The organism is Acinetobacter calcoaceticus ANC 3811 (assembly GCF_000399665.1).
GTDB classification, from domain to species: Bacteria; Pseudomonadota; Gammaproteobacteria; order Pseudomonadales; family Moraxellaceae; genus Acinetobacter; species Acinetobacter calcoaceticus_B.
Genome location: NZ_KB976986.1, coordinates 964,240 through 1,021,910 on the forward strand (window position 1 = coordinate 964,240; position 57,671 = coordinate 1,021,910).

Here is a 57,671-nt window from a genome sequence, read left to right on the forward strand (position 1 = left end):
TTTCTAGTGATATTTTACTTAAGCAATCGGATTCACTAATCATAATATCATTCAATGATTCAGCATCAACAATACGTTTTGGTGAGGGACAATTGTCCTCCATTGTATTTGATGATGGAACGGTTTGGGATAAAGCTCAAATTGAGCAACATATTGCCAAAACTGTATTGGGTACAACTAGCGATGATGTAATTGAGACAGTTACAGCAGATCAAACTTATTCTTATATTCTAGGAGATGGTGCCGATACTGTGGTTTTTAATATTCTCGATAATACTGATAATTTAGGTGGAAATGCTAGGAGTGAATGGACAGATTTCAATCTTGCAGAGAATGATAAAATTGATTTGTCTCAACTGCTTATAAATGAAAATGGAAATCTTCAAGATTATATTTCTGTAAAAGATACTGAGGCGGGGTTAATTATTTCAATTGATAGAGATGGGGCTAGTCAATCTACGTATCATTCGCAAGAATTAATTTTGCTTACTGGTAAGCATGATACCTTAGATAACTTAATAGCTTCTAATACCTTTATTCATTAAGTTATTTAATAAGAGACTTAAAAAGAGACCAGTTAATGGTCTCTTTTTTAACTCCCAACGATCCGCTTCTCAAGCATTTCCATAAAAGTTTTTAAAATAATATTGTGGTTTTTTCCTTTATGAGTAATTAAGCAAATGGGCGTGCTGTAATGCATTTTCTCCTTTGAAACAGCTTGCATAAAACCATCTTCAACCCATTTCTTTGCGTAGTGATCGGGTAAAAAACCTAAGAATTTTCCTGTTAAAATTAGAAATGCAATTCCTTCACGGTCACTTGCTGTCGCTTTACAGTCTAAAAGCTGGTGCAACTTTGCCGCTTCAGGTGTGATTGCATAATTAGGAAGTACAGCTTGCCATTTTTTTAATTCATCTAAATCCATCTTGCTACATTTGCCAAACAAGGGATGGTTTTTACCGCAATATAAAAATGAACTTTCGCTATATAAGTCGAAATAGTCTAGGCCAGACAGTGGAGTAACAAGGGGAATTGCTCCGGCATGTAAACGGTTGTCTAACACACGACACTCAATATCTGAAAGTGTGCTCATGCTAATGTTAATGATCACTTCAGAATGTTCTTCGGCGAGTTGTGCTAGCGTATTGGTAATGTAGCCACTTGGCATGGTCACGAGGTTATTAATAATACCTATATTAAATTCGCCCTTTAGACGGTTGTGCATTTGATTGACTTTAGAGCGGAAGTCTTCGATAGAAGCGGTGAGCACTTCTATGTATTCTAAAATTTCACGACCTTCATCAGTTAATGCAAACCCTGCGCGGCCACGTTGGCATAGCCGAATGCCTAAACGATTCTCTAAATCGCTCATATGCAAACTAATCGCAGAGCGGCTAATACCAAGAATACTTTCGGCAGACGTAAAGCTGTGACAGTCACAAACCGTTTTAAATATTTTAAGTAATTTGATATCAAAATCAGTGACTTGATTTAATTTTTTAGGTTTCATTTAGTTTTGTTTTTTTAAATCTAAACTCAAGATAATTTGAATTTATCAAAACTATAGTGCTATGTACACTCAAAAAATAGCCTCAAAACAAGAAGAGTATTATGTTTGATATCGACAAATTAACTGATGACGATGCAGCATCGGAAACCGTTCAATCAAATTCTCAGATGAGCTTAAATTATCAAGCGCATTGGATGCCATTTTCCGCAAATCGTAATTTCCATAAAGATCCACGCATGATTGTGGGTGCTAAAGGATCATATTTAATTGATAGCACTGGCCGTGAAGTCTACGACTCATTATCAGGTCTGTGGACTTGTGGTGCTGGACATACGCTTCCTGAAATTCAGCAAGCCGTAAGTACTCAGTTGTCAAAGCTAGATTACTCACCAGCATTTCAGTTTGGTCATCCATTGTCGTTTCAATTGGCTGAACGAATTATTCAACATATGCCTGAAAAATTGCAGCATGTGTTCTTTACCGACTCAGGTTCAGAGTCTGCCGACACCGCAATTAAAATGGTGCGTGCCTATTGGCGAATTAAAGGCAAACCAAGCAAAACCAAGTTGATTGGGCGTGCACGTGGCTATCATGGTGTAAACGTTGCGGGGACAAGTCTTGGTGGTATCGGTGGTAACCGTAAAATGTTTGGTCAGCTTATGGATGTAGACCATTTACCGCATACCTTGCAGCCCGATTTAAGTTTTACTAAAGGCTGTGCTGAAACTGGTGGCGTAGAGCTTGCCAATGAAATGCTTAAGTTAATTGAGCTACATGATGCTTCGAATATTGCTGCCGTTATTGTAGAGCCTGTTTCTGGCTCGGCAGGATGTATTGTGCCGCCGACTGGTTATTTAAAACGCTTAAGAGAAATCTGCGATCAACACGATATCTTACTTATTTTTGATGAAGTCATTACTGGTTTTGGGCGAATGGGGAAATGGACGGCTTCAGAATATTTTGATGTCACGCCAGATATTTTAAATTTTGCCAAACAAATTACAAATGGTGCTATTCCCCTTGGTGGCGTGGTGGCAAGCCATGAAATTTATGATGCCTTTATGCAGCAAGATTTACCTGAACATGCGGTTGAATTTACCCATGGCTATACCTATTCGGCGCATCCTGTTGCCTGTGCGGCTGCGTTAGCGACGCTCGATGTTTTAGAGAAGAAAAATTTAATTCATCAATCGGCTGATTTAGCTCCAAGCTTTGAAAAACTTTTACATGAATTAAAAGGCGCTCCAAACATTATTGATATACGCAACTGCGGGCTGATTGGTGCTGTGCAATTGGCACCGCGTGATGGCGATGCGACGATTCGTGGTTTTGAAATTGGTATGCAACTTTGGAAAGCAGGTTTTTACGTCCGTTTTGGCGGAGATACGCTTCAGTTTGGTCCAATGTTTAATAGTACAGAGGCAGAGCTGCAACGACTCATGAATGCCGTGGGTGAGGCAATTTATCAAGTGAAATAACACTGATCGACTTAGAACTTAATTGGAAAAGATGAATAGACACAAGGAATAAAGATGAACACTTTAGAGAATTTTGATAGCAACACAGACACAGATTCAAGTCAGCAAACTGTTAAAGTGCTAGGGCATTTTATTGATGGTGGACTCGTCACTAAAACCACCAAGAAACAACCGGTTTATAACCCAGCGACTGGCGAGAGTGAAAAAAAAGTTGCACTTGCAGATGCCGAGTTGGTCAATCAAGTGGTTCAAATAGCAGAGCAGGCTTTTCCAGCATGGCGTGATACACCAGTGATTAAACGTGCGCGTGTGATGTTTAAATTTAAGCAATTACTTGAAGAAAATGCTGACAAGCTTTGCCAACTCATTGGAGAAGAACACGGAAAAATTTGCCACGATGCTAAAGGTGAATTACAACGTGGGATTGAAAATGTTGAATATGCATGTGGTGCGCCTGAGTTTTTAAAAGGTGAATATTCAAAAAATGTAGGTCCAGATATTGATTCGTGGAGTGAGTTCCAGCCGCTAGGTGTGGTTGCAGGTATTACGCCGTTTAACTTTCCAGCAATGGTTCCGTTGTGGATGTTCCCAATGGCAATAGTTTGCGGTAACTGTTTTATTTTAAAACCTTCGGAAAAGGCGCCTTCTGCCGCTTTATTTTTAGCGGAGCTTTTAAAACAAGCTGGCTTGCCTGATGGTGTTTTTAGTGTTGTAAATGGTGATAAAGAGGCGGTTGATACGTTGCTACACCATCCTAAAATTCAAGCGGTTAGTTTTGTCGGCTCAACGCCTATTGCAGAGTACATATACCGTACGGCAACGGCGAGTGGTAAGCGCTGCCAAGCTTTAGGCGGAGCAAAAAATCATGCGATTATTATGCCTGATGCCGATATTGATAATGTCGTGACTTCTTTATTAGGTGCTGCATTTGGCTCATCTGGCGAACGTTGTATGGCATTATCAGTCGCAGTTGCTATTGGTGATGAAGTTGCTGATGTTGTGATTGAAAAATTAAAACAAGAAATGAAGCAGTTGAAGTTTGGGCACTATGCAGATGAGCGTAATGACTTCGGACCGCTCATTACGCAAGCACATAAAGACAAAGTACAAGCTTTTATTCAAAGTGCAGAGCAACAAGGTGCTAAAATTGTTGTAGATGGTCGTGATGCAAAACCGGCAGGTTATGAAAACGGTTTTTTTGTTGGGCCGACTTTAATTGACCAAGTTTCACCAGACATGACAAGTTACCAGCAAGAAATATTTGGTCCTGTTTTACAGGTCATTCGTGTACAAACCATGCAAGATGCAATGCAACTCATTAACGACCATGAATATGGTAATGGAACGTGTATTTACACTCGTGATGGTGAGGCTGCACGTTATTTTACTAGCAATATTCAAGTTGGTATGGTTGGGGTCAATGTGCCATTACCTGTACCAGTTGCATATCATAGCTTTGGTGGTTGGAAGCGTTCATTGTTCGGTGATTTATATGCGTATGGCCCAGATGGTGTACGTTTTTATACACGCCGTAAAACCATTACCCAACGTTGGCCTTCAACTCAGCTTCGTGAAGCCAAACAATTTGCGATGCCTACATTAAATTAATCAATAAAAGGGAAAACTCTGATTTTCCCTTTTTTGTTTCGTACAAGTTGGAGAAGTACATTTTTAAGACGGTTTTAAAATCAGTTTGTCAATTTGAAGGAATCGAATATGAACAATGATAAAACAATAAAATTAAGTGAAGGACTTTCTAATCGACATGTCACCATGATTAGTATTGGTGGTGTTATTGGCGCAGGTTTATTTGTAGGCTCTTCTGCGGCAATTGCAAAAGCAGGGCCTGCTGCCGTACTCGCTTATATAATTACAAGTATTTTAGTTTTTCTGGTCATGCGCATGCTGGGTGAAATGGCGGTCGCGCAACCTGACACAGGTTCATTTTCTACATATGCCCGTAAAGCCATTGGCCCTTGGGCTGGGTTTACCATTGGATGGTTATATTGGTGGTTTTGGGTACTGGTGATTCCAATTGAAGCCATTGCTGGAGCTGAAATTTTACATGCTTGGTTCCCGCAAATTTCTAGTGCCGTTTATGCGTTTGCCTTTATTATTTTACTCAGTCTAGCTAACTTTTTTAGTACCAAAAGCTTTGGTGAATTTGAGTTTTGGTTTGCACTCATTAAAGTTATTGCGATTGTAGTGTTCATTATCATTGGAGCAATGGCTGTCTTTGGAATGTGGCCTTTAGCAACAAATGTCAGTGGTGTTGGCAACCTATTTTCAAATGGCGGTTTTATGCCACATGGAATGGGCGGTGTTTTATCAGCCATTTTAATCTCAGCATTTTCATTTTTTGGAATAGAAATTCTTTCTATTGCAGCGGCAGAATCTAAAAATCCAGAAGAAAAAATTAAACGTGCAACGAATTTAGTACTTTATCGAATTATTTTATTCTTTGTTGTGTCGATTTTTCTTGCAGTTGCTTTGGTCGATTGGCGTTCGCCAGACCTACAAAAATTTGGCACCTTTCAGTTTGTATTAATGAGTTTAAATGTACCTGAAACTAAACTAATTATGGACGCCGTGGTTTTTATTGCGGTTGCAAGCTGTATGAATGCTGCGGTTTATACCTCGTCTCGAATGTTATTTGCTTTAGGTACGCGCCACGAAGCACCGAGTGTTGTGACAAAAATTAATAGAGCAGGTGTGCCGACTTCAGCCGTATTTTTATCGACTTTGGTTGGTGTGATTTGCTGTGCGGTGAACTATATGTTTCCAGGCCAAGTCTTTGGGTTCTTGCTCTCTACCACAGGCTCAATTGCTCTACTTGTTTACCTTGTGATCGCATTTTCACAATTGCGTTTAAGACATAAATGGGAAAAAGAGGGCGCAGCTATATCTTTTAAAATGTGGATGTTCCCATGGTTAACTTGGTTTGTAATTTTAGTGATTATGACTGTTTTAGGTTATATGTTCTTATCACCAACCTATAGTTATGAAACCACTTTATCTTTAGGTGTAACTTTATTGGTGGTTGTTTGCGGGTTGTTTGTCACGCGAAAGCGTAAAGCAACAAGATCGGTTGCCATGAACTTAGATTAATTATTTAATAAAATTAGATTCCCCATCATTAAAAAAGAGACCGTAGATGGTCTCTTTTTCTCTCATATTTTGAAATCTAGACTATCTACTTATTCGTATCTATTGATACTAAAACCGATAAACCAGGACGTAATAATTTAACATCTTTTTGATTTTCAATGAGCTTGATCCGTAAAGGAAGACGCTGAACAATCTTGGTAAAGTTACCAGTCGCATTGGTCGCAGAAATTGGTGAGAAAAATGCGCCAGTAGAGGGAGAGAAGCTGTCTACTACGCCTTTTAGTTCAACGTTATAAGCATCTACATAGACATTAACAGGTTGTCCAATTTTTATTTGTTTTAACTCAATTTCACGGAAGTTTGCTTCTACATAGACTTGGTCTAAAGGCACAACCACCATGAGTGGATTACCCGCACTCACAAAGTTACCTACGTTAGCTGACTTTTGACCAATCATGCCATCAATAGGCGCACGAACTTCTGTATAACTCAAATTCAGTTTTGCTTTATCAAGTGCCGCTTGTGCTTGTTTAAGAGCAGCTTGTTTAGCTTGTACCTGAATCTTGTATTGGTTGAGCTGATACTGTGCATCAATCACTTTTTCTTTACTACTGTCTAAGTCAGCATATTGTTCAGTCAAAGTAGTCTTAGATTGCTGTGTAATTAATCTAGACTCGGCCCCAAGTGCCTGTAGTTGCTCATAACGCGCCGTATTATCTTTTGTGAGCTTGATTCCAGCTTCTACTTTTCTCAGCTGTGCTTCAGTTTCTCGAATAACAGTCGGCTGTCTATCAACTGCGAGCATTGCTTCACTCACGTCAGCTTGTGCTTTTGCATAATTCGATTCAGCCTCAGCCAAAGCAGCTTGATAATCACGTGCATCAATCCTTGCTAAAAGTTGGCCTTTTTTTACGGTCTGATGATCTTTAATATAAATCTCTTCAATATTACCAGATACTTTAGGGGCAATGGTTGAGTACTCTACATCCACACGTGCATCGTCTGTTTCAATAGTCGAAGATGGTAAAAATATAAGTTTTAAAACCCACAAAATAGATGCTAAGACAATAATGAACGCAATAACCATAACCCAATGCTTTTTGAGATATTGCACCTTTGTTAACTTAGGTGGTTCGGTGTGGGTAGTATCTTGGGATTCGAGAGTACTCATAAAGATTTTCCTGAGTTATGACTATTCATTAACTTAATGAGAGCAATGCGTGGTGGATAAGTTCGAACTGGCAAAATCAACATCACAATGAACAAAATAGCGGCAAGACCAGCTAAAATCAGATATTGATCGCTAATAACTAAAACAGATTGTTGGGCTTGGATCGCAGAATTTAGGGCAGATAAACCACCTGAAACACGATCTGCGCCATTTGCTGTGAGCACAGGGGGAGTAAGTGGGTTAATAACAGGGCCTTGAATATTTTGGAAAACATGTTGGGCGGTATTTTCAATCAGCCGTGTTGAATGGTATTCACCGCGTACTCGATTGATCCAATCTAAAATACAAAAACCGAGTACACCGCTAATAGCACGCGGGGTGTTAATCATTGGTGATGCATAAATTGCCATGGTTGGGTGAACGCTGTTAGTTCCCATCATTAAGAGCGAGAGCACGACACAAGTTTGTCCTAAACATGAGATTGCATGCCAAAAATAAAACTGATCTTGATTCCATGTGGTATCAAGTTGGCTTGCACCTAGGCAACCCGCGATGACCAGAAGTAAACCAAACCCATGCACATATCGGCTATCCACCCAAGCTTGATTTAAAAGCTTCACAACAATAGGAATATAGATAAATTGCAATGCCGCAATTTGTAAGCCAATCCACATGGTCTGAGTGGGTTTATAGCCATGCACAGCACTAAGGTAATTCAGTGGTAATGTGCTGGTAGACATACCAATAATGACAAAGCAAAAGAGAGCAAAAACAGCATAAGCAAAATTCCGGATTTCGAGCATTTGCGGTTTAATTAATGGTGATGGATAACGCCATTCATGTATGAAAAACCAAGGTAAAGTAATTGCGCTAATTAAGGCTAATACACAAATTAATTGAGAATGGAACCAGTCTAAATGATTGCCATGCAACAACATGGTGCTCAGGCTGGCTAAGCTAATAGTCGCTAAAATGGCACCCATCCAATCGTAAGTTTTTATTCTTGAGTAATTCAAAGGATCTTGTGGAATACCAAAATACACCAGTGCAGCGCTTAGCGCACAAAAAGGAATGGTTTGGAAAAATATCATTTTCCAGCCAATTACATCTAAATAAAAAGCAGAGAGTGCAGCACTTAAGTTGGGAAAGAATGTTGCAGTTAATGCGTAGCAGGCGAGACCCCATAGCCGAATGTCAGGCCCTAAAAATCTAAGCGCACAGGCCATCAGTAAAGGAATAGTTAAACCATTGGCAAGACCTTGTAGGGCACGTAATAAGTAAAATATTTCGATGTTGGGGCTAAAAGGAATTAAAACGCTAGAAAAGAGGCAAAGTCCTATGGCAAAAAGCAGAACTCTACGCATAGAAAAAATAACTGCCCAACTGGTGGACAGGATCATGCCAATAATCATGGCACTCGCATAAATACTGTTGACCCAATAACCAGAGTCAACACTAATTCCCATCGCACCACGAATGTCGACTAAGGTAATGCTGGTTATTCGGTTGTTAAATTCAACAGTCATTGCAGCAAATATTGCACCTGCTAAACCGATGAGTGGCTTTGTATTCATTTTTTACCTTAAATCTTAAACATCAATTCATTGCAAGGAGCAGATATTTACCATACTGTACCGATCGGTACTGTACTCTCTAATTAAATTTAGGTCAATTCTCGATTTTGAACTTTTCGATGAGTTACACTTAGAACGAAATCGCTAAAATTTTTATAAGGTCACTATGTCTGTTACAACTAAAGCCAATGAAAAAGATCAAAAAATTCTGGATGCAGCAACCAAGTTTTTTTTGACTCATGGTTTTAGTGGCACAACAACAGACATGATTCAAAAGGAAGCGGGTGTTTCGAAAGCAACCATGTATGGCTGTTATAAAAATAAAGAAGTAATGTTCGCTGCGGTCATTGAGCGCCAGTGCAGGAACATGCAAGAACAAATTATTTTAGTCGAGACAAAAGCTGAAAACTTACGGTCAGCTTTAACAGAAATAGGAAAAACCTATCTGTGTTTTATATTGTCGCATTCAGGATTGGCATTTTTTAGAGTTTGTATTGCAGAAGCAGTTAGATTTCCCGAGTTATCTGAAAAGTTCTTTGAAGTAGGCCCGCAAAAGCTTGCAAATATTATTGCGGGTTATCTTGAAAAATCTCAAAAAAATAAAGAAATTGAGTTAAATTCCTCGGCTGATATAGCAGCAAATATATTCTTGGCATTATTACGAAGTGACGCTCATCTAAAATGTCTGACACATCCTAATTATACAATTCCTGATAGTGAAATTAATTCTTGGGTTGAGTATGTAGTTGATTTGTTTATGAAAAATATAGATATTAAAAATAGGGTATGAATTGGTCTCTTGTTTAGTTTGAGCAGACAGTAAAAGAGAAATGTTATGGAGGAGTAAAGATATTTATCTTTACTAAGTAGGTGATGTATCTCTCTTTATTATAAAAAAATAAATATTACATACGAAAATCTTGAATTAATGTGGGTTTCATGTATGCTTAACTTAACTAGAAAAAAGACTTGCAGTAAATCTTCTTTAAGTATCGTAGTTTTAGTCATAATCCTTCGTTTTTTCAGATATTAAGCTCAATTCGTTACCATTTTTTCAAGTTATATTTGTCATTTTTAAATGACTCAATTGATTAAGATTCAAGGATATATTATGTCTAATACAAATGCTGGTACAGTAAAGTGGTTTAACGAAACTAAAGGTTTCGGTTTTATTCAACAAGAATCTGGTCCAGATGTATTTGCTCATTTCAAAGAAATCGCGTCTTCTGGCTTCAAAACTTTACATGAAGGTCAGAAAGTAACTTTTAATATCACTCAAGGACAAAAAGGTCCAAGTGCTGTGAATATTATTCCTGAGTAATAAGCGATAAATAAAAAAGCCCTGAATATTCAGGGCTTTTTTATTTATATAGTTTTTATATCCACTGACGGTGGTGCTCCAAAAAAACGCTTATATTCTCTGGAAAATTGCGACAAACTTTCGTAACCAACCTGAATACTGGTGGTTGAAATATCACATTCTTCGGTCATCAATAAACGCCGTGCTTCAGTCAGCCTCATTCTCTTTTGATACTGTAAGGGACTCATCGAGGTTATATCCCTAAAATGTTGATGAAAACTAGAAGCACTCATACCCATTGTGCTTGCCAGCTCTTCAACACTAAAGGATTTTGCAAAATTTGTTTTCAGCCATTCAATCGCTTTTACAATTCGATGTCCTGTAGTTCCTGCCGCTACAATGCGTTTAAGTCGATCGCCTTGTGGACTCATCAATAAACGATAAAAAATTTCCTTAATAATAAGAGGAGATAAGATGGGAATGTCTTGTGGCGTATCTAGTAGTTTTATTAACCGTATAAAAGCATCATTCAGTTCTGAATTAACCACTCCAACAGCCATTCCTTTTTTTTCAGTATTTACGTCTTTAAAAGGAATATGGGCTTCAAGCATGATTTGGGCAAGTACATACGGGTCTAGTCGTAGCACTATTGAAAGATAAGGTCGTTCAACTGAAGCTTCAAGTACTTGAGCAATGACAGGCAGGTCAATTGCCGTAAAAAGGAAATGGTTAGAGTCATAGGTGTAGGTTTCTTCACTAAGAATCACCTGTTTTTTTCCTTGAGCAATCATACATAGACTGGCATCCATCATGCTGCTACTTGGTTGGGTCAATGTTTCTGCACGATATAAAGTCAGCCCCATAATAGATGTTTCGAATGTACCTTTCTCACGTGTCCATTGATCGACAAGTTGAGCTAATTCTTGATTATGGTTTAGAGACCTATTCGCCATTCAGATTCAACCGATTACCGTTTGTGTTTTTATTGTAGGCATTTCAAATCAGAAAAATAGAGAGAAGTGCAACAATTCGGAGGATTGGGCAAATCTGTGAGAGGAATAGAACAACAGCTTACAACTTTCATTTTTATACTGATGAACATGGCAAAAAGTCGATTGCTTAAAGTCTGCTGGGTCATCGTTTTCAAAAACGTATTCATGTGCTTTCAAAACTAATCGCCATCAATGAATGTCCAGCCAAGAAGTCGTCTTTCTTTAAACATTAAACATGAGAGAAAAAATATGACAATTGAAGTTTTAGGTTATGCCGCGCTGTCATCAGAAACTCCTTTAGTTCCGTTTAAGTTTGAACGTAGAACCCCACGTGAAGATGATGTTGTCATTCAAATCGAATATTGTGGTGTTTGCCATTCAGATTTACATCAAGCTAAAAACGATTGGGGATTTAGTACTTATCCATTAGTTCCGGGCCATGAAATTGTCGGGCGTGTCACCTCAATCGGTCCTAAAGTCACAAAATATAAGGTCGGTGATTTAGTAGGTATTGGCTGTATGGTCGATTCATGCCGTACTTGTTCGGCTTGTCATTCAGGACTAGAGCAATATTGTGAAGAAGGCAACATCCAGACTTATGGTGGCGTAGATCGTCATGATCAACGACCAACGTATGGTGGATATTCTGAAACAATTACTTGTAGCCAAGATTTCGTATTAAAAGTGCCTGAAAATCTGGATGCTCAAGCTGTACCGCCGTTACTTTGTGCTGGCATTACCACTTGGTCGCCGCTTCGCCATTGGAATATTGGAAAGGGCAGTAAAGTCGCGGTTGTCGGTTTAGGTGGTCTGGGACACATGGCGATTAAACTTGCCAATGCTCTAGGCGCTGAAGTGACATTATTTACCCGTTCAGCAAACAAAGAACAGGATGCAAAACAACTCGGAGCGCATCATGTTGTGTTATCAACCAATGAAGCTCAAATGCAGTCAGTCACAAATCAATTTGATTTAATTATTGATACTGTGCCTTATAACCATGACTTGAAGCCTTATATTCCAACACTAGCTTTAAATGGAACAATTGTGCTGGTTGGATATTTAGGTGAAATTAGCGCAAATTCAGTGCCGATGATTTTGGGGAGAAAATCAATTGCTGGTTCGGTGATTGGTGGAATTAAAGAAACACAAGAGTTACTTGATTTCTGTGGTGAACATAACATCGTTTCTGAAGTAGAGATGATTGATATGAAAAATATCAATGAAGCTTTTGAGCGTATGTTAAAGAGTGATGTGAAATATCGTTTTGTGATTGATATGAAAACTTTATCTGATCAGTAATCTTGTTTGAACTTTGCTGTGCATTCTGTCATTAGGGTGCACAGCTCAAAAACTCTCTAAACAAGACAATATTATTAAGCTGATATTTAAGAATTTTCTTAATTATGTAATTAAATGAAAAACAATAATTATTTAAATATTTTCTAGCCAATATCACATTGACACCTTAAATATTCAAGATTACCATTTGCGGGCTGGCCTACATTGCCAGTCGGTCGTCGCAGACCGTCTAGTAAAGTGCATCAGATTATTCCTTCTGAGGAGTATTCTTGTGTATATCGATCGTCCCTCGCTTGTTGCGGTAGGACGAGTGAGGGACACCTTCGGGTGTGCTGATTCTTTACTATCAGTCTGCGAACCCTTGCTCGTTCTGCCACCATAATTCTAATGTCTTGGCAGAACTCCATATATAAGGAGTTGGCTTTGCATATCCATTATTTCTTGGCAACCGTTGCCAAAAGCTATAACAACACAGCTTAAAACATTTAACGCAGCTTGATGGCCTATAGGCTTTTCAGGCTTTAAATCGTCACGACTAAAACTTAATCAACAATAAAACTTGAGATGTGCTGGGCACAGTCTTTATGGCTTTGCTATGCCTTTTGTTTCTCCCTAAAAAGGCAGCAGTTTTTATATCTCATTTATATACAACAATAATTTTTTTATAACGGTAAAACTATGCCATATTCAGATCTTCCAATACGTGCTTTAAGTGTATTACATACCTCACGCTATCTTTTTAATAACTTTGGCTTTCATAATGTCGGTGTAGACCGAATTATTGACTCGGCAAAAATCCCAAAAGCGACTTTTTATAACTATTTTCACTCAAAAGAACGTCTTATTAAAATGAGTCTAACTTTTCAGAGAGATGGCCTTAAACAAGAAGTCATCTCAATTATCTATGTCCAAAAAGACTTAAGCTTAACTGAAAAGCTTCGTAAGATTTACTTTCTACATGCAGACTTAGATGGGCTTTACCACTTACCGTTTAAAGCCATATTTGAAATTGCGAAAACACATCCACAGGCTTATCAGCTCGTAATTGATTATAGAAATTGGTTGATCAATGAAATTTATAAACTGCTTTTAACAACCAACACGAATGCTTCAAAACAAGATGCGCACATGTTTTTATTTGTGATTGATGGCGCAATGGTTCAGCTTTTAGATTCAAATAGTGTGGATGACAGAGAAAAATTGCTGAATTATTTTTTGGTGCAGACTATGTAATTCTTTGATTATATTGCTGTAGTGATATTGCTTTTTTCTTGCTTTAGTGAGGATTCAAATAAAAAAACGCTAATTCTCTAAGCTGAATTATGTTATTTTTCACTCGACATTGATGAGAATGATTTTTCATGTATCGGTTTGGGACCATAATCGGCTTGCTAGCAATATTGCTACAGAACCTTGTGTTCTGGCAAAGCCTATTACCCAATGAAATGCATCAGCAAGCGGTATGTGCACAAATTGTAGAAGTGATGAATCATTCAAAAATGAATTCTGAGCAACATTCATCTCATCATCTTGAAAACGATTCTAATAAAAAGCTTCTAGAAAAAAGCACTCAGCACGATTCAAACACAGGTTGTCATTTTTGTTATCTATATAGCCATATTGCAACAATTGATGGCTTCAAATTATCTTTATTTGAAGTGGGTGTGATTGTTCGCTTAATTATGTTGGCAACAATCAGCTATATATTATTTTATTTACGGCGCTTATTCCTCTCACCGCAAGGACGAGCCCCACCTCAACAACTTTGTTTTGCTTAATTTGTTACTAGGTCCGTATCTGTTCCTATTTCATTACTAAACAGAGTTTGTCATGTCTAAATTTTTACTTAATCCACTGGCGTGGAGTATCTTGTTTGCTCAATTTTCTATGTCTGCAATGGCACAAAGCCAAACTGATCAACAGGTTGCGGAGTTAGAAAAAATTACGATCAAAGCGGAAGATGCTACCGAGACTTCTAATTCTTCAACAGCTTTAACTCAATTCGAACATGGCTTATTGACTGTTCCATTTACCAAGTCACATGTGTCAGCTCAAGATATCCAAAATAATAATATTCAGCGTGTGAGTGATGCATTGTCGCTGGTGAATGGTGTGGTTTATCAGGACAGCTACGGTGGAGGTTTTTGGGATAACTACTCGTTTCGTGGTTTTAGTACAGATCCTAATATGGGCACAAGCTATTTGCGTAATGGTTTGAGCGCTTTAAGTGGGATTCACACCCCAAGGGATATGGCAAATATTCAGGCAATTGATTTCTTAAAAGGGCCAATGGCGGCTATGTATGGGCAGGGTGCTATTGGTGGCATTATGAACATTACAACGAAACAACCCGAGTGGACGCAAAAAAATCAGGTGAGTTTAGCCGGTAGTACATTAGAAGAATATCGCGCTTCTCTAGATAGTACAGGTGCATTAAACGATGCGGTGGCTTATAGACTTGGGTTGGCTTATGAAAATAACCAGAGTTTTAGAGACCATGTCGATAGTCAGCATTACTTTATTGCTCCTCAGCTTGCATGGAAAATCTCGGATCAAACACAGCTCAATCTGGATAGTGAATTTTCAGAACATCAAGGTGTATTTGACCGTGGTATTCCGATGGTTAATGGGCAGTTTGTTGTCAATAAAAAGACCTTTTTAGGTGAGCCATCGGATGGTGACATTAAGGTCAAAGACCAGATGTATCAATTACGATTGAATCACCAATTTAATGAAAACTGGAATAACACTACAGCTTTAAGTTATGGTCACGGGGAGCGAGCAGGAACCTCCACTGAAATTTCGAGTATTGCTGCTGATGGTCAAACAGCAAACCGTTTTAGGCGCTACCGTCAATTTGAAACAGAGACAATTCAGCTCCAATCGATTCTTCGGGGCAAATTTAATACAGGATTGCTAAAGCACGAACTCGTTGCAAATGTTGAAGCTGGACACTATACAATCGATCAAATTCAGCTTCGTAATGCAGTGGGCACATCAAGCCCGATTAATATTTATCATCCCGTATATGGTCAAAATATTTTAGCGCTGGCTAGAACAACAAAAAATACGAAAGAAACTCAAAATATGCTGGGAGTGAACTTACAAGACCAGATTTTCTTGAATAATCAATGGAATGTATTAATAGGTGGGCGTTTTAATCGTCTGGATCAACAAATTGATGATTATAAGACAGGCCTATCGGCTCAACAGGAATTTACCCCGTTTAGTCCACGCGTTGGAGTGAATTATCAACCAACGACAAAGCTTGCTTTGTATAGCAATTGGGGTAAATCTTTTGAGTTAAATACAGGACTCAATAAAGAGAATCAACTTTACGACCCAGAGAAAACTCAAAGTTGGGAAATTGGAGCAAAATACGAATATCTACCGAAAAGCTGGTTTGGACTCACCTATTTTGATTTAGATAAACAACATCTACTGACCGAAGGTATAACAGACACCTATGTCGATAGTGGGCGTGTACAGAGTCATGGGCTAGAGGTCGAATTAAAACATCAATTCAATGATCATCTTCGTGTAGGAGCAAATTATACTTTTACAAAAGCATCGGTGATTGAAAGTGAAGTTGATACAAAAGGTGCTCGTCTGAAAAATATTCCGAAGCATACGGCAAACTTAAATGCGGACTACCAGTTTGAGTTATTAGGAAGAGCGGCTGGCTTGGTCGGCATAATCAACTATTTTGGCAAGCGTAGTGCTAACTACATAGACAATGGAACCAGTTTACCGGAATTTACGGTGGTGAATGTTGGGGGCTATGTACAAGTTCGTCCTGATTTACGGGCACAATTGAATATTGATAATGTGTTCGATAAGGACTATTACGTTTCGAGTTATACAGATGAATGGGTGCAACCCGGAGAGCCGTTGAAGGCAACTTTATCTTTGACTTGGAACTTCTGATGAAAAAGGAGTTAGGCAAATTTTGAGCCTAGCTCCTTTTTTAAGGTTTATGGATTTACGATTTAGAAGGTATGTATTTACGCATAGCAAAGATAAATAGCGTAAATAAAATACTAAAACCAAAAACAGGTAGGCTTAGCCCTAACACGAGGCTCACCAATGTTAACGATACTTTTTGTGGGCCAGTTGCACGACTCCAAACTAATAAACTTTGCCCAACAAAGTGAGTTGTCATGAGTTTTAAATTCGAGTTCTTAAACGCAGCTTTATATGCATAAATAATCATCATACAAAGAGCAAACGCATAAAGTGCGAGAACTAATTGATTAATCCAGCCAAATAAAATCCCAATATGGGCATCTACTCCCCAACGAGTGAGCTTTGCCACCAGCGAGTAATCTTTAAACGCAAGTTGATCGATGACTTTGTGGTGTTCCATATCAATTGCGATACTGTCTGCTTGAGTTGGCCATTTACGCTGAATTTCGGCGACTTCCCAAGCTTGATTTCCGCTGGTGGGTGGTTTGATTTGTATTTGTGCCGCATCAATACCGTGTGATCTGGCTATTGAAAGAACGCTATCAAATTCACTTGGAAAAATATTTAAATTAAGGTTTTCACTGTGTGGCATGTCGTGATGTTCATGGTGCATCACTGTAGGTAAATTATCTTCTTGAAGGGAAGTTGCCAATGTTGGAGTTTGCCAGCTGAGCCATTGACGAGCAACCCGAATATTATCTCCGGCCCACTCAGACCATGTAAGACCAGTAATAGCGATTATTAATAAGAGAGGGAATAACGCTAAACCCAACTTGCTATGCCATTTCAATAATCTATTTTTTGGTGTTTGCCTTATTTTAAGATTTTGACGGCGTTTCCACCAATTATACAGTCCAGTTAAAGTCAAAATGGCTAACCAGCTTGCTGCCAGTTCACTATAAAAACGGCCCCATTTTCCTAGTAATAAATTGCTATGTAGCTGGTCGAGTGTAGTCCGAAACGGCAGAACCCCACTGGTACCATAGACAGCGAGATGACCTTTGGCCTGAAGCGTAAAAGGATCAATAAAAACGGCTTCGCTGGTAAAATGATGTAGAGGATCTGAAAAAATTACACGTGTTGTCTGGTCAGCGCTTGGGGCTGGTCTAACTTCAATGACCTGAGCAGACTTCGGCATCACTTGTTTTGCGACTTCAATTTGTTGACTGAGCTTATGCGGCGCTTGATTCAGTGGTTTAACGTATAGAACATCTTTATAAATCGCCTTTTCAAGTTGAGGCGTAATTGCATAGAGTAAGCCAGTGATTGCAGCAACCAATATCAAGGGTGCAATAAAAATACCAGCATAAATATGAATTAAACGGAAAAGACTACGCCAGAAGGATGAATGGGTCAGCATCAGAAGAGAATGTCTATCAGGTGTTGGGCGGATTATAACGACTTATTTATCTTGATGTTGATTGAGCTGTAACCAGTATTAAATTATTTGAGTAGCTCTTAGGCATATTGTTTGGTTTGATAATTAGATAGTTTTTATTACTTGGTAAATTATATATTTTTTATATGCTCCTTAAGATCTTATTTACATAGCATATTTAATAATTGCATAACTTATTATTTAAAATAATCTTGATTCATATAGTGTGTTTCTCTAAAAGAATGGATGGTATCCAAATATCAGAATTAATATTTAAAAAACCGCTTATTTTAGGATAAGCGGTTTTATTAGAATAAAATTTTATGACAGTCCCAAATTAATGATGGCCTTGGGAAATACCACCATTTCCATCTGAAAGACTTATTCGAATATTTTGCATCATGCCTTGATCTTCATGATCTAAAATATGGCAGTGCAATACAAAGTCACCGATGTAGCGTTCATACTTGGTTCTAACAATAACTTTATAACTGGCCCCTTGTACGTTTTTAACCCAAATTGTATCTTTCCATGTCCCTTTTAGACCGCGATATTGTGGGTCAGGGGCAGCTGTTTTGTCATAGTCATCCACGGCGTTTATATCACTGACATCTTTACCGTTAGGGTCATACACTGCCACGACTTGAAATGGGTTTACATGAATATGAAAAGGGTGGCTAGCTAATTTAGAAGTAAGTATCCATTCATCGGTTTTACCTAACTCGAGCGTACGGTCAATTCGGTCCGGTTTATATGGTTTTCCATTCACCTGAAACTGAGTTGGATTAGCCTTAGTATCAATATTAAATTCTAAAAATTGTTTGTACGGTGTAGCGGGTAAGTCCTGATGAGGAATAAAATGACTGAGTTTCAGATTTTGTTGTAAATCTTGAAGTACAGCAGGACGCATATCTGGGGCAATATTGCGTGCTGCATTATTGCTTAATGCCGTTGTTAAAGACTGAGGTGTTGAAGTGGCTTTATTAACTTGAATGATACCCAGCAAGCGTCTTTGTGAAAATGTACGGTCTACGTTAGCCGAAGCTGACGCCGCTTCATCAATTAGACAATAACGGCCTTCTTGCGGGAATTGCATTAATGCATCATAACGGTAACCCGGTTGAAAAACCGTAACTGTTTTATCCATAACCTGTTTAAAGGTTAGGCCATCGGCTGCAATAAGATGCTGACTTACAATTGGTCCTGTACAGCTCTCACTTAATAATTTCTTTTCACCCATTGGGGTTAAATCGAGTTTGGAAGGAATATTTTGCATTTGACGAACGCTTAAGTTGATACTGTCGCGGACACCTGCATGTACCATTCGCCAACGCTCAACTTGTCCTGCAACCGCTTGGGTAATGAAAGGTTGTATTTCACCATTAATACTCGTATATCGGCCTGATTTCCCCCAATCACCAGGACCAAACCCCTGATAATCTCTAATTTCACCAATTTGATTGTTTTGGCAAATATAGTTGCCATTATTATCGGTTTCAATATTTCCGTTAGCATCATAACAAGCATATTGGATTTGCTGAAAAACTAACGTTCTTTCTTTAAAACCATAAGTGAGTAAATCTAAATCACCTGTCTTATTTGGGGTAGGTTGACGATATCCACGAATAATTAAAGCACCGGCCATACCACTTGCAACTTGAATAGCAGTTGAACCATGTCGATGCGGGTGATACCAAAATGTTCCTGCTGGATGATCGGGTGGAATGTTGTATTCATATTGGAAATTAACACCCGGATTAATCGAAATTAAAACGTTATCACTATTTCCTGCTGGATTAATCCATAAACCGTGAGTGTGCATATTAGTGCCATCAAAACAATGGGGTTTATTCACATCAAAATGATCGCCAGTACAACTTGGGTCTTTAGGAAGTTTTTTGTGAGTAATCGGGTCTATATCAAGTTGATTATCTAAGTTTGCTCGTACAGTTTCTCCCGGAAATACTTCAATCGTCGGAGCAATATAAGGCGTATTGGGCTGCGTATTTGTGCCTTGATAACTACGTAAAACAACTTCGTCATAACGATTTGTCGCTGGGTTCCATAGTTTGTTCCTCGTTTTTTTAACCTCCCATGTAAATAATGCTTCATTTGAGGATTGCATTTGCGGCGCATTTGTTGATGACACTGTTGGGTTCGGTGCAGCAAGTAATGCGACATGATTACGAGCCACAGTCATATCGGGAGGGTCTTCTAATATACGTTCAGAAGAATCATTTGCTGATACACACCAACTCACTAAAGTTAGAGGCGTGCATAATATTAAATGAGCTATTTTCATAATGAATATAGGCCTGAAAAAATCAGGCCTCTCCCTTAATTATTATTTTGAAGTTTCTAAGCGAACCTGAGAAATACTTAAGCCTTGAGAGCTTACTTTTTCCTTCACTTGATCAAGCGTTAAATCAGTTGCAACAAACTGAACTTCTAAGTCTTCAGCAGCCATGCCTAATTGCTTAACTTGATCACTGACTTGATAGACCAATTGACCAATATGACCGGGGTGTCCGCCGTGGTCATGATCTAACACACCGAAGTAGTTAATTGTGGCAACATAAATTTTTTGGTCAGGTTTATTTTTTGGAGATAGATAAATCTTATAGGTTAGATTTGGATTACCAATCATTTGAACATTATCTAATATTAAATAGGTTTGTCCTGATGAGAGCTTTGTTTGAGTAAGTTGACTTGAGTTCTCTAGGAAACTTGCAGTTTGAGGGGCTAAAGCTACTTTTTGAGTTACACCCATAAGCTTAATGCTTTTATTACTGCTGACTGGTTTATGATTCATTTTAAATAGATTTACTTTTTCAGCACCTTTACTGCTCATGACAGTAGCTTCAACTTTACAAGCATTTTCATTGGTATATCGCACTGGGATTTTACCGGGGGTGAATACATCAGCAATGGTCATGGTGACTTTGTTGCCGTTTTCATCTGCAAAAGTATATCGGGTGTCATACCAACTATCTGGCATACCTAAATTTTTCTTGGCCCATTCAAGCGTAATGGGTTGCCCATTTGCTTTTTTATTTAACCAGCATTGCCACAAACGGTCGATATTTGCGTGGTGCATATAAAATACGGGGTCTAAGCCTGCAATAGGTACAAATCCCATATCTGGTAGTACACAGTTTTTACCAACTGCACAGTGCATGACACCATGGGGTTGAGACTGTAATTGGTTAGAGAAGTTCGTGAAGTTATCCCATTTAAATGCTTGAGCAGCGCTGGCATTATCTGGATCTATGGCACTGATATTTGCATTTAAACCCGGTGTACGGAACTGATCATATAAAGTACCAGCCTGTTTACCACGAACCAATTGAGGGAGTGCTAAGCCTTTACCATTAGCAGCTTTTTCTTGGTAGTAGTCCCAATAAGGAAGAGAGTAATCCTGCCCAACATATTTACGTACTGTTTGCTCATAAAAATAAAGCATCATACGGTGCCAAGGTAAGAAATTTAGATTGCCATGTTGGCATGTACCCCAAACGTCATCTGTAAAACCATCGTTTGGAACTGTGGAATTTTGAATGTGTTTATAGTAACTATCACATAAGGCCTGACTATTTTCTTCTAAACAACCTGACATACGACCTTTAAGATATGTGTCTTTATTGGTTGCGTGTGTACCTGTACCAAAATAGCCATGTGTATTGGCCCAGTAATTAAAGCTTGTACGAAACTCCGGTGATAAAGGGGGAGCGTTATTATTTGCTCGCATTTTCTCCAAACCCTTTTGTAAGGCGCTTACTTTGGCTGGATCTTTTGCAAACTCCGTGGCACTTATTCGTAGTGAGTCAGCATGAGTCGTTAAGCTCATACCAAACAATAGACTTCCTAAAATATAATAATTTCTCTTCATGATTTTAAATCCTTGTCATGTTTAATATTCTTATATTTGATTATTTGTAATGTATGAATTTACCCTTGGTTTGGGTAATTCTTAATCTAATCTAGCATATAAAGAAGTTTTTATTAAAGGTTTATATTTAATATTAATAATGAAAAAATTTAATTTTAAATCCTGTAATTTTTTAGAAAAACTTAATTATTTGGTATGTTGTTTTTAATGTGTTTTTATTAATAATTAAAATATTTTTAAAATAAAAATAATTATATTTTTGCTTAATGTGTTTTGTTTTTTTAAATTTATGGGTTTAAAGTCTCATTGTTAAATGAAATGTTAGATATGAAGCTTTTTGATTCAAGTTAAATATTAAAAAAATTATTTTATTTGAATGGTTAGCATGCATGCTCTAAAGGTTTTGTATAGGGCTATCTATATTTTGACTTTTAAAATACAAATTACAATTGCATGATTATTAAGTTTATTTTGTAATTTTGGCATTTTTATTGCTTAATTACTCTTATCTCTAGTACAACATTTGATTTACTAACTTATAAATGATGATTCAAACCGTCTTGCTCTCTTATGGTGTCTTTTTCATATGAAAAATGCACCAAATAGACACGTCTTTTTATTTTGCACTGTATTTGTGCGTTGGATGCTGTAATGAAGTCATTGGTTTCAATACTCACTTTACTCATTCTATGTGGATGTTCTTCATCTGAACAAAGTAGAAAAACTAAAAAAAACTTGGTAGCCCATTCGATATGTGTTTTTGATAGTACAAATACAAAAGTCTGTGTAGTCAAACCAGCGCAAAGAATAGTTTCTCTATTTGAATCGGGTTTAGATGGCTTATATATGCTAGGGCAAGGTCACAAAGTGATTGGTATACCAGCCGAAGTATACATCCAGCCTTTATTATTTAATGCCTACTCAAAAATAGATCAACGTATTGCCAATAAACAGCTTGCGACACCTTCACAAGGGGCAAATGCAACCAATATTGAAAGTCTCGTATTGTTAAAACCTGATCTGGTGATTGTAGGGAGCGGGCAGACTCAAACGATTGACCTGTTGCGGCAGTTTGGCATTGCTGTATATGTGATGGAGTCCGGTACTTACCAGCAAGTAAAAGAAGAGTTATCTGAAATTGCTATTCTGAGTGGTGCCTCAAAGCGAGCTCAAGAAATTTTAAATTTCTCTGATGAAATTGTGGCGGAGGTCGCAGCCAAAACTGCACGTCAGCCAAATAAGCAATCGATTTATTATGCGTGGTCAGGAGGACGTATTTTTTCTACCTCTGGACGTCAGTCGATTACCAATGACTTTATTGAACTCGCTGGTGCTTATAACATTGTTCAGACCAATGCCAATCAACCTAATGTAAACCCCGAGACTTTAATTGAATGGAATCCTGACAATATTGTGCTTTGGAATACAAACCCAAAACTGATTTATGAACGAAAAGAATTACAAGGCTTAAGTGCCGTACAAAATCGAAAGGTTTTTAATTTGAGCCCTGCATTTATATATAACCCACATACCATCAAAATCATTATTACGGCGATTTATTTGAACCACAGCATTTATCCTGAACAGTCTGATTTACCTGTAAGTGCTTTACAACAGCGTATTTTAACCAAGTTGTATGGTGAGCAACTTGCCAAAGCGTTGGTGCAATGAATATGGAAAAGCTGAAATATTATTGGTTTTATCCGTTACCTGTCGTCATGATTTTTATCTCGTTGCTCATAGGGCCAACGCAGACATTGAGTGCATGGGACTATTTGCGGTGGAGTGTGCAAGCGGTGTTTGGTACGCCATATTTTGATGCTGAGCAATTTGGACTGATGCAAAACATTTTGGTCAATGTCAGATTACCCAGAATTTTACTGACTTTTATGGTGGGAGCTGCGTTAGCAACTGCGGGAAATGGTTTACAGGCATTGTTTCGTAATCCTTTAGTTGACTCATATGTGCTCGGTATTTCATCTGGTGCGGCGTTCGGTGCAGCTTTGGCACTTTCTTTAAGTTGGCTTTCGCCAAATCTATCAGCCTTTATTTTTGGTGTGTGCGCTGTTGGCTTAACGTATTTATTCGCGCATCAAAAACATGAAAGTCAGGTGTCTTTAGTGATGGTAATTTTATCGGGCATGATTGTTTCGGGCCTGTTTTTGGCAGGACTTACTGTTATTCAATACCTAAGTGATCCATTTAAACTGCAAGCTATTGTGCAATGGACGATGGGTAACTTACATCAGGCGTCTTGGCAAAAAGTTCAATATGCTTTGCTACCGATTTGTATTGGTCTTGCTGGATTATTTGCGATGCGTTGGCGCTTAAACTTAATGGCCCTTGGTGCCGAAGAAGCGCAGGCGGTTGGTGTTAACCCACGCTGGGAACAGCTTCTTTTAATTGTTCTGGTGACTGTATGTACATCAACTTCTGTGGCAGCGGCGGGCATTATTAGTTTATATGGGCTGTTTATGCCGCATATTGTGAGAATGTTGGTTGGGCCAGATCACCGCTACAGTATTCCTGCCAATATGGTGTTGGGCGGCAGTTTTCTACTGATGATTGATAACTTTTCTCGGGTTTTACTAACCTTTGAAATACCGATTGGTATTTTTACCATGCTACTTGGCGCGCCATTTTTCTTATTATTAATGAAAACACAGAGGACTCATTGGGCATGATTCAAATTGATCAGTTAAATTATGCCTATGGGCACAAACAAGTACTTAAAAATATTCATCTGGAATTTCCTGAAAATCAGTTTTCAGTGATTTTAGGGCGTAATGGCTGTGGGAAATCGACACTTTTTAAATTGATGGCGGGCCTCGAACCTGTAAAAGATGGCTTGATTCGTTACTCAGGAAAACCACTATCGGATTTTAAAGGAAAAGATCGGGCAGCCTTACTCGGCTTTTTACCGCAGTTTCATAAAACCGTATTTCCATTTTTAGTTAAAGATGTGGTGATTACAGGACGTGCCGCTTTTAGCAGATATAGACCTTCAAAATCAGACTGGGAACGTGTAGACCAAGCTTTGCTTGATTTAGACATCGAGCATTTGCGTGAACGTCCGTATACCGAGCTATCGGGAGGTGAAAGGCAATTGGTTATGATTGCCCGCATTTTAGTACAAGCACCGAAAGTCATTTTGCTTGATGAGCCAACCAACCATCTCGATGTTTATTACCAGTCTTATTTAATGAAAAAGTTGCGTCAGTTGTCGCGGCAAAATTTTACGGTAATTGCGATTATGCATGATCCCAATTTGGCCTTTTTATTTGCCGATCAGCTGTTTTTCATGCGCCAACATGAGGTGGTTAAGCCTGATTCAAAAACACGAATAACCGATCCGAAGTTTTTAAAAAGTGTCTACGATGTTGAGTTCCATGAAGCCATGATTCAAGACAAAACGATTGTGATACCTGATCATTCTTGGCTATGAATATGTTGAATTATCAGCTAGTGGGTAAAACTGATTATGGGCCTGCGGTAGAGTTTGCACTTTATACAAGACAGCTCTTATTCCCAGAAATTTATCATGGGCAAGTCCCCAAAGATTTACAAAATTTTGAGCAATATTATGTCCATGACCCATTGGGCTGTTTCATTACAGTAAAAGACCAAAACCGCATTATTGGCACCATTGCATATCGGGCGTATGACCATCGTTTTGATTTAAATTTACCGCTTAATACGGTTGAGGTCGTTAAATTATTTGTATTGCCTGAATACCGCCGTAATGGCATCGCAACCATGCTATGTAAAATGTTGTTTAGCCATGCACAAAAGAATGAAATTACCACTTTGTATTTGCATACCCATCCATTTTTACCTGCGGCTGAAGAGTTTTGGTGGCTTCAAGGCTTTGATGTTATTCAAAGAGAGTGGATTGATACCTATGACACTATTCACATGAGTAAATCTTTATAGCGCTTTATCATGCGTATGAAATCTTTTTTGAAAATGGGTAGGCGGATAACCCATAATTTTACTGAACATTGCGCTAAAAGCTGCCGAGTGTTCATAGCCCAAACTAAAAGCAATTTCCGTAATTGAGGTATTTTCTTTTAAGGCATTTAAAGCATAGATGATGCAGACCCGGTTACGCCAAGCCTGAAAGGACATGCCTGTTTCTGACTTAAACCAGCGATGAAAAGTTCGCTCACTTTTATTGTGGTCATGTGCCCAAGCTTTAGGGCTGCTATGAATATCAGGATGCTGCATAAACTCAGCGCATTGTTGAGATAGTAATGTGTTGTGAGGCAATGGAATAAATAGAGGCAGGGCTGGTGCAGCTTCTAATTCATATAACAATAAATCGATAAGAGCGCCGTCACGGTCTGAACGTTGATAGTCAACAGGTAGCTGATTTGCCTGAATGAGCAGTTGATGTAGCAAAGGTGAGACTTGGATAACCTCGCAATATGTTGCCTGTCTTGGTGTATGGTCCGCTTCTATATACAAACTATAAGTACTGACTTTAGATAGCCATACCTGATGTGGTTTGTCTGCGGGTATCCATACACCGCTGTACGGTAACACGAGCCATTGTCCATCTTCAGTTTCAACTTTCATGAGACCTTCGGGTGCATATAAGAACTGAGCACGGCGATGGCTATGCGTATCTAACAAAGTATCAGCAGGATAATCTGATCCTAACGCTAGAACCGCTTGCGGTAGATGGTCTACATCGTTAATTGGAATATTACGCATATTTTTTTGGCTTAAACAAATAAAAAGATGGCTTTTCTACGTTAGTTTGCCATAGAGCTATTTTATATCATGCCTCTATAAACGTGAGGAAGATGATGATGCTATATGAGCTATTTTTATTTGGACTACTTTCGGGAGTCACCACTTGGTTATTTGGTTTTGGCGGCGGATTTGTTGCTGTGCCTTTGCTTTATAGTGTCATTATTCAAAAGTGGAGCAGTGAAAGTACTGTCGGCATACATGCTATGCAAATCGCCGTAGCCACATCCGCCTTTGTTATGCTCTGCTCGGCAAGTTTTGCAACCTTTCGGCACTATCGGTCTGGACAGATAGATTGGCAAAAGATCCGCTTTTTATGGAGTGGTATCGCATTGGGTGGAGTTGTCGGTGCGGTAATGGCCTCATTGTTTAATGGAAATTGGCTTCGCTGGATATTTATGGGCTATGTGTTCATAACGATTATTGATTGTTATTACAGACCAGGGTTTATGGTGACATCAAGGCAAAAGCAAAATTATGGGCAGAATAGCGAACTCATTAAAGGGGGAGTTATTAGTTGGGTTGCAGCACTTTTAGGGGTTGGAGGAAGCGTAATGACAGTTCCTTTATTACGGCGGCGGGGTAGTTCTATGGCAGAGGCTGCGGCTATCGCAAACATTCTCACGCTGCCTTTGTCTTTAACTGCAACGCTGACCTATTGTGTATTGTCACTTTGGCAATCTACATGGGCACCCAAAGGATTTATTGGTCTAATCTGGTTTGAAGCTGCTTTATTCTTGGTTGCTGGAACATGGGTCGGACTATATTTTTCAGAAAAATTTATTTCAAAACTACCTGATTTATGGCGGGCAAAGTTGTATCCATTACTTTTAATAATAGTTCTACTCATCATGTTTTTTGTAAATTAATTCTTTATTTCAATTGGTTAAAGGATATTTTTCCTTAAATGTCGAATCTCTAAATGCTCTAAAACCCCAAATTTTTATGTCTTAAAGGGCTTTGAAAAAAGTTTGAAAAATAGACTTGAAATATATAGTGGCTTTATGACACTATATATTCATCGAAGGTCATCAGACAAAAAGAGGATGATATGGCTATCCAGCTTTTAGATGCGGCAAGAAACGAAATTCCAGTGAAATTCACGCAGTTTTCTGGTGGAGAGCGTCATATTCAAATTGATGAGACAACGTTAGGTTCACTATCTGGCAAGGTATTGGTCCGCGCGCAAATGACCTCAAGTCACGATGTGATGGACTATTTACTACTTGAAAATATATTGCTGAATCAGGGTCTAACCGTTGACCTAGAAATTCCGTATTTTCCATATGCGCGTCAGGATCGTATTTGTGCAGTAGGCCAAGCATTCTCACTTGATGTGATGACCAAGCTACTTAACATCAACGCAGACAAAAAAGCGGGTAAACAAGGCAAGGTAACTGTTTGGGACTGCCATAGCGAAGTGACAACAGCATTACTCGCTGCCAATACTTCTTTTAAAGAAGTTGTAAATGTCAGTTCAGTCGACATCATCGCAAAGAGTGAAGCGCTGAGCACATTGTTAAAAGATGAAAAAACAGTACTGATTTGCCCAGACAAAGGTGCGAAAGCACGTACACAAATGGTTGCAGATGCTTTTAATCTTGAGCGTAAACAACCAATCACTATTGTTCAGTGTGATAAAAAACGCGACCCAGTGACTGGCAAAATTTTAGGTACGCATGTGCATGCAACTGATTTATCAGGCCTAACAGCGGTCATTACCGATGACATTTGTGACGGTGGTGCAACCTTTATTGGTATTGCCAAAGAACTTCGTCGCCTTAATTGTCATAAGGTCATTCTATATGTGACCCACGGTATTTTTAGTAAAGGAATAGCGGTTTTTGATGGACTGCTAGATCAACTGTTTACCTCGGACAGCTTTCCACAACAACCATCAGACAAAATTTCAGTAATTGCTTTTGCCGCAAAATAAAGAGAATAAAGATGACTATTAAACTTAATCCACTAAACGCTATCGATTTTTATAAAGCTGATCACAGACGTCAGTATCCGGCAGGTACAGAGTACGTGTACGCAAACTTTACGCCGCGTTCATCTCGACTCGCTAAAATGTTGCCTGACTTTGACGATAAAGTTGTGTTCTTTGGACTTCAGGGTTTTATCAAACACTTTTTAATTGATACTTGGAATGAAGGCTTTTTCAAACAACCTAAAGACAAAGTAGTGGCTGCTTATAAACGCCGTATGGATAGTTCACTGGGTGAAGGTGCTGTACCGGTCGATCACATTGAAGCGTTACACGACTTGGGCTATTTACCTTTACGCATTAAAGCATTGCCTGAAGGTAGCCGCGTCAATATGCGTGTACCCGTGCTTACCGTAATTAATACCGACCCACGTTTCTTTTGGCTAACGAACTATATTGAAACCGTGTTAAGTGCTGAGCTTTGGAAAAGCTGCACAACCGCCACTATTGCCTACGAGTACAAACGCTTATTAACGCAATATGCCGTAAAAACTGGTGCACCACTCGATTTTGTATCTGTGCAAGGACACGATTTTAGTAGCCGTGGCATGAGCGGAATTTACGATGCGGCGCAATCTGGTGTGGGGCACTTAACCAGTTTTATTGGAACTGACTCGGTTGCTTCAATTGACTACGCAGAAGAATATTACAATGCCACAGGTGTGATTGGTGTATCTGTACCAGCAACCGAACACAGTGTGATGTGTATGGGTACAGAAAACAGTGAGCTAGAAACATTTAAGCGTTTAATCTGTGAGCTTTATCCGTCTGGTGTTGTTAGTGTCGTGTCTGATACTTGGGACTTTTGGCGAGTGATTACTGAGTTTACGGTGGCTTTAAAACCTGAAATTTTAGCAAGACAACCTAATGCTTTAGGCTTGGCCAAATTGGTTTTCCGTCCAGACTCTGGCGATCCTGTCAAAATTATTTGTGGTGACCCAGATGCCGAAGTTGGCAGCCCTGCCTACAAAGGTGCGGTTGAATGTTTATGGGACGTGTTTGGCGGTATAACAACTGAACAAGGCTATAAAGTACTTAATGAACGTGTCGGTTTAATTTACGGCGACTCAATTACCCTAGATCGCGCACAGCGTATTTTAGAAGGACTTGAAGCCAAAGGCTTTGCTTCAAACAACTTGGTGTTTGGTATAGGCAGTTTTACCTATAACTATTTAACTCGCGATACTTTTGGGTTTGCTGTAAAAGCGACTTGGGGGCAGGTAAATGGTGTAGGCCGTGAGTTGTTTAAAGACCCAATTACTGACTCAGGTGTGAAAAAATCTGCGAAAGGTCTTTTACGCATCGAAGAAAATGAAAATGGTTTTACCTTGTTTGATGAACAAACAGCCCAACAAGAACAAGGCGGAGCACTTAAAACAGTCTTTGAAAATGGTAAACTTCAATATGAGTGTACTTTGGATCAAATACGTGAGCGTTTATCCATCGCATAACTGAGTTTAGATGAGTCGTTGCATGTGTATCGGCTCATCATTTTTATTGAGAGGCTGAACGTGACTATTCAAACTGAACAAGAATTCCTTGCCAGTTATGATCGCCGAGATTATGACGCACCTTTACTCACGGTCGATATGGCTATTTTCTCGGTATTTAATGGTCAGTTGCAGGTACTACTCATTAAGCGACCAAACTTTCCAGCCAAAGACCAATGGGCTTTACCGGGTGGTTTTGCCGATTTAAAGCATGATCAAGACTTGATGGCCACGGCATATCGTAAGCTGGTCGAAAAAACAGGAATCGCTTCGCCTTATTTGGAACAAGTTGCCTCTGTGGGTAATGCAAAACGTGACCCGCGTGGTTGGGCCGTGACCATTTTATATTTTGCTTTAATCGATTTTAATGCCTATCAACATCAAGCGCTGGCTGAATACAGCGAATGGGTGCCAGTGACAAAAGCACAAGATTTAGCATTGGCGTTTGATCACAGCGAATTACTGACTTTGGCATTAGAGCGTTTAACCAATAAAACCCGCTATACCGCATTGCCAGCTAGTCTTATGCCTGAATTATTTACGCTGACCGAGCTACAAACCATTTATGAAATTATTCTTGGGCAATCCTTAGAAAAAAAAGCGTTTAGACGCCGTATGATAGAAGCTGGCGCAGTTGAAGAAACCAACCACAGTAAAATTGTAGGGAAACGACCAGCTCAGCTCTACCGCTATGCACTCGATTCTTTCGATTTTATCTTTCCTCGCTCTCTCGAATTACCCAGAAATAAAGAGGGCGAAGATAAGTAAAACAATGAGCTTTCTGACTAGTGGATGTTCAGTACCCATGACTTTTGGAAGAAGATTATGGGTTTGGTCATTGGTGGAATTAAAGAAACACAAGAATTAGCAGTTCATAAATTTAGTATTCTGGTTTGTATTTATTAATTATATTTTTCTTATAAGAATAAGATATTTGTATTTACTATTTTCTTAGTTGTTAAAAATCAACTTGGCTAAATACTATGCTTAATTAATTAATAAGAGAATATTTGTGAATAAAAGCAATGGTTATTTGAAAATTGGTCTATTTCTGTTTTTTGCTACATCTGTAGTGGGGTGTAAAAATAACAATGACAAAATAATAGAAGAGAAACGTGATCAGCGTCCTAATATTTTATTTATTATGGCTGATGATTTAGGGTTCTCTGATTTAGGTGCGTTTGGTAGTGAAATTAGTACGCCTAATCTTGATACCTTAGCTCAGGAGGGTAGAATTTTAACGAACTTTCATTCTGCTGCAGCATGTTCTCCAACACGTGCAGAACTTCTATCTGGTGCTGATCATCATCCAGTAGGTTTAGGAGAAATGTCAGAGACTTTAGCTGCACTTCCAGTTTTGCAAGGTAAACCTGGCTATGACGGTTATTTAAACGATAAGTCATTATTTCTACCAGAAATTCTCAAAGATCATGGTTATCATACTTATATGGCTGGTAAATGGCATTTAGGTTTAACAGCACAAACTAGTCCTCAAGCTCGTGGCTTTGAAAGATCATTTGCTTTACTTGAAGGTATGGACTTACATTTTAAAGCTTCAACTCCAGAGTTAGCCAGAGGCAGCACATATAAAGAGGATAGTGTTTCTGTAACGTTGCCGGCAAATTTTTATTCGACAAATTTTTATACTGATAAATTAATTGAATATATTGAACATAATAAAAAGGATGAAAAGCCTTTTTTTGCCTATGCTGCATACACTGCTCCTCACTGGCCAATACAAGCTCCAAATGAATTTATTGCCCGTAATCAGGGAAAATATGATAGTGGATATGAAATTATTCGTAAGAATCGTTTTGAACAACAAAAAAAATTAGGAATAATTCCACAAGATTTCGAAATACCTGATTTTCTTCCTGCTAATCAACTCACAGATAAAGCGCCTCTTTGGTCAGAATTAACTGCTGAGCAAAGAAAAATAGAAGCTCGAAAAATGGAAGTATATGCTGGGATGGTTGAAAATCTTGACTACAATATTGGCCGTTTAATCAGTTATTTAAAACAAAATAATTTATATGACAATACCTTAATATTTTTTGTTTCCGATAATGGACCACAAGCAATTGAGATAGATCAAAGGCCTCAATATAATAATAGTTATGAGAATATTGGACATGCTGACTCTTATGTCCAAATCGGTTCCAGATGGGCAGAGGTAAGTGCCACCCCATTTCAATTGTTTAAACATACTGCTGGAGAGGGAGCAAGTTCAGTACCTGCTATTGTGAGACTTCCTCATCAATATAAAAAAGTGCAGCAAAGCAGTGAATTTGTATCGATAAGAGATATTTTACCTACAGTTTTGGACTTTGCAGATATACAACGTCCCACTACAGAATATAAAAATAGACAGGTTATTCCTATTTCTGGATTATCGTGGAAAGAATTTTTAGCGGGAAAACAGTCCAGTGTACGAGGAAATACTTTCTTTTTTGGAGATGAACTACATGGTAATAAATATATACGGAACAAAGAGTGGAAACTTCGATATCAAGTCTATCCACTGTCCATGGGAACAGGCGCTTGGGAATTATTTGATTTAAACACGGATCGTAGTGAACGAAAAAATGTTGTAAGTCAAAATCCTGAAATAGTTAAACAACTAATTGATGAATATAATGTGTATGCTCAAAAAAATGGAGTTGTTGATTTAACAGCAATATATTCATCTGATAAATAAAAGTAATGAATAAATAAAGGTCATAGCCCCACTGACTTGTGTGGGCTCGGCCGATAGGCTAAATCGAGTAATGATCTGATCGAAACAAAGTGCCTAAAGATAAGCAAAACATTGAGCTTTCTGACTAGCGCAACTTGATGCACTTTGATTTATAATGCCGCGCTTATGATTAATGTCATGTTTTGATCAGCACTTTGCCTATGTCACACGTTTCTCCCTGCTTCCAACAAAACCAGTTTTTTGTATTGGTGGAATACCTCACTTCATTACACGAGATTTATCCTGTGAAATATGAGTTTGCAGGATATCCGGCTGCAATGACATTGGCAGATCGCGTACATTCAGATCACGATATCACGCCGCTTGAAGCCAGCAAAAGTTACCCTGACTCAATTGATAAAGTCTTACACTTTTCGGGTAAAGCCCGAGACATACAAGATTTTGAGCATTTTTTAGAAGAAGCCCAAGCAGCCAATATTCAAAACTTGTTATTGCTTACAGGTGATAAACTTAAAGAGCATCATAATGGACGAGATGGGCAGCCTCGTAGTCGATACCTAGAGTCGGTAAACGCTGTAATGGCTGCTAAGCAACATGGCGGGTTTCGTATTGGTGTTGCTTTTAACCCATTTAAATATGTCGAAGCTGAGCGTGATGCCCAGTACTTAAAACTGCATAAGAAGATTAAAGCAGGTGCTGACTTTATTATTACCCAATTGGGCTATGACATTGAAGCATTAAAGCAAGCCAAATCATTTTTAACGAAGCATATTTATTCACAGCAAATACTGGCTTGTGTCATGCCACTGACTTTAGGTCGTGCCAATTTTATGGTGAAGCATAAAGTGGCAGGTATTGTGATTACTGCACACATGCTAAAAGTCTTGGCAGATGAAAAACTGGCAGGGCATACAGACCGTGTTTATTTACGCTGTGCTTTACAGATTTTAATATGTAAACATTTAGGATTTGCTGGAATTCACTTATCTGCCTGCCATAAGCCAGAAGAGCAAATGCTGCTTGAAAGCTATATCGAGCAATACAGACATTTGAAACTTGAAGCCTTAGAAGAGCTTTGGAATTCACTTTGGCAAGTCACTACAGGCAAAGAGTTTGCGCCTGAAATTGCTCGTTTTTCTCGCCAGCCAACATCTAAACAATTAATTAAATATCGCCAATTGCATGTTATGCATGAGGCGCTGTTTGAATCAAAAATTGCTAAAGGCGTTGGACGCTTTATTTTTAAAGCATTTTTTTGGGAAAATGCTTTAGTCGCCAAAGTATTACTTAAAACAGAAGTCCTGAGTAAACATAGCCTAGTGGGCTGTGAAAGCTGTGGTCAGTGCCGTTTAGGTGACACTTTATATATTTGCCCTGAAACCTGTCCAAAAGGTTTAGCCAACGGGCCTTGTGGCGGAACAACTTTAGACCGCTGTGAATTTGGTGACCGTGAATGTATTCATTCCGTTAAAGCAAGGCTTGCTAAAGCCCTTAAACAAACTGAAATATTAAAAGAAAAACTTATTCCAACAGTGCCTCTTGAAACCAGAGGAACCAGTTCTTGGAAAAATTGGTATTTAGCGACTGAGGCTTAAGTTTTGTATTAACTGGATACGTTTACGACCCTGTTAATTACGACAAAATACACGACCAAGAGTTCCAAGACCACCACAGGCAAAACGGTTAGTAATAAAAAAGCAATGCTACATCGAAATCTGTGTACGTAAGTAATCCTATTCATGAGTAACTCTTTAATGGTTGGATCGCTAACCGCGTTTCACTATAAAGGTTCTGGTTTTGCTGTGAGTCATATTATCAGGATGCACAGCTCAAACGATCAATAATAATGTGAGTTTAGGGAGTTGTGTGAAAGCCCTCTGATGAGGGCTTTTAATTCTATAAATATCAATTTTTAGGTTTCAGTTCATTCAGTGTTTTAATTATTTCTGAAAACATAGATATTTGATTTGTATTTTCAGAATTTGTATCAATATTTTCATGTCCTTTGAAATACTTTTCAGATAAGTGAATTCTAAGAGTCTGCCTTTGTTCTTCAGTTAATTCAGCCATATAGGGTGAAAGAGCTGATAGTTCCATATAGTTTTTACGGCAGTAAGTTTCTAGGTTGTAAATACGTGAACGTTCTTTAATGAAATAAGCTAAAAAGGCAGATAGTGAAGTTATAAGGGCTATAAAAATTATTGACTTATTTAATTCGAAATGTTGGGAAGATAAAATTAGTTTTAAAAATATCGAACATATAATGATACAAAATATAAAGATAATCGCATAGGTATATGATTGTATTTTCTTTTCATATTTATTCGCTTCATCATTAAATAAAGTTATTAATCCAATATTTTGGCTTAGATTTAGCTGTCTAACTGTCTGTTCTGTTGTTTCATTAACCTTTTCTGCTTTTTGTAGTAGTTTATCTTCCTCGTACTCAAGTTGAATAGATTTGATTATATTAAATATTTTTTTAATATATGATTTTACTTCAAAAGTTCTATTTCTAAAAAAGCAATTAAGTGCATCTATTATTGTTTCAGCTAGCTCATTAAAATTAGAAGATATAGATTTTTCCTCAAGAGTTCTTCCTGATTCTAAAATTAAATTCGGTAAATTTACTGCATTATTATCACAAAAAAAATCTAATATTTTGAGTAATTCATTTACTTCATTAATACTATAAGTATGACTAAAGTCATACTCATAAAAACTGATAACATCATTAAGTATATATTCTATATATCCTTTTATTTGTTTAAAATAAATATCATCTTTACCCTCAGTTGGAGGATTTTTAATAATTTCTTGTAGTGAAGTTGTAAGCTCTTTTAAAACCTCTGAAAGTTTTGTTTGATTGCTGGTAGATATATATTTGTAATTTAAAGATATATATTTTATTAATTTTCTAATATTAAAATCAATTTCTTTTTTTAATTCATTAAAATCTTTAGTATTATTGTCGTTCAAACTATTAATAACGGGAATTGTAAAATTATTTAATAAATTATCTAAATATTCTGCAATTATCTTAATGTTGTCTTCCCTCAAACTCATAATGATCTCATAATTTAAAGTGTTGTTAATTATAATTACCTTAACGTTTTTAGTATCTTATCGTCAATAACTCATCCGACCTAAATAGATTTCTACTAAATTTATCCCACCACATAGACCAATTACGTTCAAGTACAAAGCGGAATTCAAAAATTTTTCTTAATTTAGTAAGAGTAAAAAGTACCCTAAGATACTTTCCAAATTTGTCTTGTTTCTTATAAAAGTATATTTAGTTGACAAATTTTAATTTTAGCAATAAAAGTTGGTTGACATATCTAAAAAATAGCAATAAATTAAATCTAACCCAACATTTCACCATTTATTGCGGATAATTTTTATGGAATGTCGTCATCCTTCTGATTTTGAACCACAGTTAACTGATGAGGTTATCAGTTTCTTCGCTCAACATATGTTGAATATCTATAGAGATATTCTCTATCTACTTAGCACTGAAGATGATTCAAATTATGGGCGTGGAACAAGTATTTTTGATCGTACTCGTAATCGGTTTTTAAATTTGATCATGACAAGACAGTGCCCAGTAGATGTACATTTGGTAAATGGGTCTTTAAAGTTTATTTTCCAAATCGGAAGCGCGACAATCAGATTTTTAAAAGATGACTTCGAGAATCCAAAGAAAAAGAAATACTTTATGCAGCAGTTGCATAGTATGAGTTTATTTCCTCTTGATGATCAGCAGCCTCACTATTGGCGTTTTATCTTAAATGAACCAAAAACATTAGATGATGAACCATTGGTGATATTTGTAGGTTATAACTTGGCAAATGAGGTTGTGGCATATTGGGATTCTAGTAGCATTGCTGGCTTGAATCATATTCATTTAATTGAGCCTGAGACACCTAAACCAGTAGAATTAGGTTCACCATTAGTTGAAGATCCTGATATGGATAATGAAAAAGAAGATGACGATGATTCCGAAGCTGTAAACAACTAATTGTAAGATGAATAGCCATGAACACACAGTTTAATGGTTTGGAGCTAAAGCTTCTTAGACAATTCAATGAATTATCTTTAGAAGAATTAGGTAGCAAGCTAGACTATACACGTCAATATCTTCATAAAGTTGAAACTGGGCAAACTCAACCAAACAATCACTTTATTGATAAGATGGCGCATTTTTTTAATGTACCACAGTCGTTTTTTATGCAACTAAAACCTGTTTTACAGGAAGAGCAGATTCATTTTAGAAGTAACCGTACAGCAAAAATTTCTTATAAACAGATCGTTATTGCTAGAGGAGAGCACATAAAGCGATTAACTGAATATTTGGATTCAAAGCTACGATTACCAAAATATGATATCCATAATTCAGATGATGAACCTGTTTCTCAAGATATGGTTATTGAGTCTATTGCTGAAAAATGTCGTGAAAAGTGGGGACTAGGGTTAGGGCCGATAAGTAATATGGTCCGTCTTTGCGAATTACATGGCATTATCGTAACTACATTTCCTTCGGTATCAAATGAAGTAGATGCTTTATCATTAGCTACAAAGCGTCCAATTTTTGTACGCAATGAAGCAAAAGAAAGTGTCTGTCGTCAGCGTTTCGACTTGGCTCATGAGCTTGGCCACCTTGTACTTCACGATGGTATTGTTACTGGAGACCGATTAACAGAATCTCAGGCCAATCATTTTGCTTCTGCTTTGTTAATTCCTCAAGTCATGATGCGTACGCACTTTCCAACTTGGTACAAAAATGGTCGTTATAACTGGACTAAGTTGAGTGAGTTTAAACAAACTTGGAAGGTAAGTAAGGCAGCCATTTTATATCGTGCTAAACAATTGGGTTTATTGACGCAAGAGCAATACACTAGTGGAGTGATCTACCTGAAGAAAACAGGTGAGGCAATTACGGAGAAAGAAGATCATTTAATTTCTAAGGAGAAGCCTGAACTCCTTCAAGCTTGCTTTGTTATGCTCGCAAAAAAGAAAATCTTTGCTGAAGATATTGCTACTGAATTGAATGTAAATGCAAATTTTCTTGAAAATTTAGTTGGATTAGATATTCCAAGAAAACCTAAGTTGAGAATTGTAGAAGAAAGCGCCTAATGGCGCTTTTCTCTTATGGGGTCGATATGCAATCTTTAATACAATCAAACACAATTTTTATATATTCATTTTGATGTATATTCTGATAATTAGTATCGAAAATTCCTGGCTGGATATTATTTCTGTAACTTCCCATGACATCAGTACGCATTGTTTTAATGGAATTTTCATCACAGCCTTTACTGGCTAATTCTGACTCTAAAAGTGATTGATGATCATTTTTTATTGCTTTGATATAGCTATTTGCAATACCTTTTAGAATTTCAGCTACATCATGTCCACGTAAGAAATAAAATAAATTTGAGTCATTTATAGAAAAACTCTCTATATTTTTGATTAATATCTCAATATTTTCATTAGCTTCTGAGTGTTGAGAAATCAAAGTAGAGTGTAAAATTTCAATTTTTTCTTTGAAAGAAATGAATATTGGAGACTCTACGAAACTATTTACATCCTCAAAATAAGAAATTGGAATTTGCTTAATTATTGATATTTCTTCTAATAAAGATTTAAGAATTTTGTTTCTTTCATCTAAAGTAATTTTATTTTCATTGTGGATCTTTAGAATAAAAATAAAATAAAACTTTATAGTTTTGGAGATTTCTGACAGAATTTCAGAAAAGCAAATTTTTATTTCATCAATATTCGACACACATATACACTTTCTTATTTCTTCTCGAATAAATCTTTCAATATAAAAAGCACATTCTTTTGAATGAATAAGTGTTCTAAAAACAAAATTTTTTGAATAATCAGTTATAATATCAATTGCTGTATGGAATTGGGTAGAGTGGTCAAAAGAACTATTCATTAATTTTGATATACAATAATAGTCACTATCAATACATACAATTGAATTTTTGCCTAACTCAATATTACCTTTACTTACTAAATAAAGGATTCTTGAACAACCAGTTCCAACTTTTCCATCCTCAACAAAAGTTTCAGTAGATTGAATATTGAATTCAGTATTGCTTATTTTTCCTTCTAAGATAGAATTCCAGAAATTAAAATCTCTTTGAGTTTCAATCCATACTTGTACTTTTTTAATATTTGGTTCACAGAATTGGTTTTGAAACTCGTAGTAAGAGTTTGGTATATTAAACCCAATATCTGAATCAGTATTTTCTAATGCATTCATATTTAAACAATATATTTATTCAAGTTAACAAATTTAATTTTGGTTTCTTTGGAAATTAAAGAAGGTGAATGACTAGCAATGATAAAAGTACTATTAGGTGATACTTTTTTTAAACTTGACAAAAGAATTTGTTGCCATTCTATATGTAAAAAGGCATCAGGTTCATCAAATAAAAAAATACAGTTATCATTTCTAAAATTATATGCAAGTAGGAGTTGCAATAATAAAAACTTTTCACCTTTTGAGAAATCATACCATTTAATAATTTTTTCATTTTTTTCATAATAAAATGAATCTAAACGATTAAATTTAAGTTCTCTTTTAGTTAAGTTAAAGAAATTATTGAGTTCATTCATAAAGAATGAATGATTATCTATATTGTTTTCTGAAAGATTTTTGTTAAATTCATCATTAAATTTTTGTATAGAATCTTTTCTAATTAAATTTTTCAAATTTGAGTAAATATCTTCATTTAAAATTGAATTTACATTTTTACTTTTATAAATATCTATTTGTCTAAATAAAGTTTTATCAATATTATTTTTTTGAGAAAAAACATCTAGACGTTCTAGGGCACTATCATCTTTTAAGTCATTTTTGAAAGATAAGCTTATTTGCTCATCATAGAGTAAAATACTATTTATTATATTTTTTTCATCGGTATTTTTAGAAGAATTAACAAAACCGATTGTCATTAGTGTCTGACACTCATCTGTTTCTGTTCTTTTTTCATTGTTCTTTAGATACTTAAAATCTTTAAATTTAATACCAAGATTTTCAGATTTTACTTTATCTTGAACATTCTGGTAAGTATCAAAAAATTTAACTAAATTTTCACCGCTAATATCATCCATATGCTTTTGGAAAAAATCATGTGTATCCATACCTTCTTTGTTTGGAGGAAAACAAATATTAATTATTTTATTGCCATCTTCAAACTCAATTTCTATCCCCCATTTTTTTCTTACGATAGGAAAATTATAGTTTGAAAACTCACAAATAGTTTTATGTATTGCTTGTAATATACTTGTTTTACATGTTCCATTATAACCAGTTAAAAAGGTTATAGCTTCTTGATTGATATTTAGATCTAAGAGATATTTCTCTTTAACCAGATTATATATATCAATTTTTACAATCTTCATATCAATAGATATCCATTTAATACTTTTAAATTATCGCATTTTAATTTCAAGAATAGAACAACGCTTAGCTAGTTCTTTCATCAATTGTTCAGTTGGGACACTATCTAAATCCCCTAAATTTTTTTCAAAACTTTGTTCAAGACGTCGAACCACTTCAGCATTTATAGATCGGCTATTTTCTATAGCAATTAATTCAATTTTTTTTTTAGATCAGTTGGAACTCTAAGATTGATTTGTGGATCTGTTCTAGCCATAAGTTATTTACTTAAAGAGAGTTTTAGTTAAGTATATCATAAATGTATTACCGTGCTTGGCTCAATAGTATCACAGTTGTATATTTGTATCACTGTGATATGTTTTTACTTTGTAACTTTCTCAAAAACATAAGTAGTTAAATGCTTGCATGCCGCATCACTTATACAGAAGAAGATAGATAGTCTTTAATAGTGTAACCGAATTGTATTATTGAAAGTTGGTTAAAATATCAAGCTAAAATCAATAAGTAGCAAAAAAATGAAGCCTCTGAATCTTGGTGGACTAGAGGCTTTTATCCAACACGGTTAGGGGATCAGACATGACAAGTCTAATTTTCTAGATAGGTTTTAGACATTTTAGATCGGAAAGTACAACCAAAGCATAAAACTCTTAAATCTGGATGTGTATCACTCAACAATGCTATTCACTTGCTAGTGGCTAAAGCTAAAAATTTGAACTTGTCTGATGCCTACAAACTAGTCAACCAACGTTTCGGTGTACAAGGTATAGATGAGATTCCTTTTGACCAAATTCTTGGAGATGTTGAATAAGTTCATCACCTAATTGCCCTAATGAGCAATAAAAATGGGAACACTTAAGGCTATGGTGATTAGCTAGCTTGGTTGCGCGGCCGATGGAGAAATCTGAATCCGCTATGAAAGGAAGCAATCCGCACATGGCTGTAGCAATGCATGACTATTTTAATGATGTAGGTTTTATTGCCTAGTCATTCATTGAAAAAGATAAGAGAGCCGAGCTACATAAACGTATTGATAACCATCCTTGGCATTTATCACCAATAGGTCGTTTATCATTTATAAAATAGAAATTAATGTTTAGTAGAGATGGAGGGAGTTGAACCTGCGTCTTTAAATGCTCTCTAAGGAGGGCTTTTTTATATAATGAGCATATGAAAAGCTAGAAAAATAATCTTTCTATGCTTTTGTAATTCTTATCAAACATCAGTACAAACAAGACTTCAATAGATGTAATGTCTAGATAGTTATTTACATGAAAATTACAACATCCAATTACTACTAAAGAACAAAATGGATATGTTATAGAAAAGGAAGCGCTTAACCGATCCTCTCAAAATTCGATGGATTTCGTTATATAGGTAAACGATGACCGCACTTTTAGAAAAGGATTTTAGTCCATCTGAGTTTACATTGTTCTCCGAAATATTATGGAAACTTGGCTCAGGAAAAGGGCAATATAATTTACGTGAAAATATCATTGGCGATATTGCCATCTTATTACGGGCTGATTTTGCCGCATCTTATATTTGGGATTCAACGCATAATTTATCGACAAAAGGCCTGATATGGAAAATCGACCCCAAAGCGATGGAGGACTATGAGTGTGTTTGGCAATTTGATGATCCAATTACTGCACAACTTCGCAAACGTCAAAAACCAACCTTTGTAAATGAGGTTATGCCTCTCGCAGACCTGAAAAAAACACCGTATTACAATGAGTTTTTGCGAGCCTATGGTTTATATCACGGCATAAATATTTATTTTGTCCGAAATGGTATAGATATTGGTGATTTACGTATTTGGCGTGCAAAAGACGCTGACATGTTTAATGAACGTGAAAAAAGAATATTAAATCTGCTTGAACCTTATTTTACTCAAGCCTTACCACTAGATTTATCAACACAATATGGTCTGACTCCACGTGAACAAGAAGTGGTTCATTTGGTCTCTAAAGGTTTAAGTGACAAACATGTGGCAAATTTACTTGGCATTAGCTTTACCACATTAAGAACTCATCTCAATAACTCTATGAGAAAAATAGACTGTAATAATCGCACTGAAATGGCTTTACTCATTCAACATTAAAACAAAGCAATCCTCAATTTTGAGGATACGAATGAATGAGCAATTTGTACTAAGTTCTTAAGATCACAACTTAAATGGATTTTAAGTCATCATGTCAAATGCAGTTGAAAAAAATAATTGGATTGAATCACTCGATTTAGCAAATGCTTCAGTAGATGTCATCACTCAATTGATTCAAGAGAGAAAAGTATCTTGTGAAGAACTTGTTCATCATTACTTCGCCTCTATTGAAAAACAGCAGTCTTTAAATGCATTTATTAGCACAGATAAAGCTTCAGCAATTCAACAAGCTCAATATTGGGATAAATATCTGCTTAGTGGAAAACCATGTCCAGCTTTGATGGGCATTTTAATTGCGGTTAAAGATAATATTCATGTAGAAGGTTTTCCTAATAGTGCAGGCACACCAGCTTTAGCCAACTTTAAGCCTCAAAGCTCCGCACTGATTATTCAAAAGCTCATTGATCACGGTGCGGTCATTGTGGGTAAAACCAATATGCACGAATTGGCCTTTGGGGTAACGGGTTATAATACTGCCATGCATATTGAAGGTGTTGTGGGTACACGAAATGCGGTAAACCCATTGCATATTGCTGGCGGGTCTTCTTCAGGTAGTGCTGTGGCTGTTGCCGCGGGAATGGTTCCGATTGCGATTGGTACAGATACTGGTGCTTCGGTTAGATTACCGAGTGCTTTAAATGGTTGTGTCGGCTTTCGTCCAACGGTAGGAAGATATTCACAAGACAGTATTACCCCAATTTCACATACGCGGGATACTGCTGGCCCTATAGCACATACAGTATCTGACATTATCTTAATTGATCAGCTGATTACTCAAGAGCCAAGAAAAAAACTATTACAACCTCATCAAATTAGGCTCGGTATCAATCCATATTTTTGGAATCATTTAGATGAAGACGTTCATCAACAAGCTCATATTGCACTTGGTCTTTTAAAAGATGTGGGAGTCGAAATTATTAATGTCGATATGCCGAATTTAGAACAACTCAATCACGCTATTTCATTTCCCGTGGTTGTCTATGAAGGCAAATATGATCTTATTCAATATTTAAAACATCACTGTATAGACCTGACCTTAGAGTCGGTGATCGATCAGATCTCAAGCCCAGATGTACAGGCACTTTTTAAACAGAATATTCTTCCCCAATTAATTCAAGATCAGACTGGTCAATTTGTTCCTGTTTTACCTTTGTATGAAAAAGCCATCAGTGAAGCTCGTCCACAATTGCTGGAACTCTATCAAAACACTTTTAGAGCGCATAACTTACATGCTTTATTGTTCCCAACATCAGCCATCGTTGCACCACTAGTAAACGAGCAAGTCAGTTCAATTGAAAATTTCCAGGCACTGATTCGAAATACAGACCCCGGCAGTAATATCGGATTACCTGGACTGAGTTTACCCATTGGAAAGGGGGCGAAATCGCAACTACCAATTGGGTTGGAGATTGATGGTTTACCTCATCAGGATAGTGAAATACTTGCGGTTGGAGTGACTTTAGAAGAAATTTTTAGGGTTTTAAATAAGTAAAAAAATAAACTTATAATTCTCTATTTTCTAAATAAAAAAGAGTTAAAAGTAACTCTTTTTTATGATTAATTTTATTTGTTAATAATGCTTAGTTTCTTGAAAGGATGTTGGCTTGAGCTTAGAATTTCTCTGCTATTCCACTTAATATAGTTAATCGTAAATTTATTAAAGTACGTCTTTAATAAGTTTTGTTTAACTATTTTGATAAATAAGAATATTTATATTTTATGTTTCTATAAATATTATAAAACTTATCTATAACTCTTTTTAAAATTACACATTACCTTAATTAATTCTACATAAGTACTACAAATTGGAGGCTGATTTTTAATATTGGTACAATGAATTTTTCTGTCAATTAATCACTTTAATAAGAAAAATAACCACATTAAGTTATTGATTAAAATTAATAAAATAAATTTTTAGATAATGGATTATAAATAGAAATTTCAAAAAATATAAAATTACATAATTTTTAAACATATTTTTTATAGCATGCAATCTATTGGCGTAAATAGAAAAAATATATGTCAAAACGGTCAATGATATTTAATCGATTTAAGAATCATAATTTGCACCAAATTTTACGCTGTCACGATTCATTGAATAAACCAAGTGAAAAGTTACGTAAAAAAGACGCTAATAGTTTATTGGTGTAAATAAAAAATCGAATATTACAAATAAACGGAATGAATATGGATAACGTAGCTCAGCTAGAAACTGATACTAATTTCCAAAGTCGAAAAAAGATAACTCGGGGTGTTTTTAGTGTCCTGCTGTTATTTTTAGTCGCGGGCATTATATATTATTTTTTTGTATACCGATTTTATCAATCTACTGATAACGCTTATGTGCAAGCTGATGTTACTTGGGTGATGCCAAAGATTTCAGGCGAAGTGATGGAGTTATTAATTAACGATAATCAGTTTGTAAAGAAAGGGGAAACTTTAGCGGTCTTAGACCATCGTGATTACCAAGCTCGTTATGATCAGGCTAGCTCTGTTGTGAGCTTAAAAGAAGCAGCGCTAGGCGTACAACAACAAAATGAAAAGTCTGCCAAGTCTTCCATTACTGAAGCAAATAGTGGCGTTGTTGCGGCACAAGCAGACTTATCTCGTTTAAGAAAAGATTTTGAACGTTATCAAGATTTATTAAAAGATGGGGTAATTACCCGTCAAAACTTTGAAGGGGTTCAGTCTCAGTATTTAACTGCTCAGGCACAGCTTAGCAAGGCACAAGCCGCCGTAAATGCCGCAGAAGCTCAGTTGGGTAGTTTACAGGCCAGTAGAGCGCAGCTTCTGGCAGATATTCAAAGTGCCAATGCAAACTTAAATCTTTATCAAATTGATTTGGCTTCATCAAAAGTGGTGAGCCCAGTCGTAGGGAAAATAGGAAGCCTTGCAATCCAGAAAGGTTCGCGTGTTTCTCCGCAAACCCGCTTAATGGCGATCATTCCTGAAAATAGTTTGTATGTACAAGCGAACTTCAAAGAAACCCAAATTGAAAAAATGCATATTGGTCAGAAAGTTAAATTAAAACTTGATGCTTATCCAAGCCTGACTTACAGCGGAACAATTGAAAGCTTTTCTCCAGCTTCAGGTGCAACTTTCTCACTTATGCCACCAGACAATGCCACAGGCAACTTTAACAAGGTTGTTCAACGTATTCCTGTACGTATTGCCATAGATTCAAGCCCGCATATTGATCTTATAAAACCCGGAATGTCGGTTAGCGCTACGGTTGACCTAAGAACTTAATAATAAAATTTTTAGGTAATAAGAAATGAATAAGCATATTGACGCTGAGTGGAAGTTTCCCGCAAAGACGGCTTGGGCAATTTTTGCTGCCATGATTTTTGGCAACTTTATGGCGATTCTTGATATTCAGATTGTGGCGAGTTCTCTAAACGAAGTTCAAGCCGGCATGAGTGCAAGCCGCTATGAAGTGACTTGGGTGCAAACTGTTTATTTGATTGCCGAAATTATTGCAATTCCAATGTCGAGTATTGTCTCGCGAGTGCTTTCAACACGGGTCTATTACACGATCTGTGCAATTGGCTTCACCATCAGTTCTTTACTTTGTGCGTTGGCATGGAACTTAGAGAGTTTACTGGTTTTCCGTGGCATTCAAGGCTTTATGGGCGGTGGGATGATTCCAACCTCTATGACGGCATTGTACTTACTTTTCCCTGAACCAAAACGCTCATTGCCTTTGGTCATGTTTGGAATGATCAGTACCTTAGGCCCAGCCATTGGCCCAACCATTGGCGGCTGGTTAACCAATAACTTCTCATGGCACTGGATGTTCCTGATTAATATCATTCCGGGCATTATCATTGCCACGGTGATCTATTCGGGTCCAAATATTGACCGTGCGAATCATTCACTCATCAAAAGCATGGACTGGTTTAGCCTCATTGGCATGGCGATGTTTTTGGGTGGGCTTGAATATTTCCTTGATGAAGGTGCACGGCACGACTGGCTTGCAGACACAGGTGTTCGGATCGCTTTCATGGTCTGTGTTGTGGGCGGCATGATCTTCTTCTCTAGAAGCTTTACCCAGCCTAAGCCATTGCTCGATTTATCAGTATTTAAGAATAAAAACTTCACCTTAAGTGCCATCACGACTTTTGTGATTGGTATGGCGCTCTATGGTTTGGGTTACATGATTCCCGTGTTTCTGGGGCAAGTCCGTGAAATGAACAGTAGCCAAATTGGTCACGTCATGATGGTGACAGGTATTGTCATGTTCTGCTTTGCGCCGTTTCTTGCGTGGCTCATTCCCAATTTTGATACCCGCAAAACTGTATTTATTGGAATGATTCTGGCTGGTTTTGGTGTGTGGCTCAATTCGCACCTCAGCATTCACAGCGATTATGACTTTATGTTCTGGCCGCAAATTTACCGTGGTATTGGTCTCATGATCTGCTTGATTGTGGTTTCGCATTTAGCCATGAGCACTTTGCCACTGAGTAAAGTTGCCGATGCCAGCGGTATTTATAACCTGATGCGCAATATTGGCGGAGCGGTTGGACTAGCGCTGATTAACTCCTCATTAGACTGGCTGACTGCGCTTCATGTTACCCAGATTAATCAGTCGATGACCCCGCAGAACTGGATCTTTACAGAAAGACTCGATCAGCTCACGGCGCAATATCAGGAAGTCGGCTCAAATGCACAGCAAATTGCGCTCAGCGTGATCTATCGTGACATTCATTTTCAAGCACTTACATCTAGTTTTAATGATTTATTACGCATGCTCGCAATCATCATGTTTGTGACCGCCTTTTTAACCATCTTTATGGATCGGGGGAAGAAAATGAATATGTAGCTATTTAGAAATAAAGGGCAGCTTTCAAAGAATGAAAAACAATAGGGCATATCAAAACGTATCCCTTCATAGAAAAAGAACATTTTTATGAGTTTTCTTATATCGGTAGATGAGATCGGAAAACTCGCAAATTAGAGGTGGAAGGTTAAAGGATTATGATTAATACAACGTATAAATTGATTTCAAAATTGAACCTGAAAAGCACGACTTATGGTCAATATTTTGAAAAAGAGCAAATCGATACAGAGCGATTAAAAGTGATGTATTCCATTTACGAACAGTATTATGAAAATACGAGATTTTCTATTTTCGTAGATGATTTTAAAAATAAAAGTGGTGCGATCTTAATTTTTGACTCGGAGACAGATGAGATTGTGGGGTTCTCAACCGTTGTTGTGCAGCACTTCTATTTAAACGGTAAAGACTACACAGTGTTATTTAGCGGTGATACGGTCATTTTGAAGAAGTTTTGGGGCACGCGTAGTCTGCAAAGTACCATGCTCAAACTCATGATCAAGCTTCGAATCAAATATCCATTTAACGAACTCTATTGGCTACTCATTTCTAAAGGCTATAAGACCTACTTATTACTCGCCAATAACTATTATGTGTACTACCCAAACATTAAAGATGAAAATCAGCATCTCTCGGAAGTGGTTGAGCACTACTGTGAGAAATTCTTTGGCGAATATTATGATAAAGATGCGGGCCTCTTAAATTTTGGAGATGACTATCAACCATTAAAAGGTGAAGTCGCACCGATTACTGCCGAAATGAGACAAAAGAACCCAAATATTCATTTTTTTGAGCAGATGAATCCAACATGGAGTGCGGGAACAGAATTACCGTGTATTGGTCGATTAGGCTGGAAAGATCTTGCGCGTTTCCCAGTAAAGCTCATCACCAAACCCACGAGTAAGGGAAAGTTTGAAGCCTGTGTAACACATAAAACCAAACGTAGAGAGGCCATCCAATGAAATCTAATGAATGGCTAACTCTTGGCTCACATCTTATTTTAAAAAAATGGTGTGATGCATCCGATCGTAATTTTCAAAAACAGTTTAATGCGTTAGAAGCGACACAACGTCAAATCCTGCATTCGATTTTACAGACCTCTACGTTTGCTAAAGATAAGAAAGTTCAAAACTATGAGCAGTTTGTAAAATCCTTTCCTGCGACACGTTATGGCGCATGGCGAGAAGACATTCAACGTTATCGCGAACAGAAACTTTCATTGTCTAGTAGTAAACTGGTTCGTTTTCAGCCGACCAGTGGGTCGAGTGAACAAATCAAGTTTATTCCATATACCAAACTGTTTTTAGATGAGCTTGACCATGCAATTGCGCCGTGGATGGCAAGTCTATACCGTAAATGCCCACAGCTTAGTTCGGGTACGCATTACTGGTCGGTGTCATGGTTACCTGAAAGTCAGCGTGAAGTTTTAAAAGATAAAAACCTAAATGATGATAGTGCGCTACTGGGTGTAGGTAAGCGAATTTTATCTAAATTTACCCAAGCCGTTCCAAGTAATGTTGCTTTTGCAGCCAATGCCGATGATGCACTCTTTGCCACGATTTGCTATTTGGTGGCAAACCGTAACTTAGCCATGATCTCGGTGTGGAGTCCAACTTTTGCGTTGCAATTGCTTGAGCGTTTGGAGTTACTACAACAAGATGTGATTGAAGTTTTACAAAGTGGTTCATGGAGCAATCGTCAGGCTTCATTAAAAGAAGTGACTGCACCGCATAGTCCTGAAAGCGCTCAAGCCTTAATTGCAAGTTCAAACGGTGAACAGATTGACTTTAAAAAGCTCTGGCCAAAGTTAAGTTTAGTGTCGAGTTGGGATACCGCAGGTTCAAAAGCTTGGGCAGAAAAATTACAAGAGAAATTACCCAGTGTTCAGTTTGAAGGAAAAGGTCTATGGGCGACGGAAGGTGTAGTCACGATTCCCTATAACGATCAATACCCGCTGGCGTATCAAAGTCACTTCTATGAATTTGAATATTTAGAGGGTGAAAAACAAGGTCAAATCATTCCGTCGTGGCAGCTTAAACAAGGTGATGTGGTTAGCCCACTCATTACATCGGGTAATGGCTTGCTTCGTTACTGTATGGATGATTGTTTACGAGTCACTGGCTTTATAGAACAAATCCCGTGTTTTGAGTTCCAAGGCCGCCGTTTTGGTGTAGATCTGGTCGGTGAGAAACTCGCACCTGAAACTGCCCAGCAATTATTGTCACAGTTAAATGAAACCGAATCTAAAGCGATTTCTTTACTGGCGATTGATACCGAGCAACACGTTAAACCATTTTATTGCGTGCTTTTTGAAGGCGAAATCCATCACAGCATTAACAATGAATATATCGACAGTATCTTGCGTCAAAACTTCCATTACGAACTTGCGCGGAACTTGGGACAGCTCGACCAACCTCAAATTCGTCAAGCCAATAATGGGTGGAATGCCTACAAAAAACTGGTCATGTTTGACGGCATTATCGAAGGCAATATCAAGCCTGAGCCACTCAAGAAAGTTACCCTAAATAGTTTGGAACAACTATGAAAGGGATGAAGCAATTTAATACTCGGTTTTTAACACTTCGACACGCCTTGTATCTTGGCGTGTTGCTTGTGTCGAATACACATGCCATGACTCTAGACGAGGCTTTGTCAGCCAGTTTAAGACATGAAAGTCAGCTTGAGGTCAGCCGTTTAAGTGTGAACCAGTCGACTGCTATGCTTGAACAGGCCAAACAGCGTGATGGGCTTAAAGTCAATTTAGTCGGGCAACTTGACTATGAAAGAATAGATACGCCTTCACAAGTCCTGTTTCCAACTGAAGGAAACCGTAAAGGTCGAAGTTTACAATTGCAGGCAGATTATCCGATTTATACCTCTGGACGACACCGTTTAGGAATAGATGTTGCCGAAAGCCAGCTCTCTGCACAAAACCAAGGACTATCTGACCAAAGATCGGAAACTATTTTAAATACTGTCATGGTCTATACCGACGTATTAAAAAAGAAAGCCATTTTAGAACTTAGACAAAAGACTATGGCTAACTTACAACGGTCTTTATATGAATCGAAGCGCCGTTTTGATGTGGGTATGATTACCCGTGCGGACTTAGCACAGGTTTTGGCACAAGTTGCCCAAGGTCAAGCCGATATTACACAGGCTCAGTCTAATTTGACCGTAAGCGAAGCACAGTTTTATCAAGTAACGGGTGTAACGCCTGACAACCTTGTCGCGATTAAACAACTGCCAGTTATTCCCGCGAGCTTGGATGAAATTTTGGCGCAAACCAAAAACCATCCAGCTTTAATGCGTAGCAAATACGAAAAACAGGCTGCCGAGAAACAATATGCTTTAACTAAACGCGAACTCTGGCCTACGGTCATGCTCACTAGCCGTGCCGGAAAGCAAGATGAAGCAAGCTATATTGGTTCTGAAAGTAATAACTATATGGTTGGGGTGCAGCTCAATGTACCGCTATACGACGATGGTTTAAATCGGGCCAATGTCAAAAAAGCACAGGCCGATATCGATTTGGCGAACCAAAAAACGCGAAGTCTTGAACTAGATTTGAATAAGCGTACACGCACGAGCTACGCGCAGCTTCAAACCATTCGACAAAATAAAGAGGCATTGGCAAATGCCATAGAGGCTGCATCGATTGCCTTTGTTTACACACGTAAAGAGTTTGATGTTGGCACTAAAACCACATTTGATTTGCTGAATACCGAGCAGAAGTTACTTGATGTACAAACCCAGAAAACAGTGAATGACCAAGACGAAGTCGTGTTTGTCTATCAGTTACTCGACCAAATGGGGCGTTTAAATAATTTGGTGCCCGTACAGACCGCACAACAGGTGAATAATGAATGAAAACAAATCCACCACTTGCTGACAATACCCTGATTACCCGAGAAGCAACTTTGGCAGACGATCAGGCTTTAAGAGATTTGATTGCCGTACCTATGACCACCAAAGGCATTCAAATTAGCTTTCAGCGTGAACCCAGTTATTTTCAAGCTTCCGACATTGTGTATCGGCATAAATTACATGTCGTGATTGAAGACACCGAGAGTCAGAAGCATGTTGCTTGTTATAGCAATGGTCATCGCCCATGTTATGTCGATCGGAACGTTCAAAACTTACGATACGCGGGTGATTTACGTGTTGATCACAACTATCGTGGCAAATCACTGGTTAAGGTTTTAGCAAAGCATGTAAAACAAACCATGCATGAACCGAACTATAGTCAAATGATTATTTTTGATGATAACCACGCCGCGCGCGCTGCCATTCAAACGGGCAAAACAGGAATGCCCGATTATTATGATGAAGGACTCATTGAAACCTTAAGTCTGACCAACACAGGCATAAAACGAAAAATCACGACTTTCTTAAAGCAAGCTAATCAGAGTGATCTTCAAGAGATTCGCACATGTGTTGCCGAAGCTCAGCATGTGGAAGCCATGAATCATTTTATTAGCGACATGGCCGAGTTTTATAACTTTATTCCTGCCTATAACTTTGAAGAACTGGCCCAAGGTCATCAGTATTTTTCAGGAATAAAACTCTCAGACTTTTCACTTTACTTTAAGGGTGAAAAACTGGTGGGCATGTTTGGCTTATGGGATCAGCATAGTATTAAGCAAACTAAAATTTTGCATTACAGCTCAGTCATTGGAATTTTTAGACCCGTTTATAACTTGTTGACTCCACTAACCAAAGGCATGCGCTTGCCTAAACTGGGTGACTCGATTAAGTACCATGTGTTACATACGCTTATGTGCCATCCACAAGATTTAGCTTTGCATCATAAAATGCTTGAAGATGCCTATAACAAGTCAAAACAGCAGGGCGTTGGTGTGGTGAGCTTTACGCTTTCACATAAAGACCCGCGCTATCAGTTAAACCAGTTTTATAAAGGTGAGCGTTTAACAGGAATGCATGGCTTTATTAGTTATGAAGGCGACCCACGACCACATTTTGATAAAAACTTGATTCCATATTTAGAAGTTGGACGTATCTAACTTCGAGATAGGTTCGCCGTAGATCATAAATGCGCAAAAAATTGCTCAATTCTTAAGTCAGTTAAATAGGGTTGAGCAAAAATCTTTTTTTTACATGATAAATCTTGATTGCGTTACAAAATCAAATTGATCGTCTTATATTTTATAATACCTAGCTAATTCGACCTTTTCATTCCAACCTATCTTGCGCTGTTGAAACAATTAACATGGTTTGAAGGTAATAATCTACACGCGGGTGATTATTGTCCTTATGTGAGTTATGCGCGTTAAAGGCTGCATCATGAAGTTTTACGACTCGAGCGATCGGATTCGAACTACAACGAATTAAATATTCTTCGCGTGTTTCAGTTTCCCGTTTAGTTAATGCATCTACTGCATCACGGACTTCTTTTCCGAATAAGCTTTCGATTTTATCTAGCGTAAGAGGCGTGTCTTCAACACTATCGTGTAGAAGGGCGGTAATAATATAGACTTGTGAAAATCGATGCTTAATTAATGAATTGACCACACCTTTAATATGGTACTCAAAGTAATCATGAGAACCATACTTTTGACCTTTATGAGATTCTTTTGACAATTTCTCTGCTAATTCAACTTCATTTTGAGTCATTTTTTGCTCTTATCACTTTAAGTATATGACACGGCCTAATGTGTGAGATTGGTCGCTTAAGTAATAAGTTTATACTGAATAGCCACTCATAAAAACACTTCTTAATAAGAGTAATCACTCATTTTTATTTATTCATTCTTCGTTGATATGAGCCAATCTAGACCTTAAGTTTTTGAAATTTTAAACTTTAACTTAATGATATAAGGGTAGATTAGAAATATTACTTAAGAATTTCCTTAATTATGTAATTAAATGAAAAATAATAACTATTTAAGTATTTTCTAGCCAATTTCACATTGACACTTCAAATATTGGAGATTACCATTTGCGGGCTGGCCTACATCGCCAGTCGGTTTTAGCAGACCGTTTTTTCGACCGCATCAGGATTATTTCTTCTGAGGAATAGTTTTGTGTGAGCATCTCCTCGTTCCCTCCCGTTGCGGTAGGATGATCTGACCCCATAAAGTTGGACAGTTAATTAAGCAGTTTTTAAAAACTGCTTTCTATATTGTACAGGGGATAAACCCTGTAACTTCACCTTGATTCTCTCATGATTATAATAATGAATGTACTCTTGTATCGTTTTCTCTAATTCATCAATTGTTTGAAATTTTTCACCATGAAAGCACTCCGATTTTAATATTCCAAAGAAGCTTTCTATTACAGCATTATCTAAACAATTTCCCTTACGAGACATACTCTGAATTAAGCCATGTTGCTTTAATTGCTGTTGGTAATGAGCCATTTGATATTGCCAACCTTGATCCGAGTGAAGTATTGGTTTCTCATGTCGCTTAAGTTTAGCCAAAGCATGAATGAGCATCTCTTTGACTAACTCATAATTGAGTTTGCGCTGGATTCTGAATGTAATAATTTCCCCATTAAATAAATCTATAATTGGGGATAGATAAAGTTTTTCCCCATTCACATTAAATTCCGTTACATCAGTTGCCCATTTCTGGTTGGGACGATTTGCTTTAAATTGCCGTTGTAAAATGTTATTAGCCACCATCCCGACACAACCACTCTTATATGAGCGATATTTTAATGCTCTAATACGCGATTTAAGCCCCATCGTTTTCATGAGGCGATATACACACTTATGGTTGATGATTATTCCTGTACTTTTCAGGGCAAGAGTAATTCTACGATAGCCATAGCATCCTTTATGCTTGTGATATATAGACTTAATCTTCTGTTTTAACTCAGTATATTTATCATTGGAGCGTAGAGCTTTGATGTGGTAGAAATAAGTACTACGGGCTATCTTGGCAATACTAAGTAATAGCTTTAATGGATAAATTTGCCTTAATTCTGAAATAACTTGAACACTGTCTGCGGTAGAAATTGAACTTAAGTACGCTGCTTCAGTTTTAAGGCTTTTAGCTTTTTTAAAAAAGCGACCTCTGCGCGTAAAGCTGTAAGTTCATCAATGAGCTCCTGTTGAGACTTTTCTTTATCATCTCTTGTTGGTTTCACTGTTTTAGTTTTATCTTGTTTAGTCATATTGGTATAAGTCCGTTTAGTATTAAACCCAGCAATCCCTTCTTTATGATACTGGGCTAGCCATCTTCTTAGAATTGACGTCCCACTCAGATTTAACCGCCTTCTGACTTCTCTTACAGGTACCTTATCAAGAAGCATTTGTATCGCATTGATTTTAAATTCTGGAGAATAATAAGTTTTTTTAATTTTAACATTAAGTCCATCAGCACCATGTGCCTTATAGTTTTCAATCCATAACCGGATGGTTTGGAGATCTACATTAAACTCTTTGGAAAGGATTTTATAGCCTTTACTCCCATCTAAATAGGCCTGAATTACTTTTAGTTTTAACTCTTTTGAATGCTTTGGAACTGGCATTGGATATACACCTTATAAGTTTAAAAAGTCTAACTTATGGGGTACAGTTCAGGACGGGAGAGGGACACCCTCGGGTGTGCTGGAGTCGAAACCAGTCTGCTAACCCTCTTTCGTTCTGCCACCATAAATCTAATGTTTTGGCAGAACTCCATATATAAGGAGTTGGCTTTGCACATTCATCATTTCTTGGCAGCCATTGCCAAAAGCTATAACAACACAGCTTAAAACATTTAACGCAGCTTGATCGCCGTAAGGCTTTTTCAGGCTTTAGCTCGTTATTACTTAAAACTTAGCAACAATTAAAACTTGAGATGTGCTGCGCACAGTCTTTATGGCTTTGCTATGCCTTTTTTTCTCTCCTAAAAAGGCAGCGGTTTCTATATCTCATTTATATACAACAATAATTTTTATAACGGTAAAAATATGCCACATATAGATCTTCCATTTCGTGCTTTAAGCGTACTTCATTCAGCAAGATATTTATTTAACAAATACGGCTTTCATAATGTCGGCGTAGACCGAATTATTGAGGTGGCAAAAATCCCTAAAGCAACGTTTTATAATTATTTTCACTCAAAAGAACGTCTCATTGAAATGAGTCTAACCTTTCAAAAAGACGGCCTTAAACATGAGGTCATGTCGATTATTAAAGTTCAAAAAGAATTAACCTTAGTTGAAAAACTCCGCAAAATTTATTACTTACACGCCGACTTAGATGGGCTTTACCATTTGCCATTTAAAGCGATTTTTGAAATTGCTAAAACACATCCCAAGGCTTATCAGAGCGTAGTTGATTATCGAAATTGGTTGATTAATGAAATCTATAATTTGCTTTTAAAAAGCAATGAAAATGCCTCAAAACAAGATGCACACATGTTTTTGTTTGTGATTGATGGGGCAATGGTTCAGCTTTTAGATCCGAACAAACCAGATGAACGGAAGAGATTGCTTGAGTATTTTTTGTTGGGGTTTGGGTGAGGTGCAAATAATTTTGCGTAATTGAGCAGATGATTAAGTTCGGAATAACCATGAATACATATTTGAATTCTTATTTTTCATATTGAACAATACAGACAGATCTGTATAATTCCATCTCACATAATATAAATTAATAATATTTGAATGGGTAAAATATGGAAAACTTAGCATACTCAAACACAATAAATTCACAAGAGCTTTTAGATGGTAACTATCAAGATTCTTTTTTAGCTTTAAAAAGTTCGTTTGAAAAAAATGGCTTTTTACAATATAAGGCTGCTGAGGTGGATCCTGATTCAAAAAGAGTAATATTTGAAGAGTTTCAAATGTTAGAAAAAGATCAATTTGCCCCCTCAGATACCCAACGCTTTCGTCGCTATGGAAATGCTTTAATTTTGCCATGGGAAAAAGAGATAAAACCAATTTGGTTGCCTCCTGTAGCGAATGATAATGGCGAATATTTGTCAGGATATGACCAAGGAACTAACAACCCAGAACATAGCTCTATAAGATACTTTAATGCTTTAAGTGAAGAAGTAAAAAAGACTAAGTATTTAAATCAACTCGTTATTGATGATTACAAGTTAACATTTGGGCTAAATGATCATTATCTTCCTATTTATATTGGGGTACATTTTGTTAAATTAACGTCTAATTCAAGTGATATTTTAGGAATTAGTTCACCAGATTGTTTTCATCAGGATGGGGAGCCTTTTACTTTTGCTCACTTAATTAATCGTAGTAATAATATTATTGGAGGAGTTAATTATATAGCTCATCCAAGTGAGAGAAATAAGAGTTTAAAAGAAGTTAATGTTGAAAATATTTATAGTCATTTTACATTAAAAAATATTTCTGATAGTTTCGCTGTCCATGATTCCTCTGTATGCCACTATGTATCTCCAATTAAAAAAATTGAATCACAACAAGATGATTTAATTGGAGAAAGATGGATGATTTTAATTGATTATTCTCTAACGAAACAAAACATATGATAAATAGTCTTATATTTTCATTACTCCCTATCTTATTAGCTCTGCTTTCAGGATGGGGGGTGGGACAAGCCGCAAATAGCAATACTAGAGATAAATTAGTCAGCTATATCTCTATTCTAGTTTGGTTGCTTTTAATATCTATAGGTTTTCAATTTGGTAGTATTCTATTTGATAAGCAATTAGGTACTAAAGTAATTTTAGAATCTTTTGCTTATTCTACAATAATCACTTTGGTTACTTTTATCTTTTTATTTAAAAAGGTTAAAAATGTAAATGAACATAAAAAATCTTTATCTGAGATTTTTAAACCCATAAGAGAATGCCTGATCGCCATTTCTATGGTTGTTATTGGTATGGTCTTATATCTCTTATTGCCTAGCGGTTGGAGTAGCGAGGTTATAAGTAGTATTTTACTTTATATTTTAATTTTTTTAGTGGGAATTGATTTATCAACTATTAGAATTCAATCTTTAACTATTAATCACTTTAAGGTACCTCTAGTTACAATCCTCTCATTATTTGTCGCTGCTTATATAGCAAAATTTATTTTAGGCAAATCTTTTTTTGAACTTGTAGTTTTAGGTAGTGGGTTTGGATGGTTCTCTCTATCAGGACCATTAATAGGAAAGATATTGGGACCAGAACAGGGTACATTTGCTTTACTTACTGACTTAATCAGAGAGTTTTATGCCATAGGATTATTATATCTTCTTGGAAGAAATTACCCTAACCCCGTGATTGGGGTGTGTGGTGCTACAGCTATGGATTCAACACTGCCATTTGTAAAAAATAATTGTTCACAATTAGATGTTCAAATTGCTATTTTTAGTGGTTTTATCTTAACAGTACTAGCACCATTTTTTATCATATTCTTTTCAGTATTTATTTAAAAATATGATAAAAATTAGTTAGATATTTACTAGATTTTAATTAGTTTATAAATAAAATTTAGCCAGTAGTTAGACGATTGATATTGTCTCTGCTGGCTAAATTTTTTGAACCAATTTTACTTAATTTCCATATTCAAAGCATTTTCCAAAAATGAATCACTTTTGGTTTTCCATACATTAGCAGGCACAGGATGTTTGGCATCTTGTATAAGTTCTAATGTGTTTGGAATACCTCATAAGAGTAGGTGGATACTGAGACGAAATCGGTAATGATGATCTAGCTGCGGATGCA

Annotated in this window: 49 protein-coding genes and 1 pseudogene (1 of these 50 running past the window's edge); 34 read left to right on the forward strand and 16 right to left on the reverse strand. The window is 37.2% G+C overall.

Annotated elements, in window-relative coordinates; all coding sequences use genetic code 11:
- A partial coding sequence (locus F935_RS05830) for a type I secretion C-terminal target domain-containing protein (RefSeq protein WP_016138056.1) occupies nucleotides 1–545 on the forward strand: 545 nt, incomplete at its 5' end.
- A gap of 47 nt (nucleotides 546–592) precedes the next feature.
- Here F935_RS05830 and F935_RS05835 read toward each other — a convergent pair.
- The gene (locus tag F935_RS05835) at nucleotides 593–1,510 is read right to left on the reverse strand and encodes a LysR family transcriptional regulator (RefSeq protein ID WP_016138057.1); all 918 of its coding nucleotides are present in this window, start codon (nucleotides 1,508–1,510) and stop codon (nucleotides 593–595) included.
- 101 nt (nucleotides 1,511–1,611) lie between these two features.
- On the opposite strand from F935_RS05835, the gene F935_RS05840 reads away from it, so the two are divergent.
- The 3 genes from F935_RS05840 to F935_RS05850 all read left to right on the forward strand — a co-directional run bounded on the left by F935_RS05840 (nucleotide 1,612) and on the right by F935_RS05850 (nucleotide 6,096).
- On the forward strand, nucleotides 1,612–2,988 hold the full coding sequence (locus F935_RS05840; protein ID WP_016138058.1) for an omega-aminotransferase AptA: 1,377 nt from the start codon (nucleotides 1,612–1,614) through the stop codon (nucleotides 2,986–2,988).
- Nucleotides 2,989–3,042: 54 nt separating this feature from the next.
- Nucleotides 3,043–4,596, forward strand: coding sequence for a CoA-acylating methylmalonate-semialdehyde dehydrogenase (locus tag F935_RS05845; protein ID WP_016138059.1), 1,554 nt, complete (start codon nucleotides 3,043–3,045; stop codon nucleotides 4,594–4,596).
- Between the two features lie 108 nt (nucleotides 4,597–4,704).
- Nucleotides 4,705–6,096: an amino acid permease gene (locus F935_RS05850; RefSeq protein WP_016138060.1), complete on the forward strand. Its 1,392-nt coding sequence runs from the start codon at nucleotides 4,705–4,707 to the stop codon at nucleotides 6,094–6,096.
- 85 nt (nucleotides 6,097–6,181) lie between these two features.
- Here the strand turns inward: F935_RS05850 and F935_RS05855 are convergent, their stop codons facing one another.
- Nucleotides 6,182–7,267 (reverse strand): HlyD family secretion protein, encoded by a 1,086-nt coding sequence (locus tag F935_RS05855; RefSeq protein ID WP_016138061.1) that lies wholly within the window; start codon nucleotides 7,265–7,267, stop codon nucleotides 6,182–6,184.
- A complete protein-coding gene (locus F935_RS05860) occupies nucleotides 7,264–8,841 on the reverse strand; it encodes an MFS transporter (protein ID WP_016138062.1) in 1,578 nt (525 codons plus the stop codon). Before F935_RS05860 ends, F935_RS05855 begins: the two co-directional genes overlap by 4 nt.
- 166 nt (nucleotides 8,842–9,007) lie before the next feature.
- On the opposite strand from F935_RS05860, the gene F935_RS05865 reads away from it, so the two are divergent.
- Together F935_RS05865 and F935_RS05870 are read left to right on the forward strand one after the other, a co-directional pair.
- Entirely contained in the window at nucleotides 9,008–9,631 is a 624-nt protein-coding gene (locus tag F935_RS05865) for a TetR/AcrR family transcriptional regulator (protein WP_016138063.1), read from the forward strand.
- Nucleotides 9,632–9,952: 321 nt separating this feature from the next.
- A complete protein-coding gene (locus F935_RS05870; RefSeq protein WP_016138064.1) occupies nucleotides 9,953–10,162 on the forward strand; it encodes a cold-shock protein in 210 nt (69 codons plus the stop codon).
- Between the two features lie 44 nt (nucleotides 10,163–10,206).
- On the opposite strand, the gene F935_RS05875 is transcribed toward F935_RS05870, so the two are convergent.
- On the reverse strand, nucleotides 10,207–11,094 hold the full coding sequence (locus F935_RS05875; protein ID WP_016138065.1) for an AraC family transcriptional regulator: 888 nt from the start codon (nucleotides 11,092–11,094) through the stop codon (nucleotides 10,207–10,209).
- Between the two features lie 288 nt (nucleotides 11,095–11,382).
- Here F935_RS05875 and F935_RS05880 point away from each other — a divergent pair, with 288 nt between their 5' ends.
- From F935_RS05880 to F935_RS05895, 4 genes are all read left to right on the forward strand, one after another.
- A complete protein-coding gene (locus tag F935_RS05880) occupies nucleotides 11,383–12,435 on the forward strand; it encodes an NAD(P)-dependent alcohol dehydrogenase (protein ID WP_016138066.1) in 1,053 nt (350 codons plus the stop codon).
- Nucleotides 12,436–13,113: 678 nt separating this feature from the next.
- Entirely contained in the window at nucleotides 13,114–13,668 is a 555-nt protein-coding gene (locus F935_RS05885) for a TetR/AcrR family transcriptional regulator (RefSeq protein WP_016138067.1), read from the forward strand.
- A gap of 128 nt (nucleotides 13,669–13,796) precedes the next feature.
- Nucleotides 13,797–14,213, forward strand: coding sequence for a DUF2946 domain-containing protein (locus F935_RS05890; protein ID WP_016138068.1), 417 nt, complete (start codon nucleotides 13,797–13,799; stop codon nucleotides 14,211–14,213).
- Between the two features lie 52 nt (nucleotides 14,214–14,265).
- The gene (locus F935_RS05895) at nucleotides 14,266–16,362 is read left to right on the forward strand and encodes a TonB-dependent receptor (protein ID WP_016138069.1); all 2,097 of its coding nucleotides are present in this window, start codon (nucleotides 14,266–14,268) and stop codon (nucleotides 16,360–16,362) included.
- 55 nt (nucleotides 16,363–16,417) lie between these two features.
- Here the strand turns inward: F935_RS05895 and F935_RS05900 are convergent, their stop codons facing one another.
- The 3 genes from F935_RS05900 to F935_RS05910 all read right to left on the reverse strand — a co-directional run bounded on the left by F935_RS05900 (nucleotide 16,418) and on the right by F935_RS05910 (nucleotide 21,668).
- The gene (locus F935_RS05900; protein WP_016138070.1) at nucleotides 16,418–17,761 is read right to left on the reverse strand and encodes a PepSY-associated TM helix domain-containing protein; all 1,344 of its coding nucleotides are present in this window, start codon (nucleotides 17,759–17,761) and stop codon (nucleotides 16,418–16,420) included.
- 355 nt (nucleotides 17,762–18,116) lie between these two features.
- Complete coding sequence (locus tag F935_RS05905; RefSeq protein ID WP_016138071.1) at nucleotides 18,117–20,081, reverse strand: multicopper oxidase family protein; 1,965 nt, start codon at nucleotides 20,079–20,081, stop codon at nucleotides 18,117–18,119.
- A gap of 42 nt (nucleotides 20,082–20,123) precedes the next feature.
- Nucleotides 20,124–21,668: a tyrosinase family protein gene (locus tag F935_RS05910; RefSeq protein ID WP_016138072.1), complete on the reverse strand. Its 1,545-nt coding sequence runs from the start codon at nucleotides 21,666–21,668 to the stop codon at nucleotides 20,124–20,126.
- Nucleotides 21,669–22,319: 651 nt separating this feature from the next.
- On the opposite strand from F935_RS05910, the gene F935_RS05915 reads away from it, so the two are divergent.
- Genes F935_RS05915 through F935_RS05930 form a run of 4 tightly spaced genes read left to right on the forward strand, consistent with a single transcriptional unit; the run spans nucleotide 22,320 to nucleotide 25,601 of the window.
- Entirely contained in the window at nucleotides 22,320–23,339 is a 1,020-nt protein-coding gene (locus F935_RS05915; RefSeq protein ID WP_016138073.1) for an ABC transporter substrate-binding protein, read from the forward strand.
- 2 nt (nucleotides 23,340–23,341) lie between these two features.
- Nucleotides 23,342–24,352, forward strand: coding sequence for a FecCD family ABC transporter permease (locus tag F935_RS05920; RefSeq protein ID WP_080645542.1), 1,011 nt, complete (start codon nucleotides 23,342–23,344; stop codon nucleotides 24,350–24,352).
- Complete coding sequence (locus F935_RS05925) at nucleotides 24,349–25,113, forward strand: ABC transporter ATP-binding protein (RefSeq protein ID WP_016138075.1); 765 nt, start codon at nucleotides 24,349–24,351, stop codon at nucleotides 25,111–25,113. The genes F935_RS05920 and F935_RS05925 overlap by 4 nt, the downstream gene beginning before the upstream one ends.
- Complete coding sequence (locus F935_RS05930) at nucleotides 25,110–25,601, forward strand: GNAT family N-acetyltransferase (protein WP_016138076.1); 492 nt, start codon at nucleotides 25,110–25,112, stop codon at nucleotides 25,599–25,601. The genes F935_RS05925 and F935_RS05930 overlap by 4 nt, the downstream gene beginning before the upstream one ends.
- Here the strand turns inward: F935_RS05930 and F935_RS05935 are convergent.
- Nucleotides 25,596–26,384, reverse strand: coding sequence for an AraC family transcriptional regulator (locus F935_RS05935; RefSeq protein WP_016138077.1), 789 nt, complete (start codon nucleotides 26,382–26,384; stop codon nucleotides 25,596–25,598). The two genes, F935_RS05930 and F935_RS05935, sit on opposite strands and share 6 nt — an antisense overlap.
- A gap of 98 nt (nucleotides 26,385–26,482) precedes the next feature.
- On the opposite strand from F935_RS05935, the gene F935_RS05940 reads away from it, so the two are divergent.
- From F935_RS05940 to F935_RS05965, 6 genes are all read left to right on the forward strand, one after another.
- A complete protein-coding gene (locus F935_RS05940; RefSeq protein WP_080645543.1) occupies nucleotides 26,483–27,292 on the forward strand; it encodes a sulfite exporter TauE/SafE family protein in 810 nt (269 codons plus the stop codon).
- 182 nt (nucleotides 27,293–27,474) lie between these two features.
- Nucleotides 27,475–28,359, forward strand: coding sequence for a phosphoribosyltransferase family protein (locus F935_RS05945; RefSeq protein WP_016138079.1), 885 nt, complete (start codon nucleotides 27,475–27,477; stop codon nucleotides 28,357–28,359).
- Nucleotides 28,360–28,370: 11 nt separating this feature from the next.
- A complete protein-coding gene (locus F935_RS05950) occupies nucleotides 28,371–29,864 on the forward strand; it encodes a nicotinate phosphoribosyltransferase (RefSeq protein WP_016138080.1) in 1,494 nt (497 codons plus the stop codon).
- 60 nt (nucleotides 29,865–29,924) lie between these two features.
- Entirely contained in the window at nucleotides 29,925–30,671 is a 747-nt protein-coding gene (locus F935_RS05955; protein ID WP_016138081.1) for an ADPR responsive transcriptional repressor NtrR, read from the forward strand.
- Between the two features lie 244 nt (nucleotides 30,672–30,915).
- Complete coding sequence (locus F935_RS05960) at nucleotides 30,916–32,601, forward strand: arylsulfatase (protein WP_016138082.1); 1,686 nt, start codon at nucleotides 30,916–30,918, stop codon at nucleotides 32,599–32,601.
- Between the two features lie 200 nt (nucleotides 32,602–32,801).
- On the forward strand, nucleotides 32,802–34,196 hold the full coding sequence (locus tag F935_RS05965) for a methylenetetrahydrofolate reductase C-terminal domain-containing protein (RefSeq protein ID WP_016138083.1): 1,395 nt from the start codon (nucleotides 32,802–32,804) through the stop codon (nucleotides 34,194–34,196).
- A 310-nt stretch (nucleotides 34,197–34,506) separates the two neighbouring features.
- Here the strand turns inward: F935_RS05965 and F935_RS05970 are convergent, their stop codons facing one another.
- Nucleotides 34,507–35,667, reverse strand: a complete 1,161-nt coding sequence (locus F935_RS05970; RefSeq protein WP_016138084.1) for a hypothetical protein — start codon at nucleotides 35,665–35,667, stop codon at nucleotides 34,507–34,509.
- A gap of 337 nt (nucleotides 35,668–36,004) precedes the next feature.
- Between F935_RS05970 and F935_RS05975 the strand changes: the two genes are divergently transcribed.
- Together F935_RS05975 and F935_RS05980 are read left to right on the forward strand one after the other, a co-directional pair.
- Nucleotides 36,005–36,622: a hypothetical protein gene (locus F935_RS05975; RefSeq protein WP_016138085.1), complete on the forward strand. Its 618-nt coding sequence runs from the start codon at nucleotides 36,005–36,007 to the stop codon at nucleotides 36,620–36,622.
- A 17-nt stretch (nucleotides 36,623–36,639) separates the two neighbouring features.
- Nucleotides 36,640–37,737: an XRE family transcriptional regulator gene (locus F935_RS05980; RefSeq protein ID WP_016138086.1), complete on the forward strand. Its 1,098-nt coding sequence runs from the start codon at nucleotides 36,640–36,642 to the stop codon at nucleotides 37,735–37,737.
- Nucleotides 37,738–37,750: 13 nt separating this feature from the next.
- Here the strand turns inward: F935_RS05980 and F935_RS05985 are convergent, their stop codons facing one another.
- The 3 genes from F935_RS05985 to F935_RS19200 are packed head-to-tail and all read right to left on the reverse strand — an operon-like array spanning nucleotide 37,751 to nucleotide 40,221.
- Nucleotides 37,751–38,878, reverse strand: coding sequence for a hypothetical protein (locus F935_RS05985; protein WP_016138087.1), 1,128 nt, complete (start codon nucleotides 38,876–38,878; stop codon nucleotides 37,751–37,753).
- 2 nt (nucleotides 38,879–38,880) lie between these two features.
- On the reverse strand, nucleotides 38,881–40,023 hold the full coding sequence (locus tag F935_RS05990) for an AAA family ATPase (RefSeq protein WP_016138088.1): 1,143 nt from the start codon (nucleotides 40,021–40,023) through the stop codon (nucleotides 38,881–38,883).
- Nucleotides 40,024–40,053: 30 nt separating this feature from the next.
- Nucleotides 40,054–40,221 (reverse strand): Arc family DNA-binding protein, encoded by a 168-nt coding sequence (locus F935_RS19200; protein WP_228253334.1) that lies wholly within the window; start codon nucleotides 40,219–40,221, stop codon nucleotides 40,054–40,056.
- 485 nt (nucleotides 40,222–40,706) lie between these two features.
- Between F935_RS19200 and F935_RS19160 the strand changes: the two genes are divergently transcribed.
- The 9 genes from F935_RS19160 (at nucleotide 40,707) to F935_RS06035 (ending at nucleotide 52,043) form a co-directional block, all read left to right on the forward strand.
- Nucleotides 40,707–40,829: a hypothetical protein gene (locus F935_RS19160; protein WP_322783479.1), complete on the forward strand. Its 123-nt coding sequence runs from the start codon at nucleotides 40,707–40,709 to the stop codon at nucleotides 40,827–40,829.
- A 573-nt stretch (nucleotides 40,830–41,402) separates the two neighbouring features.
- Nucleotides 41,403–42,122, forward strand: coding sequence for a helix-turn-helix transcriptional regulator (locus F935_RS06000; protein WP_016138089.1), 720 nt, complete (start codon nucleotides 41,403–41,405; stop codon nucleotides 42,120–42,122).
- A 91-nt stretch (nucleotides 42,123–42,213) separates the two neighbouring features.
- Nucleotides 42,214–43,674 (forward strand): indoleacetamide hydrolase, encoded by a 1,461-nt coding sequence (gene iaaH, locus F935_RS06005; RefSeq protein ID WP_016138090.1) that lies wholly within the window; start codon nucleotides 42,214–42,216, stop codon nucleotides 43,672–43,674.
- A 695-nt stretch (nucleotides 43,675–44,369) separates the two neighbouring features.
- Nucleotides 44,370–45,431, forward strand: coding sequence for an HlyD family secretion protein (locus F935_RS06010; RefSeq protein WP_016138091.1), 1,062 nt, complete (start codon nucleotides 44,370–44,372; stop codon nucleotides 45,429–45,431).
- Nucleotides 45,432–45,456: 25 nt separating this feature from the next.
- On the forward strand, nucleotides 45,457–47,004 hold the full coding sequence (locus F935_RS06015) for a DHA2 family efflux MFS transporter permease subunit (protein WP_016138092.1): 1,548 nt from the start codon (nucleotides 45,457–45,459) through the stop codon (nucleotides 47,002–47,004).
- A 188-nt stretch (nucleotides 47,005–47,192) separates the two neighbouring features.
- Nucleotides 47,193–47,981, forward strand: a complete 789-nt coding sequence (locus F935_RS06020; protein ID WP_171068128.1) for a hypothetical protein — start codon at nucleotides 47,193–47,195, stop codon at nucleotides 47,979–47,981.
- Complete coding sequence (locus tag F935_RS06025; RefSeq protein ID WP_016138094.1) at nucleotides 47,978–49,564, forward strand: GH3 family acyl-acid amido synthetase; 1,587 nt, start codon at nucleotides 47,978–47,980, stop codon at nucleotides 49,562–49,564. The genes F935_RS06020 and F935_RS06025 overlap by 4 nt, the downstream gene beginning before the upstream one ends.
- Nucleotides 49,561–50,889 (forward strand): TolC family protein, encoded by a 1,329-nt coding sequence (locus F935_RS06030; RefSeq protein ID WP_016138095.1) that lies wholly within the window; start codon nucleotides 49,561–49,563, stop codon nucleotides 50,887–50,889. The genes F935_RS06025 and F935_RS06030 overlap by 4 nt, the downstream gene beginning before the upstream one ends.
- Nucleotides 50,886–52,043 carry a hypothetical protein gene (locus F935_RS06035; RefSeq protein WP_016138096.1) on the forward strand — a complete coding sequence of 386 codons (1,158 nt, stop codon included), beginning with the start codon at nucleotides 50,886–50,888 and terminating at the stop codon, nucleotides 52,041–52,043. Before F935_RS06030 ends, F935_RS06035 begins: the two co-directional genes overlap by 4 nt.
- Nucleotides 52,044–52,212: 169 nt before the next feature.
- Here the strand turns inward: F935_RS06035 and F935_RS06040 are convergent, their stop codons facing one another.
- From F935_RS06040 to F935_RS19210, 3 genes are all read right to left on the reverse strand, one after another.
- Nucleotides 52,213–52,653 carry an HD domain-containing protein gene (locus F935_RS06040; protein WP_016138097.1) on the reverse strand — a complete coding sequence of 147 codons (441 nt, stop codon included), beginning with the start codon at nucleotides 52,651–52,653 and terminating at the stop codon, nucleotides 52,213–52,215.
- A 478-nt stretch (nucleotides 52,654–53,131) separates the two neighbouring features.
- Complete coding sequence (locus tag F935_RS19205) at nucleotides 53,132–54,001, reverse strand: IS3 family transposase (protein ID WP_416201909.1); 870 nt, start codon at nucleotides 53,999–54,001, stop codon at nucleotides 53,132–53,134.
- A 5-nt stretch (nucleotides 54,002–54,006) separates the two neighbouring features.
- Nucleotides 54,007–54,516 carry a helix-turn-helix domain-containing protein gene (locus F935_RS19210; RefSeq protein ID WP_016138099.1) on the reverse strand — a complete coding sequence of 170 codons (510 nt, stop codon included), beginning with the start codon at nucleotides 54,514–54,516 and terminating at the stop codon, nucleotides 54,007–54,009.
- A gap of 423 nt (nucleotides 54,517–54,939) precedes the next feature.
- Here F935_RS19210 and F935_RS06055 point away from each other — a divergent pair, with 423 nt between their 5' ends.
- From F935_RS06055 to F935_RS06065, 3 genes are all read left to right on the forward strand, one after another.
- Complete coding sequence (locus F935_RS06055) at nucleotides 54,940–55,494, forward strand: TetR/AcrR family transcriptional regulator (protein WP_016138100.1); 555 nt, start codon at nucleotides 54,940–54,942, stop codon at nucleotides 55,492–55,494.
- Between the two features lie 155 nt (nucleotides 55,495–55,649).
- A complete protein-coding gene (locus F935_RS06060) occupies nucleotides 55,650–56,489 on the forward strand; it encodes a 2OG-Fe dioxygenase family protein (protein WP_016138101.1) in 840 nt (279 codons plus the stop codon).
- Entirely contained in the window at nucleotides 56,486–57,379 is an 894-nt protein-coding gene (locus F935_RS06065) for a LysO family transporter (RefSeq protein ID WP_016138102.1), read from the forward strand. Before F935_RS06060 ends, F935_RS06065 begins: the two co-directional genes overlap by 4 nt.
- 116 nt (nucleotides 57,380–57,495) lie before the next feature.
- On the opposite strand, the pseudogene F935_RS06070 reads toward F935_RS06065, so the two are convergent.
- Nucleotides 57,496–57,671, reverse strand: a pseudogene (locus F935_RS06070) (alpha/beta hydrolase family protein) (it continues 638 nt past the right edge of the window).

Excerpts from the sequence above, each read along its gene's own strand:
- F935_RS06010 (WP_016138091.1), top strand. The coding sequence starts at position 44,370 with ATGGATAACGTAGCTCAGCTAGAAACTGATACTAATTTCCAAAGTCGA.
- F935_RS05920 (WP_080645542.1), top strand. The coding sequence starts at position 23,342 with ATGGAAAAGCTGAAATATTATTGGTTTTATCCGTTACCTGTCGTCATG.
- F935_RS05925 (WP_016138075.1), top strand. The coding sequence starts at position 24,349 with ATGATTCAAATTGATCAGTTAAATTATGCCTATGGGCACAAACAAGTA.
- F935_RS05950 (WP_016138080.1), top strand. The coding sequence starts at position 28,371 with ATGACTATTAAACTTAATCCACTAAACGCTATCGATTTTTATAAAGCT.
- F935_RS05980 (WP_016138086.1), top strand. The coding sequence starts at position 36,640 with ATGAACACACAGTTTAATGGTTTGGAGCTAAAGCTTCTTAGACAATTC.
- F935_RS05890 (WP_016138068.1), top strand. The coding sequence starts at position 13,797 with ATGTATCGGTTTGGGACCATAATCGGCTTGCTAGCAATATTGCTACAG.
- F935_RS05835 (WP_016138057.1), bottom strand. The coding sequence starts at position 1,510 with ATGAAACCTAAAAAATTAAATCAAGTCACTGATTTTGATATCAAATTA.
- iaaH (WP_016138090.1), top strand. The coding sequence starts at position 42,214 with ATGTCAAATGCAGTTGAAAAAAATAATTGGATTGAATCACTCGATTTA.
- F935_RS06060 (WP_016138101.1), top strand. The coding sequence starts at position 55,650 with ATGGAAAACTTAGCATACTCAAACACAATAAATTCACAAGAGCTTTTA.
- F935_RS05900 (WP_016138070.1), bottom strand. The coding sequence starts at position 17,761 with ATGCTGACCCATTCATCCTTCTGGCGTAGTCTTTTCCGTTTAATTCAT.
- F935_RS05915 (WP_016138073.1), top strand. The coding sequence starts at position 22,320 with ATGAAGTCATTGGTTTCAATACTCACTTTACTCATTCTATGTGGATGT.
- F935_RS06000 (WP_016138089.1), top strand. The coding sequence starts at position 41,403 with ATGACCGCACTTTTAGAAAAGGATTTTAGTCCATCTGAGTTTACATTG.
- F935_RS05860 (WP_016138062.1), bottom strand. The coding sequence starts at position 8,841 with ATGAATACAAAGCCACTCATCGGTTTAGCAGGTGCAATATTTGCTGCA.
- F935_RS05895 (WP_016138069.1), top strand. The coding sequence starts at position 14,266 with ATGTCTAAATTTTTACTTAATCCACTGGCGTGGAGTATCTTGTTTGCT.
- F935_RS05865 (WP_016138063.1), top strand. The coding sequence starts at position 9,008 with ATGTCTGTTACAACTAAAGCCAATGAAAAAGATCAAAAAATTCTGGAT.
- F935_RS06055 (WP_016138100.1), top strand. The coding sequence starts at position 54,940 with ATGCCACATATAGATCTTCCATTTCGTGCTTTAAGCGTACTTCATTCA.
- F935_RS06035 (WP_016138096.1), top strand. The coding sequence starts at position 50,886 with ATGAAAACAAATCCACCACTTGCTGACAATACCCTGATTACCCGAGAA.
- F935_RS06065 (WP_016138102.1), top strand. The coding sequence starts at position 56,486 with ATGATAAATAGTCTTATATTTTCATTACTCCCTATCTTATTAGCTCTG.
- F935_RS05870 (WP_016138064.1), top strand. The coding sequence starts at position 9,953 with ATGTCTAATACAAATGCTGGTACAGTAAAGTGGTTTAACGAAACTAAA.
- F935_RS06040 (WP_016138097.1), bottom strand. The coding sequence starts at position 52,653 with ATGACTCAAAATGAAGTTGAATTAGCAGAGAAATTGTCAAAAGAATCT.
- F935_RS06025 (WP_016138094.1), top strand. The coding sequence starts at position 47,978 with ATGAAATCTAATGAATGGCTAACTCTTGGCTCACATCTTATTTTAAAA.
- F935_RS05930 (WP_016138076.1), top strand. The coding sequence starts at position 25,110 with ATGAATATGTTGAATTATCAGCTAGTGGGTAAAACTGATTATGGGCCT.
- F935_RS05910 (WP_016138072.1), bottom strand. The coding sequence starts at position 21,668 with ATGAAGAGAAATTATTATATTTTAGGAAGTCTATTGTTTGGTATGAGC.
- F935_RS05940 (WP_080645543.1), top strand. The coding sequence starts at position 26,483 with ATGCTATATGAGCTATTTTTATTTGGACTACTTTCGGGAGTCACCACT.
- F935_RS05935 (WP_016138077.1), bottom strand. The coding sequence starts at position 26,384 with ATGCGTAATATTCCAATTAACGATGTAGACCATCTACCGCAAGCGGTT.
- F935_RS05840 (WP_016138058.1), top strand. The coding sequence starts at position 1,612 with ATGTTTGATATCGACAAATTAACTGATGACGATGCAGCATCGGAAACC.
- F935_RS19210 (WP_016138099.1), bottom strand. The coding sequence starts at position 54,516 with ATGCCAGTTCCAAAGCATTCAAAAGAGTTAAAACTAAAAGTAATTCAG.
- F935_RS05965 (WP_016138083.1), top strand. The coding sequence starts at position 32,802 with ATGTCACACGTTTCTCCCTGCTTCCAACAAAACCAGTTTTTTGTATTG.
- F935_RS05855 (WP_016138061.1), bottom strand. The coding sequence starts at position 7,267 with ATGAGTACTCTCGAATCCCAAGATACTACCCACACCGAACCACCTAAG.
- F935_RS05905 (WP_016138071.1), bottom strand. The coding sequence starts at position 20,081 with ATGAAAATAGCTCATTTAATATTATGCACGCCTCTAACTTTAGTGAGT.
- F935_RS05885 (WP_016138067.1), top strand. The coding sequence starts at position 13,114 with ATGCCATATTCAGATCTTCCAATACGTGCTTTAAGTGTATTACATACC.
- F935_RS05880 (WP_016138066.1), top strand. The coding sequence starts at position 11,383 with ATGACAATTGAAGTTTTAGGTTATGCCGCGCTGTCATCAGAAACTCCT.
- F935_RS05970 (WP_016138084.1), bottom strand. The coding sequence starts at position 35,667 with ATGAGTTTGAGGGAAGACAACATTAAGATAATTGCAGAATATTTAGAT.
- F935_RS05975 (WP_016138085.1), top strand. The coding sequence starts at position 36,005 with ATGGAATGTCGTCATCCTTCTGATTTTGAACCACAGTTAACTGATGAG.
- F935_RS05850 (WP_016138060.1), top strand. The coding sequence starts at position 4,705 with ATGAACAATGATAAAACAATAAAATTAAGTGAAGGACTTTCTAATCGA.
- F935_RS05990 (WP_016138088.1), bottom strand. The coding sequence starts at position 40,023 with ATGAAGATTGTAAAAATTGATATATATAATCTGGTTAAAGAGAAATAT.
- F935_RS05875 (WP_016138065.1), bottom strand. The coding sequence starts at position 11,094 with ATGGCGAATAGGTCTCTAAACCATAATCAAGAATTAGCTCAACTTGTC.
- F935_RS06015 (WP_016138092.1), top strand. The coding sequence starts at position 45,457 with ATGAATAAGCATATTGACGCTGAGTGGAAGTTTCCCGCAAAGACGGCT.
- F935_RS06030 (WP_016138095.1), top strand. The coding sequence starts at position 49,561 with ATGAAAGGGATGAAGCAATTTAATACTCGGTTTTTAACACTTCGACAC.
- F935_RS05845 (WP_016138059.1), top strand. The coding sequence starts at position 3,043 with ATGAACACTTTAGAGAATTTTGATAGCAACACAGACACAGATTCAAGT.
- F935_RS05945 (WP_016138079.1), top strand. The coding sequence starts at position 27,475 with ATGGCTATCCAGCTTTTAGATGCGGCAAGAAACGAAATTCCAGTGAAA.
- F935_RS05985 (WP_016138087.1), bottom strand. The coding sequence starts at position 38,878 with ATGAATGCATTAGAAAATACTGATTCAGATATTGGGTTTAATATACCA.